Origin of the sequence: Paenibacillus sp. GD4 (assembly GCF_030846225.1) — a bacterium.
In the GTDB taxonomy this organism is placed as follows: Bacteria; Bacillota; Bacilli; order Paenibacillales; family NBRC-103111; genus Paenibacillus_G; species Paenibacillus_G silviterrae.
The window spans coordinates 1326444-1384114 of record NZ_JAVCYK010000002.1; the positions used below are offsets into that span (position 1 = coordinate 1326444).

Below are 57671 nucleotides of genomic sequence, written 5' to 3' on the forward strand. Positions count from 1 at the left end.
TACAAGACTCGCCATGTCTTATTAGGTAAAGCTGTGTCATTGACTCCATCCCTCCATTTAAAAAATTATAAACATAAGCTATCTTAAAAGTTGTTTTATGATCTTGCGAAGCCCGTATATTACCCTTGTGCAGTACTACTACCAAATAGCGCGAGCCCTATGACTATACCAGATTTAAACATTGTCTGGTTGCTTCTTTATTGCATCAAAAAAAGGGGCAGTTGCTCCACAATCCGCTCTTTTGTTCGGTTCAACTATCGTTCTTCGTTAGATTAAACTTGACCTATTGGCTTTAAAGTTTTTCACTTACTTATTCTCCAACTTGTAGTCTAACAATAGTTTCCCATCTATGCGCCGGGTTGCAACCCGGCTGGTTTAGATACACCTCGCGTCTGCCGCCCGAAACTTTATATCCGTGGCTTTCAGCGTAATTTTTCAGTTCCTCGACGGTTTTCATAGACTCACGATAGTGCCCGACATGGAGCTTTTGAATGCACAAACCTTGTTTATAGGTGACAAAATTCGTTGCAGGGACAATTTCATCACGGTATCTCGTCTGTACACATGCACTTGCTTCATCATACATCTCGAATGTGATAACATCCGGCACCTGCATCATTTGAGTGTATGACCACTCATCCTCGCCAATGTTTTCGTGCCATACAATTTCGTGCGGCATGAGCTTGAATTGATACCCACTTCTTTCCTTCGTGATTCTTTTGAGCTGATTTACCGTCTTCCACACTACCCAATGCTCTTCTTCAGGCTGCCCTAATGAGTTCAGCTTTCCCTTACCTTCTTGAACAATAAAATGTAACGACGGTACTTCCACTTCCTCAATAGCACCCGGCTTCAAATGGTAGACGGATCTATAAAGCTTACGATTATCGTTCACTTTCATCGGAGTCGCCCTTTCCAAATTACAATTCCTTTGACAAATATATTTTTTGGTTCTTTAGATAGCCCGAATCGCTAACTGCCCTACAGCAGCACACTCTCATTTAAAAATCGATTTTCCCTGACGATTTTTCTAACCTTTCTCATCGTATCGGCTTGTTTGGGCACTCCAGCGATTCGGTCGAGCAGCAGCCACCTCAGGCAGGCAAGCGCTTCAAAAATCTCCAACTCTCCCGTCGCTACAGGCATTTCCTCTTGATATTTGTACAAAAACGTAAGGCTTTTGCTCTCGCTCATATAGATACGCAGAAGCAGACAAGCCCATGACAGATCATACCTAGGGTCCCCCAGTTGCCCGTTCGTCCAATCGATCACTGTGTATTGTCCATTCTCTTCTAGAATATTTCCTAAATTGAAATCGCCGTGAATAACCCGGTCCATTTTCATATCAGCGGAAGCGACAAGACGGATCAGTTCCTTTTCCATCGCCGGAAACTCCTCGATCCCCGAGAAAAAATACCCAACAAAATCATACCTAGCTATCTCCCTACCTTCCAAACCATCTGGAGGCAGCCGGTGAATGTCGGCTAAAACAGCGGCAATTTTCTTAAAAATGCTCGGACTCACCTTCGTAACTGTAGTGCCGTGATAGCGAGTCAGCAGCACACCTTCCCCAGTTTCGGTGCGCCCATAACCGATCGGCTCGGGTACGCGGATTCCCTGACGGCAAAGAGCTTCCAATAGGCGATATTGGCGCAGAACGTTGGGTTTCGAACGTTTGTTCCACACCTTCAGAACAAAATGCTTCTCCCCCTGCGTGATCTTAACCACATCCGCCTCAAGTCCCGGCGATAGTGGACTAAGCGTAAGTTCGACCCCTGAAGTAATCAAGTTGCTCAAAATTGGAGTTGTTTCATGCCATTCAATTCCCGCTAAGAAGTCATTCATGGGGTTTTCCGCTACCTTACCTTCAAATTGTTTCATATCTCACCTCTGGTGATTTATTCCTTTCAGAGAATTCAACATTTTGCTGCGTTATCCTGCCCCTTAAAGAAGCTGCCTTCATTCCTAGATAAAATAGTATAGGGGAAATCCCTGATCACCCGCTAAGGGAATCACCACTGATACGTGTGATTTTCCTCACACCAGAATAGGGATTCTCCCCCCTCAATAATCAGGTGATGCCCCGATGTGAGAAAGATCACATCCGTTATATGATTAGTGTAACGAAATCACCTGAGGGGGAAACGGCGATGGCAGCAGCGGCACAGCAATTGAACGGAATTTTGGATATCATCTCGGCGGAAAGCTTCGAAAAGCTTAAGAGCATCATGTACATGAAAGAAATTGAGAAGGGTTCCTACCTTTTCTGGGAAGGTGACCAGACGGATAAGCTTTACTTTATCATGAACGGGCAGGTTAGGACGACGAAAACAACCGACAGCGGGAAGAGCCTTACGATGTATTTACATTTAGCAGGCGACTTGATTGGACAAATGGATCCATTCAAGGATTCCGTTCACACTTTTAGCGCGGAAGCGATGAAAGACAGCAAAATCGGTGTCATTCAGCGTAAAGACCTCGAGATTCTGCTGTGGCAGCACGGGGATCTGGCGGTAGAGTTCATGAAGTGGATGGGGCTGATGCACCGCCTGACGCAGACCAAATTCCGCGATTTGATGATGTTCGGAAAAACCGGTGCTCTTTGCTCGCTGCTGATTCGTTTAACCAACTCCTACGGGGTGCATCGCAAGAACGAAATTTTCATCGAGCTCAAAATTAATAATACGGAAATGGCAGATATGATCGGCGCCACAAGAGAAAGCGTCAACCGCATGCTGAGCGATCTGAAGAAGGATGACATCATCGGGTATGAGGACGGACATGTTGTCATTAAGGACTTAGCTTATCTGCGAGACGTTTGCCGCTGCGAAAACTGTCCGAAAGAAATCTGCAGGATGTAAAAGCGACTCACAACCGTATTTCTTAATTATTCCAGCTTGTGAGGTTAATCACATCAAACCAACCTAGACCATGATAAAGTAAAGGTGTAAGGAAGATAGAAATCGCAAACAGAGAGGAACATATCAAATGAACCAGGTAAAACGATCTCGATCTCTCAATAAATAGTATTTTAATCCGTATTGTGATTTTTTCACTACCTAAACTTAGGAGATGATTGTCATGATGACGAAATGGCTTAGAGAAAATAAATACGCGGCAGGGCTTCTGCTCTTTGTCCGGTTGTATCTAGGATATCAATGGCTGACTGCAGGATGGCACAAATTGACCGGCGGATTCGATGCCGGCGGGTTTTTGAAAAATGCAGTCGCCAAGCCAATTGTCGATAAAGCCACTAACGAGCTGGTCTACCCGACCTTTACCGCGTTCGTCCAAAACTTTGCAATGCCAAACGTAAAAATCATCAACTTTATGATCCCCCTCGGGGAATTCTTGGTCGGTCTTGGATTGATTCTCGGCGGTCTGACTGCCGCAGCTGCCTTCTTCGGACTCCTAATGAACTTCATGTTCATGTTTGCCGGTACGGTAAGCACGAACCCTTGGCTGATCCTCATCGGCGGCATTGTGTTCATGGCCGGCACCAACGCCGGACGATTCGGACTCGACTACTATCTGATGCCAATGCTGCGCAAGCTGTTCACGCCGCATAAGAAGGACGGCGCAACCGGTACCGGTGCGAAGCCTACCACAGCACATGCCTAATCCGAAAAAGAGACCCGCAGCAAAAAGCTGTGGGTCTTAATTTTTATATATCAAAAAGGGGGCGAGTTCTCTATCCCCTTACACTTTGAGCAGGTCTCGCAGCGGCGGCGCACAGCGCAAGACAGTTTAGCCCGGTGAGCCCCCCTTATCATTTACATCGTCTCCCAAATTACGTTATACTTCGAATAAAACTTAAAGCTACCTTTAAGTCAAGGGTGATTTTATCTGCGGGCTTAGCATTGGCCAGCTCGCGGCAAGGGCAGAAGTAAACTCATAATAATTGGAGAAGGAAAATACCGGCTCGTGTTAGGGGAATTTATATGCTGATGGCTGTATTCATATTTGTGCTTGCCGGCCTTGCCGAAATTGGCGGAGGGTACTTGGTTTGGTTATGGCTGCGGGAATCTAAGCCCATTTGGTATGGGATTGTTGGCAGTATCATTCTTATCTTATACGGGATCATTCCAACGCTGCAAGGCTTCCCATCGTTCGGGCGAGTCTATGCTGCATACGGCGGCGTGTTTGTGATTCTCGCTGTGCTGTGGGGCTGGGTTGTCGATAAAAAGACACCTGATTTGTATGATTGGATCGGGGCCGCTATTTGCATTATAGGTGTGTCCGTTATATTATGGGCACCGAGAAGCTAAGGGTTATAAACTAGGGAGCAGCTGCCGCGGCGGTCTGCTCCCTGGTTTTATACTCCATATCCAACACGTTAACTGGACGGCTTGTTCATTCTCATTGGAGCGAAGAAAGCTTCTTCCACCTCTCCCGCGGGCAAGGGACGGCTGTAATAATAGCCTTGAATCTCCTTGCACTGATTATCCATTAGAATATCCAGCTGTTCCTTTGTTTCAATCCCTTCAGCGATCACATCCATTTTCAAATGCTGAGCCATCGAAATGATCGTCGCAACAATGGCCTTATCGTTCTGATTCACGGTAATATCCCGAATGAAAGAACGATCGATTTTGAGCTTATTGATCGGAAGAAGTTTAAGGTAGCTTAAAGAGCTGTAGCCCGTTCCGAAGTCATCCAAGCTGATTCGAATACCAAAGTCCGTCAATTCCTTGAGAATACTCGTTGAAACAGCAGCATCCATCATCATACTTTCCGTAATTTCCAGCTCAAGGTACTGAGGATCCAAGCCTGTTGAGTCAAGAATCTCTTTAATATATGTCGTTAAGTTCGGCTGATGAAATTGTTGGGAAGACAAGTTCACAGAAATCGGTATGAGCGGTCCTCCAGCGTTATGCCATTGTTTCATTTGCTCGCACGCCTCTTTGAGGACCCACGTTCCCAGTTCATAAATCATACCTGTTTCCTCAGCAATCGGAATGAACACCCCAGGTGATATAACCCCTCTAACCGGGTGCCTCCATCGAACTAAGGCCTCTATACCAATCATGCGACTGTCACTGGCACGTATTTGAGGCTGGTAAAAAAGAAACAGCTGCTCCCGGCTTATCGCTTGTCGCAAATCCGCCTCCAGCTCAATTTTCTCCAGCAGTTGTGTATTTAATGCCGCATCATAAAACTGATACCCGTTCTTACCGTTTTTCTTCACCTCATACATGGCGGCATCTGCATTCTTAAGCAGCTGCTCCGCATCATCACCGTCTGCGGGGTACTCTGCAATCCCGATGCTTGCGGTAACATAATAATCATTTTCCTTCAGGCGACATGGAATGCCAATCGCATCAATGACGCGCTCCGCTAAATGCGCAATGTCGTGTTTCTCGTACTTGCCATCGCACAGCAAAGTAAACTCATCCCCACCCATTCGTGCTAATGTCACTTTATAGCCCCGAATGCAATGTTCAATGCGGGCGCACATTTCCTTAAGAAACAAATCGCCATAGGTATGGCCAAGAGAATCATTAATCATTTTGAATCGATCGATATCCATAACCAGGACATAGAATCGTTCCGCCTTGCTCTCTATTTCCATTGAGAGTGCTTGATTGAACATTCGGCGATTGGGCATCCCCGTCAACTCATCATGGAAGGCAAGGAATTGCACCTTATCCTTAGCCTCCTTCTCCATGGTAATGTCTTTGGCAATAATATAGCTGCCAACGACTTCTCCCTCTCGAATGACAGGAATATTCTTGACGCTTAATTCAATCCGATGACCTTGCCTGTGTATAATGGCGGTCTGGTAGTTCTGTACCTCACCCTCCAAGGAGCGTAAGAACATTTCTCTAGTACGCTGCTGCTCTTCCGGAGCGATGAGAGGAAGAACCTGTTCAATTGTCTGGTTCCTGAATACGTCACCGGGTAAGCCGGTTAGCTCCATCACTGCTGCGTTATAGTCAATAATACGATAATTTGCGTCTATCGATAATATGGCGTCCTGATTGTTTTCAAATAAGGATTTATACCACTTCTCGTTTTCCTCAATCTCTGAATCTTTACGCGATAACCGATTGGAAATATAAATGCCGAATAAGGACAAGCCTAAGGTCAGAACCGTGCCGCCTGCAATCAAATAAGCTAACAATCTTTGATCAAGCACCATTCCATCCTGTGAGATCATTGTACTATTTGAATGAAAATGTGCTGCCACCATACCCACATAATGCATTCCGGCAACCGCCGCCCCCATAATAAGGCCGCTTCCAAGTTTCATCCATATATGACTTGGCCCGATCGTCTGCTTGAAATAAAAAGCCAGCCAAAAAGCGATGATGGAGGCAGCAACGGCAATCAGTACCGAAAGCACGACATAAAGGGGATTATACGTAATCCCAATTTGCATGGCTGACATACCGATATAATGCATCAGAGAAATACCGGTGGCCAGAAGCAGCCCTCCGCCAATCAACTGACGAAATTTCAAAACATTTTGTCCAACGATGAACAAAGCCCAGAATGAAGCCGCAATAACAGCTAACACAGAATAGATGACCATTGCTAAATCGTACGGAACCGAAACGTTAAGGGAAAAGGCTAACATTCCGACAAAGTGCATCGACCAAACGCCAAGACCCATGGCAACTGCACCAAATAAGATCCACAACCAGCGATAATAGCCTTTGGATGTGCTTATTCTTCCAACTAAATCCAGAACCGTATAGGAGGCGATAACAGCAACAGCATATGAGAATAACACTAACATCATATCGTATGTTCCATGCAATTCATGCTCGTGATGCACCTAATTACCTCTTTTCAATAATAATTTTGAAGAACAGAATATCTCCTATTTTCGACAAACCCCGACATTTCTCCTCTTATTTAAGTTCAAAGATCTTGTTAATAAAAATTAATCGTTTGGCGCGTCGTTAAATAAAACAAAAAGGAGCCGCGGTGAAGCAGCTCCAACCCTACAAAATATAGTTAAAATATCAATGATCGTGTGCTAGAATATTAACAAGCTTACCGAATGGATCACGGACATAGAAACGCCGAACGCCCCATGGCTCATCCACAGGCCCATATTCTATGGAAAATCCGGCATGCTTCATTCGTTCAAACGCAACATCGACATCATCCACTTCAATCGATAGATCCGGCGTAGTCGTATCGGAGCCCCCCTGTGAAGCAAAACTAACTTGAATGCTCATCTCCTCACTGGAACCGTATGTTCTAAACCAACCATGATCCATTAGTATTTCAAGACCAAGCACGTCATGGTAAAAGCGTGTAGCTGCCTCGATATTCTTCGTATTGATATTGGCAACAATTCGTTTGACCTTCATTTCAACTAATACCTCCATGAACAGTAAAATATCCCCATCATAATTTGAAGGAGAAATTCCCCAAGTAACGTCTAATAAAGAGAGAACGAAACATCGTCGCAACCATCATAGAAAAAGAGTCGCCTCAACTATTATGAAGACAAAGGAGAAATCTTACAATGTCGGAAAGCACTCTGCGGGAAAGTTGGTTGTTTTTTTATAAATATTTGCGCTATCCCAAGCAAATCGGCAGCATTATTCCCAGCTCGAGATATTTGGCCTCCGCGATGGTATCGGCGGTTGCGTGGGATGAGACCCGGCTGATAGCCGAATTAGGGGCAGGTACCGGTGCGGTGACGAAATATATCAGCAGTTCCAATATGACCGGAGCCCAAGTGGTTCTGTTCGAAAAAGATGATTATTTACGCGCAAAGCTTCAGCAGCAGTACCCGGAGCATGTATGCTTCTCCGATGCACTTCGTATCGGGAAAGAATTGGAGGCTAATGCTATGGGGCCGCTCGACGCCATCATCAGCGGTCTGCCTTTCTTTAATTTTTCAGAGAGCTTTCGAGAGCAGCTGCTTGTAGAAATCGAAGACTCCCTTAGACCGAACGGACAATTCATTGCCTTTCAATATTCGCTTCAAATGAAGAAAGCGCTTGAGCGAAGGTTTGAAATTGAGAATATTTCCTTGGTTCCATGGAATCTGCCTCCCGCCTTCATTTACAGCTGCCGCAAGAAATAACGGAAAACAGGGAGGCTCTTCCTTCGCTACCTCTTTAACGCGGCTTGAATATGCCGATTCAGCTCAGACACATTAGCGGGCGGGGTCGGTTCGTCCGATAGTTGAAAACTTGTCTTCAGCTTGGCAATTCGGTATACGCTGGCGTCGATCTCCTTTTGTGAAATTTGACCGCTTTGCGCAGCCGCCGTTAGGGCGTCAATCACGGCCTTTTGCTTCGCGGGGTCATGCCCGACAAGGACGATATCCGCACCGGCCGACACGGCTTTCACTGCTGCGGGACCGATCGCCATCGTCTTTCCGACGGCCTCCATCGTCATATCATCCGTTATGACAACTCCGTCAAATTTCAGCTCGTCTCGGAGCACATTTTGAATATCGAAGCTAGACATCGAAGCCGGCGTGTCCGAATCGAGCTTCGTCATAAGAATATGAGCGACCATCACGACCGGAGCCCCCTCCTTGATCGCCGAAGCGAACGGTACGAATTCGACGCTGCGCAGACGCTGCAGGTCGTGCTCCACCACCGGGAGCCCGTAATGAGAATCTACAGACGTATCGCCATGACCGGGAAAATGCTTCACAACGGGAATGACGCCTTGGGACTTGATCCCAAGCATTTCCTGCACGCCCATACCGGACACTGTTTTCGCTGTATTTCCAAACGCACGTTCACCGATGACCGGGTTGTTCGGATTCGTATTGACGTCCAGCACGGGTGCATAGTCCGTATTCAGCCCAACAGCCTTCATCGCTTCCCCAAGGGCGGTACCGACTTGATACGCGTACTTCGAATCATTCGTACCGCCAATGATCCTACTAGCGGGAAATGCCGTTATCTCCTTCGGCAAACGGGAGACGCGGCCCCCCTCCTGATCCGCACTCAGCAGCAGCGGCAACTTTCCCCCGGCATCACGGTTCGTTTGTTTCAGTCCATTCACCAGCTCGGACATTTGCTTCGAAGACACGACATTGTTGCTGTACAGAATGATTCCCCCAACGCGTCGTTCCTTAATCAACGATCTAATTTCCGGTTGTACGGCAGTGCCATCCAGGCCGACTACCACCATCTGGCCGATCTTTTCGGCCAAGCTCATACCGGCGACAAGTTCAGCGGTCGGGTCGGCAGGCTGAGGGGCAGGGGATACGGGATGGGCCGTTGCCGGAGGCTGCCCTCCAGGTGTAGAAGGCTCCGCTTGTTTTATTTTGCACCCCGTCAGAACCAGAATGATGCTGATTACTGCCGCACAAATGTAAAGGCTCCGCTGAACCCGCATAACAACTCCCCCTCTCCATAAAAAATTGTACTTCTAATAGTATGGACATGAATCGAGCTTCCTTAATCGTTCGAAGGTTCGGCCACCGCTATAATTTAAAGCGCCTGCCAATCCTCTTCCGCCAGATCAGCAACAACAGCCATTGCTGCTTTGCTGCCGGAGGATGCGGCGAATATCAATTGGGAAGGCATCACATAAGCCGAATCCCCTGCTGCGAATAGGCCCGGCACCGTCGTCCTTCCCATCTCATCGGTAATAATTCCTCCGTTGCTTGTTGTTTGATAGCCAAGGGCTTCCTCAAACCTAGCATTCGGAACGAAGGAGGGAGAGATAAAGCCTCCGCTTCTTTCAATAAACGTCCCATCTGTAAAATGCACCCGCTCCAGCATACCGTTTCGTCCGGAAAATGCGGCTACGGGAGTATCCACGATCCGGATGCCTCGGGATACAAGCTGCTCCCGCTGTTCTGAAGACAGCGTATCCCGGCCTCCCGTACACACGACCAGGTCCCGGCTCCAGCCTATCAGCAGCTTAGCCTTATGGAACACATCCGTTGTGTCCGAGACGATAACTAGCGGCTGATCGCGCAGCTCCCAACCGTCGCAGAAAGGACAATTGAACAAGCTTTTCCCGTAAAAATCGCGAAGCCCCTCAATCTCGGGAAATACCTCCTTGAGTCCGGCGGCCAAAATCAGCTTGCGCGCCTGCACGCGATCGCCTGAAGAGGTCAGCAAAGTAAAACCGAGCTCCGACCTGCGAATATCTGTCACCTCGGACGGCCAATGCCGGACGGAAGGATACTTTAGCACTTCCTCGTAAGCAATGCGACGAAATTCCGCCGGCCGAATCCCATCTCGTGTAATGAATCCGTGAGAGGCGTGTGTTACGCCATTCCTCGGCGCGCTATTATCAAACAATGCAACCTTCCGTCTCGCTCTGCCGAGCACCAGCGCTGCATTTAACCCCGCCGGTCCGCCGCCTATAATGGCACAATCATAGTTCATGTCCTTTCAATCCTCTCCTTGGTTACTTAAAAGACTTTATAGACATTTTATATCTACAATTAATCAAAGCTTAGCATTGCCCATCCTATGGACAATGCAATGGAGCTGCAAGCTCGGTGAGCTAGGTTTCCTTCAAAGCTGTAACCTCTTTCGCGAGCTCGAACAATTTGGTGTTTTTCAGTTGCCGCTCCATCGCTTCCTCAGCCTGCAGCATGACCTGATGGATCATACACCTTGAATCTTCACTGCCGCAGCACTCGAAAAGCGAGGCCGTGCCTTCCACTGCATGAATGATGTCCAGAAAAGAGATGTCCTCTTTCCTGCCTCTCAGCCGGTAGCCTCCGTTCGCCCCTGAAGCCGACTCAATGAGCCCCGCCTTTACCAGCTTCGTGAGTATTTTCGACAGGTATGTGGGCGAGACATCCTGCCTATCGGCAAGCTGTTGAACGCCTACCGGTTTGTCAGGCGTGAAGGCCATCAAATAAAGCATCGTGTGGAGGGCGTAGTTCGTTGCCTTTGAATATTTTATCCGTCCCACCCTCTTGGAATCAAAGACTTTATGTGTCTATAATAACCATAATAATTTCTACCTGTCAAGGAGAAGCAGCCTAGCCCAAAGAGGCCGTTCATCGGTTTAGACGATTGCAGCCTCTTGTCGGTTGATTATGATGCTAGGATTTACTTTTTCTTCCATAAACAAAATACAGCGTAAGGGTAGACATGATCATCAAGATGACGGAGTAAACCAGCGTTAACGCCTTGGTATCGGCCAGCGCCTGTGCATCCGTACTGTTCTTGATCACGATGCCGAGAGGCTGATACAAAGGATGATAAAGGAATACGGTAAGATCGTAATCCGCCAAAATCCCGTTAAAATTCAAGGCAAGTACGGCCAGCGTGGATGGTAGTATGATGGGCAGCAGCACCTTCCGGAACGTATAGAAAGGCTTGGCGCCCAAATTTTTCGCTGCATCCTCAAGATTATGGTCCAGGCTGAAGAAGGACGCTTTCACCATTCGGAGGGTAAACGGAATGTGCACAATGACATACGCAATGAACAGCATCCAGACCGTCCCTACCAAGATCGAGTTCCCGATAACCAGTCTCGGCGAGTTAAACGTCACGATAAGCCCGATGGCAATGAGCGTCGAAGGCAGCATCCATGGAATGAGGAGCGCATATTCCAGAGCCGTCGTCCACTTGTTCTTAAACTTATGCAAAATTCGTGACGCCGCTAAGGCCAGAGCCACCACAGCTACTGAAGCCGCTGCAGCATACACGATGCTCACGAGGTATGGCTTGAACGCAGACATGTTGGAGAATACTTGAATGTAATTGTTCAAGGAGAAGCTGCTCCAATGCAGCGTAGCCGTGGATATGCTGTGAGCATCCGTAAAGGAAAAGACCACAATCAGAACGACCGGTATGATATACAGCAGAAATAAGAAGTAAGCCAGCACGTGTGCGGCGATATTGGCCGCCTTATTGTTGATCTTCTGTTTGACCAGCTCCGATTTCACTTTGGAAACGGACATGAAGTTGCCCTTCCGCTCGAAACGGATCATGATGCTGAGCAAAATCAGCGTTGCCAGACCTAGGATGAGCGCCAGCAGTGCCGCCAAATCTCTCGAGGATACGCTGTTCGAGAAGGTGAGAATCATCGGTGTGATCGTTTGAAACTCGGTGCCTCCCAGAATCAACGGAGCCGAGGTAGCGGCTAGACCTGTAAGAAAGATCAAAATCGTAAGCGCGAACATCGTAGGCTTCAAGACCGGAAGCACAACACGCCAAAGGATGTAGAAGGTCGAGGCCCCCATATTTTTGGCCGCTTCGACCGTTTGATAATCGATTTTGCGTATAGCATTGCTTAGAAACAAGACATGGTTGGAGGTACAGGCGAAGGTCATCACGAAGAGTACCGCCCAGTAGCCGTGAAACCATGTCGCATCAAAGGCTGGAAACAAGCCGGAAAGGAGCTTGGTCATGAATCCGTTTTCACCGTAAACGAATTTATAACCCGACACCAGCACGACACCGCTATAGATCAGCGTAGTAAAATAGCCGAGTCGGAGTACGCCGGCCCCCTTGATATCGAAATACTCGGAGATCAGCACCAAAGTAACTCCGACAAGATTAACCGTAAAAACAAGAGATACGGCCAGAATAAAGCTGTTATACAAGCTTCTCATAGCGCGTTCGGATGACAGCAGCTTCTCTGCCGCTTCGAAGGAGAATTTCCCGCCCTTAAAGAAGATTTCATAATAAATATTGATATTCGGATAGATCAGGAAAGCAATGACAAACCAGGCAATCAGTCCGTAGAAAATCAGTGTGGTCGGATTTAGGGAGGCCAGGCTGTTTTTGATTTTTTCTGCGTTCACCACACATCCTCCTTCCACTAATACTGCAAAATATCGCCGGCATGAACGTACATCGTGATTTCATCCCCGACTTGATGGCGGGCCAGCCCGGTTTCTTTCTCAATGGTCTTGAGCAGGCCTCCGCCGGCGACCTCGATGACATACTTGCTGTATAAGCCGTAAAACTCCTGATCCATGATGGTCCCCTTGAGCTGCACGGCGTCTTTCCCCGGAAGGGGCAGCAAGCTTACTTTTTCGTTGCGGATGTAGGCAATCTTCCCCGGTGTGACCCATTCCTTCAATCCACTGTTCTGAATAATCCGCGGATCGATTTGGTTAATGTCGCCAATGAAATTGCATACGAATTCCGTCTTGGATTGATTGTAGACCTCATGCGGCGTGCCGACCTGCTCAACGATCCCCTGATTAAATACGGCGATCCGGTCCGATAAGGTCAGCGCCTCTTCTTGGTCATGGGTGACGTAGATCGTCGTTATGCCGAACTTCTTCTGAAGGTTCTTCAGCTCGTTGCGCAGCTGTACTCTCAGCTTCGCATCCAGGTTGGACAAGGGCTCATCCAAGGCTAGAATGCTCGGCTTCAAGACAAGCGCTCTGGCAATGGCTACACGCTGCTGCTGACCGCCGGACAGCTCCGACACCTTCTTCACCAGCTGCTCTTCCTTCAGATCGACCTTCCGCGCAATGTCGCGCACTTCCCGGTCTACCTCTTCCTTGGACGCCTTCTTAACTCTCATCCCGAACGCGATATTCTCGTACACATTCATGGTCGGGAAGAGGGCATAGCTTTGAAACACCATGCTGATATCTCTTTTTTCGATAGGCACATTAGTAATATCCCGGTCGCCCAGCATAATCTGACCGCTTGTCGGCTGAATAAAACCGACCAGGCTGCGGAGAATTGTTGTTTTCCCGCACCCGGACGGGCCAAGGAAGGTGAAAAACTCGCCTTCCTTGATGTCCAGATTGAGATTTTTGATCGCGTGAAATTGACCGAACTTTATTTGAATATCACGAAAAGTTATCATAGCTACCTCTACTTCATGATCTGCAATTCGATTTTCTCTACCCATTTGCCAATGTTAGCTGCAATGAAGCCCCAATCCAGCGGCTGCGCCTTCAGGTTCGCATACAATGCCTTTACAGCATCATTGGCTTTGGCTGCAGCTTTGGTATTGGCCGGCATCGCATTAAACTTGGCTGCAAATTCTCCTTGAACGTCAGCCGTTCCCATCCACTCAACGAATCGTTCTGCCGTTGCCTTCTTCTTCGTACCGTTGACAATCGCGGCGTGCTCTACAATCATCGGAACTCCGATTTGCGGGCTGACAATGCCTGCTTTTACCTTGTATTGCTCTTCCTTCTTGCCGAGAGTACCGGAAACCACAGCGCCCAGCGGTGTTTTACCGCTTGCCAGGTTCGCATAGAAGTCTTCGCCTTCTACCGCTCTGACACCGTTATCGAACAGCTGCTTCACTTCATTCCAGCCTTCCTTGGAGATGCCAAGCTCGCCCTGCGGATCCTTGTGTCTTGTCAAAATGCCTGCCACGACAAGCTGCGGCGTAATTTGTCCAAGCAGCGTAGGCGCTTCATACTTGCCCTTGAACGCCGGGTTTTTGTAGAGATCCGTCCAATCCTTTGGCGCCGTCTCGGCCGTATAGTTTTTAGGATTATAGCCCAGCAGAATCGCTTGCTTCACCAAGCCGTGATAGAAGCCCTCCGGATCGTTAAGCCCAGGCTCCACCTCTCCAGCCCACTTCGGTACATACTTGGTTAGAACGTTTTCCTTCTTCAGATTCTCATACAGCATGTTGTTCAAGCCGAACACCACGTCTGCAATCGGATTGTTCTTCTCCGCAATCAATCGATTTGTCAGATTGGCGCCGCCTGCTCCAACCAGCTCGATTTCGAAGCCGGAGGCCTTTGCCTTCTCGACTAACCATTCGCCGCGACCGTCGGAATTCGCGTTCGTGTACACGATCAGTTTTTCATTCTTCACCGGTTCGTTCGCTGCAGGCGCAGAGGCGGAAGGCGAGTTCGCAGCCGGGGCTGACCCTGTATTGCCGCCGCAGGCTGTTACCGCAAGACACAGAATCGAGATCAAAGAGGTGCTTACTAATTTTTTCATCATGGATGAAACACTCCTTTTGGGATATAGGTTGATTGAATATAAAAACCATGGCACCGCTTAAGGAACAGCGTACATCTAAATATGGACAATCAATCCGTCATAAGCCACCACGATTCCTGCAGGTTGGAATATCGCCTGAAACTCCTCGTGTAGCAGCTTGGAATTATGGCTGAAATGTGTGGCGATAATCAGCCCGTTCTCCTTCAGGATGCTTTCCTTCTGAAACTCGCGCTGGGCTTCCAGGATCGTCTCAATGCACATATGATTGCGGTCCCGGGATTTTCCCGTATACCCATGGGTGCAGTCGAGTATCGCGCCATCCAGCTGCTTCCCCTGCAACCACGCCCATGTCGCTTCCGGAAACCAGCCGGAGTCATGACCGTACAGCAGCTTCTTGCCTCCCTTCTCGATCACATACAGCAAGCAGGTTTCCATCTTGTCATGATCCGCCAGCAGCGGGGTAACCAGTGCATCACCGACCGTTATGGTCTCGAAGGGGCGCAGCAGATGAAAGGCATACCGTTCTCCGACAAATCGGCCGATGGCGGTGCGTGTATGATGCATGACGGCATCGTTCCCGTAAATATGCATCGGATGCTCCAAATTGTGAGCGATTCCAACTCTGCGGCATTCCAAATCATACGCGTTAAAATGATCGGAGTGCGTATGGGTAACCAGCAGGTGCTCGATCGCCCCGAAATCGATGTTATCGCGAAGTGCCTGCATGTAGGAGTCCGGCGAATAATCGAACTTGATCACATCGTCAATAATGGCCGAGCTGCGCGTACGGATGTTTTTTCCTCCCAGCTCCCGTGCTTTAAGACAAGGCTCGCAGCGGCAAAACGCATTCGGAAACCCTTCTGCTGCTGCGGTTCCTAGAAAATGAATCTTCACAGTATCTCCTCCTGCTCGCGATGAAGAACAGACGTTCTCTTTACGATGCTTGTTTGTATTTTAATCGTTATGGGCTTCTCATTCGAATGGTTAACCCGCTTCATCAGCAGATTAAATGCCGATTGGGCCAGCTGCTCGGTATCCTGTCTGACCGTCGTCAGCGGAATCGGGGTTAAGGCTGACAAATGGATATCGGAGAAGCCGACGATGGACAGCTTGTCAGGAATAGAGATTCCCATGCGCAAGGCTGTGTATAAGGTGGATATCGCCACATAATCGTCGCCGCCCATAACCGCCGTCATCTGCGGATTCTCGGAGAGAAACTGTTCCTGCTCCGGATCGCTTTCGTTGATTCGGCTGGGATCGCACAGCACGCTTCTGAAATGAATGTACTGCACCTTAACGGGAATCTTATGATCAAGCAGCGCCTGAATATATCCTTGATACCGCTCCTCTCTGCTAGTTATATTGTCGATCGGATTCGAGGTGTAACCGATTTCACGATGGCCTTGCTCGATCAAATGTTTGGTCATCTGGTAGGAGCCCATAAAATGGTCGTGGTACACGCAATCGATTTGCACTTCCCGGAAAATCCGGTCGATGATGACAATCGGAAACTGCTGCAGCTTCAACCTTAGCACTTGGTCGCTGCAGGTTTTGCGGCCCTGCGGGAACAGGATGATACCATCCGTGCCGTTGTCAACCAGCTTCTGCAGGCAGCGATCCTCGTCTTCCTTATCCTTGCTGATTTTCAGAATCAGATCACAATCGTGCTTGCGTACTTCCTTTTCGGCTGCCGCAATAATTTTGGAAGTGTAATCGGACAGATGAGGTACGACAAGCGCAATCTGCTTGCTTTGTTTCTCTTCTACAGGGGCCGGCTCACGAAGCGCTTCTATGGCATCCTTGGCTGACACCTCACCCTGCTGTGCGGACAGGAAGGTTCCCCTTCTTGGCAAGCGGTATACGAGCCCCTGCTCGGCCAGCCGTTCCAGCGCCAGCTTGCTCGTCATCCGGCTTACGCCGAACAGCTTCGCCAGCTCCCCCTCCGAAGGAACAGGATCGTGCGGCTGGAGTCTGCGGCTCTGGATGATACCGATGACCTTCTCGGCAATTTGCAGATAGAGCTGTTGATTCGGTTTTTTCGATACTTGTAGGTTCCTCATTGCGGTTATCCCTCGTTCTTTTAAAAATCACAGTGAATTGTGATCTGAATTGAGCTTACAAAATGTCACTGACATATTCAATGAATGTTTCGTTAATATTTTGTAAAGCAAGCACTTGACAACATCATTCGCTTCTATTTCCTCTGATTCTATATCACATTATATCAGTATATCTGTAACATATCAGTGGAAGATATCAGGTATGAAAAGAGCTGCCGGAGGCAATACTCCATAATATATCTATTAATAATGAGTACCTTATAAATTAGTATCTTCTAGCCAAGTTATCAACAACCGGACATGCCGTTGATATAAGGACTTTCGTTTTGCCTGTGAACAATTATTTAGACCCGAAGCTGCTCTTGTGTACAATTTTTAGACGTTCTGAGAAACGTGTGAATAATTTAGAATTTGTGTTACTCATAAGTAATGAAGTATGGGTCGTAATTGGGGATAATCTGCTTCTTATGTCTGAATAAATAACCGATGCTGTGTTGGTGTAGGGGTTCGAAGACTCGTTGGGACGTGAGGAAGGGTCTCTCTTTGTCGTATCCCTGTTTCCGCGCACGACAAATAACCCCGCTGCACTGCAGGGGGGTTATGCGGTTGCTTGGGAACGAACCCTCTAATGTAGTTCTAGCAAGAGATCTTCCAAGTAGAAGGTATCGCAGTCGATTTTCTCCCCGTAACGGTGACGGATCACCGGAACCGCCTTATTACACAACCGTTTCAGCTCGGCAAGGGACAGCTTGTCCTTAATGGAACGGAAAAACTGGAGAGGTCTGGCTTCGGCGTAGGTTTCTACGCCTTCCTCGTTCTCTGCCATACCGAGATAACGATAAGCTCCGGTATGCTGCAGCACCTCCATATAAGCGACGAACGCTTGATCCTCCAGCTCGGCTCGGAGCATGCTCACCAGATCCACTCCGTCCGTCAAGCCGTAACGAAGGATAAAGTCCCGAATGCGTGAAACGGCAAAGCGCAGGGTACGCAGGCTTTTGTTATGCAGCAGCTGGGCAAGCTTAAGGAACAAACCGCCATGCTGCACTTGCTCGATATGCCCCAGCTTATGATAATGGACTAACTGACGAAGCCGTGCGACTGTTTTGGAGTAAGGGATTTTGGCCTGAGGGATCATGCGGTATTGTGCCCCGGCTACATGCCGTACAAGGAAATAAGGATTCAGCGCACAGCGAAGAGACCAGCGGCCAAGGCTATCCTTCTCTACCGAGCAGTTGAGAAAAAGACGCTCGCCGTGGATTTGGATGGAAGAGAGGGAATCCAATAGCTCCTTGATCTGGGCAGGACGGGATTTATGTGTTAAGGTATAGATCCAGGAATCGCGTCCCAGATATTCTTTAAACTCCGATTTGACCCGATTGCCGTTCCGGCTTACTATGTACAGGTACAGCTTCTGGGCGGCCACAGGCAGGCCCGTAAACTGCTGTGAGAATACGACAGGGTGGAATAGGATAAACCGGCCGCTATCGCGCTTATACGACTCCAGCTTCCACTCTTCTACGATGCCGTTCGTGGAGACGGAGAGCAGGCCGAGCTCAATGAATTTATGGATTTCGGCATAAAATTGCTCCTTGCTGCAGCCCTGCTCATATTCGTCCAGCATGAGCTTGTATAGCCGGTGTACAGGGCACCCGACCAGTGTTCCTTCGGTATTGAAGCGCCGCGAGATCGTCATCACTAGGCGCAGGGTAGTAGCCGTCACATGAAATTTGCGTAGAGGATGACTATGCTTGCGGAATAAAAAAACAGAGTCGGATGCATAAGATTTCTCCAGCTGGAATATATCTGATAGAAAGGAATGATCGACCGAAACGGGGTACGTGCTGCCCGGCTGCCGATTGTTCAAACGTAAGTAGCAGCTCTGTTCGGTTCTTCTTCTGGACTCACCCACGGATCGATCCTCCTCTCTTGATATTATTTCCTTTACTAGAAACGAAAAATTCTATATAATAAGAACAGCGCCCTTTTTTTGGGTAAACCAAAGCAGACCTGTCACATCGCAATTTTTTGCGCGTGAAGGCTTGCAAAAGGCGGCCTCCTGCTGGTAACAGGACGCTGGCCGGTTCAAAAAGGGACTCGAGAATAATTCAAAATCAGATCCAAGTTGGCGCTTGGATCGGCACAGTAAAGTTTGGCGACTTTACTGCTGAGCCTCCCCTGCAAGGGAGGTTTTTTGCTTGGTACAAGTTTCCTACAAATTCGACATTAACACTAAATGAATCATGGCGCAATTCGGATATGTTGTATGAGTTATACGTAATTTGTTGTATGAGTTCTTCGTCATCTGTTGTATAATCCGTTGTTTATTGTATAGATCAATCGTCGTACGTTGTATAATTCGTCGTGTATTGTATAAATCGTTTTATGATGATGGGAATAATGTCTTGTGTTGTATGGTTTTTTCGTCGTGTGTTGTATAAAGTGTCGTAGTATGTTGTACTTGTGCACAAAATTTTTTGTGGATAACGAAAAAAAATATTTGAATCGTCCTATATTGTACTGAAACGTCGTCGTGTATTGTATAAAACGTCATCTGTTGAATGAATTTTCGTCGTATGTTGTATAAAAAATCCGTCGGCTAATGTACAAAACGACGTAGGATATTGTATAACACAAAAAAAGGATCTATCCCCTGTGGATAGATCCTACTTTTTTTTTCATTTATGTGAATAACACCTGCTGAATGGCATCCGTTTTTTCGGCAACGGCGACACTTTTTGCGGCGTACTGCAGCTGCAAATTGTTGGGTCTAACGTAATACATCCAATTTCCCGTTCCGATGCGCACGTCCTCCCAGCTGGCTATGATCCCGGACTCCAACAGCTCCTGAAACCCTTTTTTGATCGCAATATGGGCACGGTTTGCATTATTCCGGTCTTTATCCAGGTGACTATGCAATCGCTTGAACTCTATCTGGTAGATTTCTTTCTCTTCCTTGCTGTACTCATTCAGGATAAACTTGTACAAGCTCTTCGCCACATCCAGGGACAGGTCATTCATCAGGTGCATATTGATGTTGAAGAATTCTCCGTTCTGAAGCGCTTGATGGATGTAATCCTGCAGAAGAATCGTAAAGCTGGAAAACTTCTTCCCTTTGGCCGAGAAGGACTGAAAGATACGATGATACTCGAACGAAGCGTCCTCATCAAAGTCGGAGATCGCATCCTCAAATACCAGCGAAGTATTATAAATATCCAGGAGGCTGTCCCGCACGCTCTGATAGTCGCCTCCGCCGGGATTGGCAATCTTCATCTCTTCCACAATCTCGCGGATTTCCACACGAAGCTCCTTAGGCGTTCCTTTATCCACACACACCTTGCATAAGGAAGAGAACACCTTGTGGTCGTAATCGGTGAGCAGAGTTCCGTTGGCATTCATGAAGTAAAGCTGACGATATCCCCCGTCTCGTTTCTCCATGATGATGCCGCTGCGCTTTTGCATTTTTTCCAGCGTAGCCTTCTTAGGCTTATCCACACTGAAGACGGGAAAATCAACGTGCTTATGAAGGATCGGATGCTCCCCCTTCTTGGCCCGCGCTTCCTTCCTGCTGGCTATGGCTGCCTCCAGGATCTTCATCTTCAGATTGAGATTGGTAAGCTCATACAGCTCCTCTTGGTCCAGATCCGCCCCCTGCTGCCGGGCCTTCAGCTGAGTTTCCCGTAAGGAGTTGATATCTCGACCGATAATAACGTATGCTTTATCCAGTTCAGCAGAGCTGAAGTTCAAAAATTTATGAATTTTCTCGGCAATCATGCGATCGACCAGATCGTTAATAATGCCTTCCGGCAGAGACGAGCCGTATGTACTGGCATAAATGGGCAATGATGCTTCATCGAGAGCTGTCATCAGCTTCTTGCTCATCTTCAGATATCACCTCCGTGCCTTCCTCTTTCTATTATTCTAGCGGTTTCCCACACGAAAGACAATATAGACGCCCCTAGGAAAAATAAAACAGCCTAAGTCTTTATGAATCAGGGACTTAGGCTGTCAGTTTTTCGATTTATTCCTGAGCAGCAGCCAGGGATTGATGGAAAGCCTCCAGCGTCTGCCGTACCTCTTCCGCGGTATCCAGCTCCAGGATCCGTTCCGCCAGCTCCGTACAGGCTATCTTCTCAAGGCCGGTGACGACCTTCTTCACCTTGGACAGAGAGGAAGCCGACATGCTCCATTCATGCAGCCCGAGTCCAAGAAGCAGCGGCGCCGCCAGCGGGTCTCCCGCCATACTGCCGCACATCCCCGTCCATTTGCCATAGAGGTTCGATGCATCAATGACATTCTTGATTAAACGAATGACGGCAGGATGAAAGTAATCGTACAAATAAGATACCTTTTCGTTCATCCGGTCTACGGCGACCGTATACTGCACGAGATCGTTGGTCCCGATGCTGAAAAAGTCCACTTCCTTGGCAAAGCTCGAGGCCAGCAGAGCGGCAGAAGGAATCTCTACCATAATGCCGAGCTCAACATTAGCCGCAATTGGCGTACCCTCGGAGATAAGCTGTTCACGCGCTTCTTCATACACGGACTTGGCTTGACGCCATTCCTGGAGTCCGGAAATCATCGGGAACATGATCTTCACCGTGCCGTGGACCCCTGCTCTCAGGATGGCTCTCAGCTGGGTAAGAAGCAGCTCCTTGCGGTCCAGGCACAAACGGATGGCACGATAGCCGAGAAACGGGTTCATTTCCTTCGGCAAATCCAAATAAGGGAGCTCCTTGTCCCCACCGATATCCAATGTGCGGATGACGACAGGACGGCCCTGCATAGACTCGGCTACGGCCTTATAAGCACGATACTGCGTTTCCTCATCCGGCATACGGGACTGCTCCATGAATAAGAACTCCGTACGGTACAGCCCGACTGCTTCCGCCCCTTGGCTTAGTAGGGAAGAGGCTTCTTCCACTGTTCCGATGTTCGCGGCCAGCTCGATACGGAACCCATCCAGCGTAACGGCCTCACGCCGGGCATAGGCCGCAAGCAAAGTCCGTTCCGCTTCCTCCCGCTCCATTCGTTCCTCGTAAGCTTCCTTCGTTTCTGGAGTCGGATTCACGAGGCATTGCCCGGTGGAGCCGTCAATAATAAGCGGATCACCATGGTCAATATGCTCGATTCCGTCACCCAGCCCAAGGATGGCGGCAATGCCCAGGGAATTCGCTAGGATGGCCGTATGCGAGGTTTTCCCCCCAATTTTGGTGACAAAGCCCAACACAAGGTTTTTATTCAATTGAACCGTATCCGAGGGGGTCAGATCGTCCGCGATGAGAATCACCTGCTCTTGGATATCCGAGAGCTGGTTCCCCTCAGCACCGGACAAGAGCGCATACAGCCGGTTGCCTACATCCCGGACATCCGCGGCGCGTTCTCGCATATATTCATTCGCCATCTTCTCGAATAAACCGGCGATTTGGTTCACGACTTCATACACGGCCGATTCCGCCGTACATTGCTCCTTCTCGATCCGCTTCTCCATCGGTGGATAGAAGGTCGGATCCTGCAGGAAGCTGATCTGTCCCTTCAGGATTACAGCCTTCTCTTCCCCCAGCGTGTTCTGGGTATGTGCGATCAGAGCCTGCAGCTCCTCCTGGCACTTGGCTTTCGCTTGCCGAAGCCGTTCGATTTCCCGGGAAGGGTTGTCGGTTGTTTTTTTCTCTACTCCGTTCATTCGAACCGGGTTATAGACGAAGGCCTTCCCGATCCTTACTCCGGGAGAAACCCCAAGCCCTGTCAGCTCTCGCTCTGTTTTCACCATGGTCCTCTCCTCCTGTCCTGCCATTCAAAGCAAAGCTGCCGTTTACTCGCCGAAGCCGCTCTCTACCAGCTCCACCAAGGCCTCCATAGCCTGCCCGGCATCTGGTCCGTCTGTGGTGATGGTAATGACGGAGCCTTTCTCCAAGCCCAAGGTCATCAGGCCCAGAATACTTTTACCGTCAATTTCCGTCAGATCGGTTCCGTTATGAAATTTCACGCCGACGCTGGATTGGAACTCAGCCGCCTTTTCCGTAAAAAGCTGGGCAGGGCGAATATGAAAGCCGGACTCGTTCCGGATCGTAACTTCTTTCGTTAACATTGAGGTCATCTCCTATTAGATCGATTCAAGAATAGCCTTCAGCTGCTGAGGCTCCGTCACTTCAAGCAATTGCTTCCGGAAGCCTTCGTCAATCAGCTTGCGGGACAGGGCAATCAAAATTTGCAGGTGCTCGTTACCGGCAGCCGCTTCCGGAACCGCGATCATGAAAACGATCGATACCGGGTTGCCGTCAAGGGAGTTCCAATCGAGCGGCTGTGCGAGCTTGGCGAAGGCCAACCCCGGTTTCGCTACCCCGCCGGATTTGCCGTGGGGGATGGCTACGCCGAAGCCGATTCCTGTGGAGCCGGTCTCCTCCCGCTTCAGTACCGCGTCCAAATAAGCATTCTTATCGGTAATACAGCCCGCAGCATTCAGTCCGTCAATCATGGTGCGAATGCAGCTTTCCTTATCGGTCGTTTCCAGCGGGATCATAATGCTTTGGTCATGAAGCAATGCTTGAACGTTCATCGTTTCGTCCTCCTATGGATAGGGGCAGGCCGCCCCTTTGAAGTTGTTATGATTCTTGGATCGGCTTCTTCAAGATGTTCAGCAGCAGAGCCGTCAGCAGCATACCCGCCGCGATAGAGATAACATAGAACAAGAGCTGTGTGACTGCATTAGGAATCAGAAGCACGAAGATACCGCCGTGAGGCGCGCGAAGCGTAGCGCCGAAGAACATGGATAATGCGCCGGTCAGTGCAGAGCCCGCTACGATCGAAGGGATGACTCGAAGCGGATCGCTCGCCGCGAACGGGATGGCTCCTTCGGTAATGAAGGAGATACCCAAGACGGAGGCTGCTTTCCCAGCGTCGCGTTCTTCCTTCGTGAACTTCTTCGGACCGATTAGGGTTGCGAGCCATAAGCCGAGCGGCGGGGTCATTCCCGCTGCCATAACTGCAGCCATCGGACCGTAGATGTCGCTGGCGAGGAGACCAATGGCAAAGGTATAAGCGGCTTTATTGAGCGGCCCCCCCATATCGAACGCCATCATGGCCCCGAGCAGCAAGCCGAGAAGCACGGCATTCGTGGAACCGAGCGATTTCAGCCACAGTGTTAATGCGTCCATGATCGCTTTCACCGGTGTGCCGATCACGTAAATCATCAGTAGTCCGGTGATGCCGGTTGCCAGGAGAGGGATAATCAGAATCGGCTTCAAGCCTTCCAGGTTTCTAGGAAGCTTAATATAATCCTTCAGCCATTTGGCCACATAACCGGCAAGGAAGCCCGCGATGATGCCTCCTAGGAAGCCGGCCCCCGTCTGGGTTGCCAGCATGCCTCCTACCAAGCCCGGAGCGAGACCCGGCTTCTCCGCAATGGAGAAGGCGATAAATCCGGCAAGAATTGGTACCATCAGCGCAAATGCAGCGCCCCCACCGATACTCATCAAGGCGGCTGCGAGAGTCCCCTCTTGCTTGAAGGCTTCAATACCGAAGACAAACGATAATGCAATCAGAAGACCGCCGGCAACAACGAGCGGGAGCATATTCGATACGCCTGTCATCAGGTGTTTATAGGCGCCTGTGCGTCCTGCACTGCGTTTAGACTTGGATTCCTCGACCTTCTTCGCGAAGTCTTCGGATACGCTAGCCGCTTCTTTGTTCAGCGCTTCTTCCAGAAGTCCTGCAGGATTCTTAATGGCTTGTGCGACAGGAACCTTCACTACCGGCTTCCCTGCGAAGCGGGATTCAAGAACATCCGTATCCGCTGCAACGATAATGGCGTGTGCCTCGGCAATTTCTTCAGGAGTCAGCTCGTTCTCCACACCGACAGCGCCTCGGGTTTCGACCTTGATCGGGATTTGCTTCTCTTTCGCTGTCCTGGACAAGGACTCTGCAGCCATATAGGTATGCGCTACCCCGGTCGGACAAGCGGTTACCGCAAGAATTTTTTTCATAGTGTGCCTCCGTTTTCCAAGATGTCATTCATTTAAGGCTTCCAAATCGTGACACTGCTCAGCTTCTCCTCGACCTCAGGAAGCGTACATACCTGCGTCCCCGGCTTGGAGGCGGTCACCGTACCCGCGGCGGATGTCCAACGGGCCGTTTCCTCCAGGGTTTTGCCATGCAGCATACAGTAAATCATCGCGGCTACCATGGAATCACCCGCTCCTACGGTGCTCATAGGCGTAATCGGGAACGGTTTCGCCCGGATGGCTTCATCCTTAGTGACCAGGATCGAGCCGTCGCCGCCTAAAGAGACAGCAACCAAAGCAATCCCTTTTTCCGTCAGCCTTCTTGCTGCGGCGATGATATCCTCATCGGTCGTGAAGGTTTCCTGAAACAACGACTCCAGCTCGTGAATGTTCGGCTTGATGGCGAAAGGAACGGCCTCTATGCCGTGCACGAAAGCCTCTCCGTCCGCATCGAGCACGGTTCGGACTCCCTCCGCATTCGCCAGCTCGGTTAAGGTCTTGTACAGATCGGCTGGCGCCCCGGGAGGTAGGCTCCCCCCAAGAACGACAACCGCTGCGCCCTGCACCGCCTCACGATAATTTATCAAAAAAGCTTCAAGTGATGCCGCTGTAACAGTAAAGCCAGGCTCATTCAGCTCCGTCGTGATATTGCTTCGTTCCTCATAGACCTTCAGGTTGATCCTTGTTTCCCCTTCCGTCTCCGTAAACCGGTGAGGAATCCCAAGTTCCTGCAGCTTCTCGCTGAGCACTTGCCCTTGATGCCCGGCCGTAAAGCCCGAGCAGGTAACCTCAACGGCAAAATGCTTCAATACCTTCGCGACATTGATTCCTTTCCCGCCAGGGTCCATACGCCAGTCCGTGATTCGATTCAGACCGCCGAATTGAAATTCGTCCAATGTGACGGTTTTGTCCAAGGCCGGATTTAACGTGATAGTAACTACTGCGGAGTTCATGAAATCCACCTTCCTCTCAAACCACCGTTACCTTAATGCCGGCGGCCAGCATTTCTTTCACCGCTTTATCTGTAATTCCATCGTCAGTTAAGATTTGATCGATTTCCGAAAGCTCGGCCACCTTGGCGAAGGAGACCTTGCCGAACTTGCTGTGATCAGCCAGCAGAATCACCTGCTTAGCGGATCGAATCATGCCTTTCTTCGCGGAAGCTTCCAGAAGGTTGGGTGTTGTTAGTCCGACTGAAAAATCCACACCATTGATGGCCAGAAAAGCTTTATCCACATAGACGGAACCGAGCGCCCTCTCCGTTAAGGGACCGACCATCGCTAACGTTTCATGACGGAATGTGCCTCCTGTCAGAACGAGCTCGATTCCGGTATGGCTTGATAGCTCCTGCGCCACCATGATCGAATTGGTCACGACGGTCAATTGCTTGAATGCCTTCAGCTCCTTGGACAAATAATAAGTCGTCGTCCCGGAATCGAGCACCAGCGTATCCCCTTCCTCAACAAAAGATACGGCAGCTTTGGCGATAGCCTCCTTCTGTGCGCGGAACCGGTCCTCCTTCTCCATAAAGGTAGGCTCCGCATTGTCGCTTACCAGCATAACCGCACCGCCGTGCGTACGGCGCAGCTGCCTCGCTTCCTCTAGAATCTTCAAATCACGGCGCACCGTCGATTCGGACACCTGGAATTGCTGTGCCAGCTCCTGAACGGAAGCTCTTGCTTTCAATTGAACATAATCGGCGATCTTCTGCTGGCGCTCTTCTTCAAACAGCAAAGGGAACTCCCCCCCCTTATCTAATCGGATATCTTACGCTCATTCATGATTGTTTGTTGTTGAATATGATTATATTTGATTTATTATAGTTTGTAAAGCGCTTTCTGGATGAAATATGAGTCAAAACAGTCACAAATGAGCGAGATATGGCAGAGATGCTCTTCATTCCATAAAATCCAGCACATTTGAATAACCATGCCCCTCCTGATCCAGCGGATGGGATAACGAAAAGGCCATGCTTCCTGGAGGAAGAATGGCCTTTTAATGGTTATTTCATCCGCTCATCCGCAAAATCCATAAACTGCTCCCAATCGTAGTCCACCATATCATGCTTGCCTGTACGCAAGTGATAGCCGATACGGTCCCCATGTACGGGTGTGTCCGGTTCTGGAAATCTATCACAATCGATACCCTTGACGGCGTAGAAATGGTAGGCTGGTGCAGCCAGGACGACGGATAGAAATTCGGAAGCTGGGTCTGCCCATTCATCATCTGTTGCGCTGGAGACGTATAGCAGCCGGGGAGCAATCAGAGCAAGCAGCATGTGCTGATCTACCGGAAGCAGTTCTTCTTTGCCGTTGTAGGATTTGTAGTTTTCGTTAAACCAGTGAGGAAACGACTTGTTAATATCCCTAACGGTCTCGCCCTTCTTTCCGCGTGTGACGGCGGCACCCGTGCAGCCGGAGTTATTGCTGACGACCATGGCAAAGCGTCGGTCTATGGCTCCTGCCCATAAAGCCGTCTTGCCGCCGCGGGAATGTCCGACGACGGCTACTCGGGCAGAGTCAATATCCGTATCCGTTTCTAAGTAATCCATCGCCCGGCAAGCACCCCAAGCCCATGCGGCAATGGTACCCCAAGCGTTGGGAGGCCGCTTTCTTTCGGGTGGATCGAAGATACCGTGAACTCCATTACGGAAATCATCGTGCTGATCAGGATCGATTTCACTCAACTGGAGTACAGCGGCGGCATAACCTCGTGCAACGATTCGCTCCGCCGGCCAGAACGAATGTTTCACTAAGCGCTCGGGATCCGCAGCATTCAGGCCACGGTTATTGATCAGCAGGAAAGCCGGTACCGGCTTCTCCGCTTGAATGGGGACAAATAAGTTGAGCATGAAGCTCCCCTGTCCGCCCGGACCCTCATAGGAGATCCTCACTTGCTTGCGGAATGCGGCGCCGTCCATCATACGATGCATAGCTTCAACGGAGAAGCGGAGTGTTTCCGGTCTCTGTACCGGTTCCCGGCCATACACATGCTCGCGAAAAAGATCCAACAGCTGCGGACGCCGCTGTCTTTCCCACGACTCCCTTCCCGTTAGAGGTTCTCCGTTCTGCAGGATGATTAGCTCGGGTAATGACTGTAATCGCTCCAAGTTTTGCATCTTCCTTTCGAGGGTATGTTGGGTCTCAAGCGACCCCGGACATCCGCAACGGTATCATTTTTTTATCAAAAATGTATAACTCTCCCCCTTCCGGCGCATACTACCCCAAAACTTACAGTAAGGGGCAGATTGCATGTTCTCTCGAATCAGGTCCGGTTTGAAGAGCTTCTTCATCAGCGAGCGGTCCGACGACTATGTTTACTATTACCCGCACGAATTTAGCATGTATTATATGCCGCCATGGGTGAAGGAAGAACCAAGTCATATGGAGGCTGCTGAAGAACCTTCGTACACGCAGCCTTTTCCAACAAAGCCATAGAAAGCAAAAAAAGGTTCAGCTGCCGACACAACGGAGCGGAACCTTTTTTTCTTATAACATTAGAATTTATAAGTTTTGAGCGGAGCTCAAGGATTCTAATGTTTCAAGAAAAGCTTCCTCTGGCTCACGAATGTACATCCCCGAGAGGGCTTCGATAGAAGCTTTTCTTATTTACTAACCTTAATAAGCTTCATAAGCCCTAGCGGCTTCTCTTCCCCCTGTACCAAGCGGAGAATGTTAGGCCAATGCGCGATGACCGCTAAGCCCAAGTAGCCGCAGGCGAACAGGGTCGCCCCGTTGTCCCCGTAAACAAGAAGGTAGTACAGTGCTTCTATGGTGAAAAAGGTCAAAGCGAACACGGACATCCGATCGACAAGCAGGAGCAGAATGACGCCTGCGAACAGTAGCAGCAGGGTAAACAAAGGATTGACGACTAGAAACACTCCGATGCCTGTAGCGAAGCCTTTGCCGCCTCGAAAGCGGAGCAATATCGGATAATTATGCCCGAGGATGACAGCCAGTCCCGTAGCGAATGCGGCGAGCATCCCGACCTCGGAACCGCCTATGGATGTAAATACGATTTTGCCCGCCAGCACACAAAGAAGACCTTTCAGAAAATCGATGAGCAAGGTAGCGGCACCGAACTTCAAGCCAAAAACCCGGGTCATATTCGTTGTGCCGGGGTTCTTGCTTCCAAGTTCCCGAATGTCCTTATGGGCAAACCTTGCAGAAATAAAAATGGCGGCACAAAAATTGCCGACCAAGTAACTGCTTACAGCCAGTAAAGCTAGCTGCCACCAATACGGTTCAAGCATCACCAATCCTTCACTCCCCTATAAATCCGGCCGGACTCAATCCATCTGATTACATATTACCATAATTAGACATACGGTGTAAGAGAAAAGGTGCTGCCCCTGCACACTTCCGGGAGCCCAGAATATAATGACTCTAGGCAATCGAGACATTAGCACAGGAAGGTGAACTGCATGGCGGGAAATGTAAAAAACTATTATGCAGGCGGTAACACGGCTAGAGGCTTCGCCAATTTATTCGGGTCCTCTCTGCAAGGACTGGAGCGGGTTTATATCTTGAAGGGCGGCCCCGGCTCCGGCAAATCAACCCTCATCCGCACCATCGGCAATGAGCTTGCCGAGCAGGGGTATGACATTCGCTTCATCCACTGCGCATCGGATAACCGTTCCCTTGATGGCGTCATCGTTCCGAAGCTTGGGCTGGGCATCGTGGACGGCACTGCGCCGCATGTGATCGAGCCTGAAGTCCCGGGTGCCGTGGAGCAATACGTTGACTTGGGTCAGGCATGGGATGTAGCACAGCTGTCGGAGCGCAAAGCAGACATCATCGAGCTGAACCGAAGCATTAAGGCGGCTTACGAGGCAGCCTACGCTACTTATAAGGAAGCGCTTCGTATTCATGACGAGTGGGAAGCGATTTATATAGGCTGTATGGATTTTGACGCGGCAAATGAAGTGACGGAGGAATACACGGGCAGGCTGTTTGGTTCGGTCCCTTCCACAGGGAAAGCTGCGGTTGTGAGCCACCGTTTCTTGGGAGCCGCTACTCCTGAAGGCGCAGTAGACTTCGTTCCGAATTTGACGGAAGATGTGGCCAAACGCTATTTCATTAAGGGGCGCCCCGGCTCCGGTAAATCGACGATGCTGAAGAAGCTTGCGGCTATTGCGGAAGAACGCGGTCTGGATGTGGAAATATATCACTGCGGGTTTGACCCGAACAGTCTGGACATGATTATCGTGAGGGAGCTCGGTGTAGCCATGTTTGATAGCACCGCGCCTCATGAGTATTTCCCGGAGCGGGAGTCGGACGAAATCGTGGATATGTACTCACGCTGCATAACACCGGGCACTGATGAAAAGTACGCCGCGGAGATCGCGGACATTCAGGCGCGGTACGCAGCGAAAATGAAGGAAGGCACCGCCCACCTAGCCCACGCCAAATCGCTGCGGGATCAATTGGAAGCCATTTATGTAAAGGCGACCGATTTCAGGCTGGTGGATGAGGCACGTGAGCGAATCCGTAGTGAAATCCAATCCTGGATTGCCGGCAAATAAACACAATAGCCTCTACCTCCAGAGCTCGGGCTGTGGGGGCTGGAGGCTTTATTTTGTACGATGATGTTGGTGCTTTCACTAATCCTCCATGATCTCCTTATGGTACGACAAATAAATCAAATAACCTGTGATGGCCAGGGCACCGATTGACCCCATCAGGAATAGCCAAGGATAGAGCAGTCCTACTCCTGCCGCAAGCAGCAATCCGACAATGGCGAACACAACCACCCGTAGATCATCATGGGACTTACGCTGAAATCTCCTGGAAATAAAGGTAAATCCGACATTGCTTTTATAGATAAGGAAGGTCAGCATATTCATCAAGACGATCAGGACAGCAAACTCGGGCACGCCGGGCGTTTGGTTCAACCGATCCATGACTTTTTTAAGCGAATACTCCAGCATGATATAGTTGGATAGGAATTCGGCCACGCTGAGCATCGAATACGGAACCACCGTCATCATCATGGCATACAGCCATGGAATTCGGAAAATGAAAACCAGCGTACAGACCAGCGCAATCGGCTGTCCGATGGGAACTAATGCCTGTGTAAATGTTTGAAGCTGCAGCAGCAGCGAGACTTGGGTCATGATCAATACGGAAACCGCTATTCTCGAAACGTTGTCCCTAAGCTTGAACCGGAAGAGTGTAAAGGAGAACAGAAATATACTCAGCCAGAGGATGAGATATTGAATGCTTAACCCAAGCACCGTACCAGCCGACATACCGCACCTCTTTCTAGTTAATCCGATGGCGTAAATATTGATTGAATGGCGGACTTCAAACCGTTCTTTTTGTCTACATTGTATTCGAGCGTTGTCCCGTTATGTTCCGCGATGCTTCTGAGAATGAGGCTTTGATGCTTGTTTAGGCGAAGCGGAGATACTCTCAAGCTGATGTTAGGCTCAAAATGAACGGTGCCGGCCTTCCAATCCACCGCCCGGATCCGCCCGATATTCACGAATAACTCCGTATCCAGACGCTTAAACGAATGCGCCTCGAATTCCTTGAGCAGTTCATGGAAACGGGGCAAATCACAATGCATGTTGAACTGCTGCCCGGGAGAACCCAAGTGGAACTGGACATGATCCGTCATAATTTTGGCATATAGGACCTCTGTGAAATCGACCTGTTGTTCTGTGTCTTGTTCTTGATATAAATGTCCTGCCATCGTCATCAGGTCCTTATAGGGGTAGTTATAGGCCGCGGACAGCTTCTTCAATGTATCCGGCGACGGAATGATCCTTTCGTTCGTAGAGCGATTCTTTTCGAGCTCCAGATCTCTTATGTATGCATGGGATAAGCCGCTCAGCTTCGCCGCTTCTCTAAGTGACCGACTTCCTCTTAATTGCTCTAGAAAAGAACCAAATCCCTTCATCATAATGAACACCTCACCTGTCTATCAACGATTTCGTTCCTTACTATAATCGATTCCAAACGCAAAAGATAGACAGAAATAATTGACAAGTGGTTACAGAAAAATTGCCGATAGTGTGAATGCGGCGGTTCTAATTCACTTCCTTGCCCGGACGGTCCGGGAAACCCAAGCTACGATTTCTTCCGGCTTCATCGGCTTTCCGTACTAATTGCCCTGCATCAGTCTGCAGTCCCGGGATAGTAAGAAGTCGACTTGTTCCATCGTCTCCACCCCTGCGGTTCTTCAGTGTTGAACAGCTTTCCGTTTCCCTGAAGCTGCATAGCTTTTTTCATCATCCGGACTTGACTTTCGGACAGACTTCCGCATTCCACATAATTTGCATCAATTTGGAAAATAATACAGGAATCCATTGATAGATTGGAGGCAGGGTGAGTGGGTAACAGGGTGCAGTTTGACGACGTTCATGAGGCGGCCATGCACTTGAACGAGGTACGAATAAGTTATTGGACCAGCCATACCGTCTTCTCCTATTCCTGGTGGTTTTTGTTGATTTCTACAGCCGGGGCCTTTCTGCTATGGATAAAGCTTGTTGACCGCAAGCGGCTGTTGGAGATTAGCCTGTTCGGCTCCTTGGTGCTGACCCTCATCATGCTGCTCGATATGATCGGAGGCGAGCTGCAGCTTTGGGATTATCCGACGATGGTGCTGCCCTGGGGGCCTAGAAATGTTTGTGTGGACATCATAATGACCGTAATCTATATGCTGATCTACCAGTACGCCGTAAGATGGAGCACCTTCATCCTCGCACTCCTGGTCATGTCATTTCTCTTTAGCTTTGTTTTCGAGCCTATTGCCGTTTGGTTGAAGGTGTACTTCCCTTTTGTTTGGCAGCATTACTACTCTATTCCCGGATATCTGCTGATCGGTATTTTGATGAAGCGGGTGCTGCATATATTTCTTCGATTCCAACATTCGGGGAAGGCCGCTAACAGGTGAGTGCGCAGCCGTGTTGTTATTTGGATGCGAGGCATAGTGATGATATACTGCTAGTAGGAAGCATCCATTCGAACGGAGGGATCGACAATGGGGTTGCCTGATAAAAAAACACCTGTAACCTATGCGGATTACCTGACTTGGGATGAGGGCTTGCCTTGCGAGGTCTTAAACGGCGAAATTATTAATATGACACCATCTCCCACTCCAAGGCATCAAGATATACTTGGCGGTATTTACACGGAGTTCCGAGCTTTTCTTAAGGGGAAAGCCTGCCGAGCTTTCATTGCTCCGATCGATGTCTGCTTGTTCGCCACGGATGAAACCAAGGAAACGGAAATAATGGACTGGCTTCAGCCGGATTTGCTGGTTGTCTGCGACTCGAACAAAATCAAAGAAAAGCGGATTGTTGGGGTCCCCGATATGGTGATGGAGGTTCTGTCCCCCTCTACAACGAAAACAGACCGGGTTCTTAAATTTAATACTTATGCCAAAGCCGGTGTAAAGGAATATTGGATTGTTGACCCTTACCATGAGTTTATAGAGTCATTTCGACTTCACAATAACTCTTATGAACGAACGGGGCAATATTTCCGATCAGATATCATCCCATTAAGCTTATTTGAGGATTTCGCAATCGATTTAAGCACGATCTTCATTGATGATTAGCTCTATGATGTGAAATATTCACAAAGTTAATAATTTACTTGGTCAACCAAAAAAAGGGGCTGTCCCATAAGTAGAAATTCTACTTAAGAGGCACCCCTTATTTTCACGGACTTATGGGACAGTCCCTTACTCTTCCTATCTATAGCATCCGTTCCGCAAGGATTTGCGCCGTCTTCTCCCCGTTCGCAATACAGTCTGGAATTCCGACGCCGTAATAGGAGCACCCGGCCAGAAGAATGTTAGGGTCGCTCTGCCCTAGCTTCTGCACTAACGACTGTACGGTCTGAGAATGCCGTATGTGGTAATTCGGCATCGTTTCATGCCATGGCGTTACCCGAAACGTGACCGGCTTCTCCTGGATTCCCAAGCTCTTGAAGATATCGCTAAGCGCTACCTCGACAAGCTCTTCCTCCGTAAGCTTCAGCAAGCGCTCATAATGCGGATTGGAGCTCTTGTAGAACAAGCGTACGAGCAAACGATGTTCTCTCGAGGTATGTTCCCATTTGCGGCTTGTCCAAGTGCAGGCATTGCAGATGAGATCGTCCCCTTGAGCTACGATGAAGCCTGTTCCGTCCTTCGGAAGTAGACTGTCGGAAACGTCGAATCCGAGATAAACGGATATAAGAGAGCTGTTCGTCAGCTGGTTGAAATCCTCATCCAGCTCCTCCGATTGCAGTAAGGCTTGGGCTGCATTATGCTGCGTACTGAGAACGACATAATCGGTCTCGATCACCCGGGAGTCGGCCAGGGTAATGCGATATCGTTCACCGAGCCTCTCCAAACGCTCCGCTTTCATGCCCTTAATGATCTCTACGTCCTCAAGCTTTTGCTCCATGACATCGATGAGCGAGGAAACTCCGCCTTCGAAGGAAAGAAACTTTTTGTCCCCATTTCCCTGATACTGCTTCCTGTTCTCGGAGAAGCCCTGAATGATACTGCCGTATTTATTTTTATAATCCAGCAGGTATGGCATGGTCGAGGCGAGTGTCAGGTCGTTCAGATTCCCTGAATACACACCGGAAATGACTGGAGCAATCTGCCTCTCAACAAGCTCCTTCCCTAGGAAAGCGGTCAAGAAATGACCGATCGAATCCGTCTTTGTGAAGGTTTCATTCGGTGTGTAGAAATCCTTCAATGCTTCAACCTTGCCCTCGGCGGATATCAAATGACTCTTGGCCAGTGACTCCAAGCTGAGCGGAATTCCAAAAACCGTATCATCCGGTATTTGCTTCAGCTCGTTATCCATATAGAGAAAGGATTTTCCTGTTGCATTATAAACAACTGCATCCTGCAGACCCAGCTCTTCGAGAAAAGGGGCTACGTTCTGTTTGCGGGCCACGATGGAATCGGCACCTGTTTCCATAATGAAGCCGTCCTCGTATGCCGTTTTGATTTTACCGCCTAGCGTAGCTTCAGCTTCCACTACGATGATGTTAGCTTTGCCCTTGCCTTCTCGAATCGCTTTTTGCAAATAGTAGGCAGCGGACAAGCCGGTAATACCCCCGCCTATGATGACAACGGTTTTCAACCCAATGCACCTCGATTTCATCCAGTTATGCCGGGCCTCCCTCAGGGGCTCTTTCAAGTTAAGGGAGAGGCTACCAACACAGTACTTAAGCAGAAGCATGGTTGTCTATGACGTATTTCACACTGCATGCGTTTCTGCTTCTTTTCGTTACAGCTGGTCCCGTACTTCGTCTTCAACCATCTTTTCCATTAACCGAGTGACCAATTCCCTCTCATCCGGCTGTAATTTCGTAAAGTACGAGCTGATAATTTCATTTCTTTTGGCAACTGCCCTTGCTAGGACTTCCCTGCCGCTATCCGTCAGCTCAACGAGGATGGATCTCCGGTCCAAAGGATCATCCCCCCGCACCACGTATCCCGCATTCTCCAAGCGATCAATCATAACGGTCACCGCACTAGGCTTTACTCCCAATCTCTCGGCGATCTGCGTCAGCTTGCATTTTTCCTTTTGGTTGATGAAGTATAACATGAACATCTGGGGCGCTGTGATATCAGTGCCTACGCTCTGCATAATGCCTGCTTCGATGCCCCGTCTGAACGACTGAACAGCCGTATGGATTCGATCAACCAAAGTACTCATTTCGCCGTTACCCCCAATGATTTCAACTTAATGGTGCCCCTGTTCCATTTTTTGTTCCGAATCTTTTGGCGTTCCGTTCTCTGGCGCGCTGAATTTCCACTTCACGGTTACGCGGCTCCGCATGGGTCACGAGTGAGCTAAGCAGCTTCGAAGCTGCCGCGGAGACTTCTTCTATCGCACGCTGGAACGCTTCCTCATTGGCTTTGGAAGGCTGCTGGAAACCGGATATTTTTCTTATGAATTGCAGGGACGCGGCCCGGATTTCATCCTCGGTTGCCGGTGGCTCGAAATTGTGCAATGGTTTTATATTTCGACACATAAGGTTCTCCTTTGGACTACTGTATACCTCCATCTTACTATACTAGGGCTGTTATCTGCCAGTCCTGCGGAGTTGGGGGCGGTTGTCGAATCTTGATTTCCTGGGTAATAATTTGACAGGAGCTTAACTACAGATAATGACAGCATAAAAGGCCCGCCTGTGAATGGTTTAGGCGAGCCTTACATATATATATCATCCGTTTTCTTCTTCCAGCTTTTTCTTGAGAAATTCCTCTAAGGCCAGAACGGCAAAGGTGGATTTCTTCATGTATTTCCGTTCGCAGTATTGATCGATCCTCTCATCCAGCTCATAGGAGATCGCGAAGCTGACGGGTTTTACTTTCTTCACACGCTTCTCCTTCTTCACAGGCGGGGCGATTGGCTTTAGTTCCGGTTCCTGTTCGGGCTCCGGTTCCGTATACTTCGAAAGGACGCTTCTTCTTGGCTTGGACTCCAGAGGCGGCGGCGACGAAAGCTTCGTATCGAGCTCATCCAGCTGAGAAAGATTGATGTTGTTGTTGTTGCTCATGCTTATCCCGCCTCCCCGATCTTGGTAAAGATGGTGTTCGATACGGATCGGATGTCGTTCATCACATTCTTCGTGTATTTGTTATCCAGCGTATTCAGCATGATGCCTTCATTCTTCGAAGTAGAAACTGTCGTTGAATAGCGGATGTCTCCGATAAATTTGCTTTCCATAATACCGTACTCGACCAGCTCGCTCTTCATTTGATCCAGTTGTGCACGTGCTTTTCCTTTCGTGATCTCCACCTTGTTCCACACGAGTCCATAATCGATGTGGTAGCCTGCTTCCTGGTAATCCGAAATAATTTCTACACAGCGCTTCGCCGCAAGCTTCGCGTCGAGGTCAATCTCTAATGGAATGACGCAATAGTCCGAAGCTGCAATCGAGTAATTCACCATGTCCGCGTTCTCACTTGGATGGGTATCGATCAGGATATAATCGAAGATTTGGCGCAGCGGCTCAATCTTCTGCTTCAGCACCTCGAGCTGTTTAGGCTTCGGAACCTTACGGCTGACCCAATCCTCGTAATCGTCAATTCGTTCGTCAGAGGGTATGTAATAAATGCTGGTATCCTTGTATTGCTGGATAACCTCCGATGGTTTGGCTTCTCCGACAAGCCAATCATACGCATTCTTCTCGAAAGAATCACGGTTCTTCAGAAAGCCGGTTGCAATAGAGGAATTCTGACAGGTATCGATAATACATACCTTCTTCCCCTGCTCATGTCCGACGATGGAAATGAAACGTGCCAACGTCGATTTTCCTACACCGCCTTTGGTTGATAATACGGTAATTACTTTGCCTGTCATAGGTCTGGAATCCCCTTCCACACGTCAATATTCGTATATATCCATATTCTACATCAAGCGCCAAAAATCCTCTTAACAATATTAACTTTTTTGATATTTTTGTGATGCTTAACTAAGATAATAAAATTAATAAAATAAATAATGATAATTAACGTGATAAAAAGGCCAACCGGAAACACCGGCTGACCTTGAGAAATCAACGTATGAGTGCTATTTAAAAGCCATAGCAGCGTGAACGGCTTTCTTCCAGCCGGCATATAACGAGCTTCGCTCTTGGTCTGCCATCTTCGGCTGGAAGCGGCGCTCAATATGCCACTGCTGTGCAATTTGCTCCCGGCTCTCCCAGAAGCCGACGGCTAACCCTGCAAGGTAAGCCGCACCGAGCGCGGTGGTTTCGTTGATAACCGGACGCTCTACCGGCACACCTAGAATGTCGCTTTGAAACTCCATCAGGAAGTTGTTCTTCACGGCGCCGCCGTCTACCCGCAGCGTCGAAACCGGAAGTCCTGAATCCTGCTCCATCACAGATAAAATATCCTTGGTCTGGTAAGCTAATGATTCCAGCGTAGCCCGGATAAAATGCTCCTTCGTCGTGCCTCTTGTCAATCCGAAAACGCTGCCGCGTACCTCGCTGTCCCAGTACGGGCTGCCTAAACCTACGAAGGCGGGTACAATATAAACCCCTTCGGTGGAGGAAACCTTCACCGCATATTGCTCACTTTCGCTGGCATCGGCAAAAAGACGCAATCCGTCGCGCAGCCATTGGATCGCAGAGCCTGCAACGAAGACGCTGCCCTCCAGCGCATATTCCACCTTTCCGTTGATGCCCCAAGCTATCGTAGTAATTAGGCCGTGCTCCGAATTGACCGCTTGCTCTCCGGTGTTCATCAGCATGAAGCAGCCGGTTCCGTAGGTGGTCTTCACCATCCCCTGCTCATAACACGCTTGCCCGAATAAAGCAGCCTGCTGGTCCCCCGCCGCTCCGGCAATCGGGATCGAACAGCCGCCGAACAAGCTGGCGTCCGTATATCCGTATATTTCGGAAGAGGAACGAACCTCCGGCAGCATCGCCCGTGGAACCTCCAGAATCCGAAGCAGCTCCTCATCCCATGCAAGCTCATGGATATTATACAACAGTGTCCGGGACGCATTGGAATAATCCGTCACATGCACAGCGCCTCCGGTAAGCTTCCAAATCAGCCAGGTGTCGATGGTGCCGAAGAGCAGTTCACCTTTCTCGGCTCTTTCCCTTGCGCCATCCACGTGGTCCAGAATCCATTTTACCTTCGTTCCGGAGAAATAAGCATCAACGAGAAGACCTGTCTTTTGCCGGAAGGTATCTTCGAGGCCCTGTTCCTTCAAAGCATCGCAAATATCCGCCGTTTGTCTCGATTGCCATACGATGGCATGATAAATCGGCAGACCCGTAGCGCGATCCCATACTAAGGTTGTTTCACGCTGGTTCGTGATCCCGATTCCGGCAAGCTGCTCCGGCTTAACTTGCGCTCCCTGTAAGCAAGCGGCAATAACATTAGTAATCGATTTCCATATCTCAATTCCATTCTGCTCCACAGAGCCCGGTTTAGGAAAGTATTGACGAAATTCCTCTTGCGCTGTGTACACAATGTTCCCGTTCTTATCGAAAAGAATTGCTCGTGAACTCGTCGTTCCTTGATCCAAAGAAAGAATATAGCGCTCCAACCAAGCTTCCCCCTATCCACAAGTGACGTTGATATGAAAAAAGAGACCATGGCCAAATAGCCCCTACATGTAGAGGGCAATTGACGTGGATCTCCATTTCTCCATCACTCGATTTATTAACTTACTTCTTAAGGTATATGAAAATGTATGCGGTGTCAACGCTGAAATCAGGTTTCAGGCACACTCAGCCCTTCGTCAATGTCAGTCCCTCCAACGACGGCAGAACAGTAACGTTAAGCTTGCCTGCTATCAAGCCGTACATATCGTCGCGGCGGAACTTCTCCTGATAAGCATACACCCACATTCTCTTGCTTTCATCGAAGCCCAGGTATTTCATATACTGCATTCTTTGCTTTAGATCATGAATCGTCATATATGCAGAATCCCTTCGTTCTAGGTTGTTGTTACAACCTTCGGAAACCGAAAGAGAATTTAGGGGATATAGCACACCGGGAATATAAGGAAAAGGCAACCGGCGGCTGCCCTTGAGACTTATTCTGCCATAGCAATCCTTCTCCTATGGATCAATTGATAAGCAATCGTGATCAACCAAAGAGTTATCAAAACGACGTAAATTGCCGTCGTCCAAGAATCTGGAATCATCGCTATGGATTGGATCAAGGTTCTCAGATTCGTAAGAATAATAAAACCACCCACTACAACTCCCATGATATAGGAGGGGATGATTTTAACGAGCCATGCTGCAAGCGGCGCCGCCAATACACCTCCGATTACGAACGCTAGAACCCATGTAAAATTAAACGTCTCCCATCCAAGAAATAGCACGAAGCCTGCTGTAGCTGAAACAGCTATGGCAAATTCGCTTGTATCTACTGTGCCGATCACCTTACGCGGCGTTGCACCGTTCTTGGCAAGCAGTGCCGGGGTGGTCACCGGTCCCCAGCCGCCGCCCCCTACAGCATCCATAAATCCAGCAATGATCCCAAGCGGTGTGAGAAAAGCTGTTGAATACTTGGCCGGTTTCTCGGGAGCCGGGTCCGACTTCTTTTTGACAAGAAATCGAAACATAATGTAAATTCCCAAGATGGTTAAGAAGGCTGAAGCAAAGGGCTTGATCATGTGTCCAGGGACGGAGCTTAGGAAGGCTGCCCCGATGAATGCGCTGATGGATCCGGGGATGACCAGTCTTAACAGAATGCTGCGATCGACATTCTTGAACCATAGATGGGATGCTCCGGATGCGGCGGTCGTAGCAATCTCCGACATATGAATGGAAGCGGACGCAACGGCAGGCGCAACGCCGAACATTAGCAGGAGTGATGCGGAGGTAGCGCCATACGCCATCCCCAGGGCTCCATCGATCAGCTGTGCGAAGAAGCCGATAATGGAGAATAAAACCAATCTTCTCATGAAGCACCTCCACGGATTTCCGGATGATACCTATTCACTATATTATCAGCGAATGTCATTGGTTCCGTGGGAAATGACGAAGAAGCGCATCGCCTAAGCCTAATTTGTGGGCGCAAGACGATGCGCTTCTCATTACTTGTGTTTTTGCAGCAGTGCTTTAAAGCTATTCAGGTCCTCTTCCCCATTTACGAAAAGCCGTCGGATGAGTAAGGGATTCTGGGTAGGCTGGGCCATTCCTTGATCGATCGTAAAGGCATAGCGGAAGCCATTGTTCTTAAGAATTTTCAGTGTAGTCTCGTTACGCTCTCCATAGGGATAGCAGAATACGTCAGCGGTAATTCCGAGTTGTTCTTCGATTTGGCGTTTCGCCTCGACAATCTCGAAGGACTGCATCTCTGCGCTCAGCTTAGGAAGCGAGGGATGGGTCATACCATGAGGCTGGATATCCCAACCTGCTTTGTGCATGGCTTTGGCCTCGTCCCAGCTTACAAAGTATCCGTCCTCCACCATTCCCGGTGACATAAACATCGTAGCCCGAAACTGATGCTTGGCAAGGATCGGCATAGCTTTTGTGTAGTTATCCATGTAACCGTCATCAAAGGTCAAAAGCACGGGCTTTTCCGGTGACTTAGCGCGGCCTTCCCATATATCTATAAACTGGCGTAAGGACAGAGTAGTATAGCCCTGATCGGATAAGTATTGCATTTGCTCTGCCAGCTTGTCGGGTGCAATTGCAGCTCTGTTGCCCGGTTGAACGGTAACACTATGATAATTTAGGACGGGGATGCTAAATTTGATCTTTTCCGCATCAGATTTGTAAACAGCTTCATGAACCGAGCCCTTTGGTTTTACGGTGGTCTCCGCTATAGGGATAACATTGGATGGCATTGTTGGGACTGCAGGGTGAACCGTTTCACCTGACGAATGCTCTGTTACTTTCGGTGCTTCTTCCTCTAATTTCGATTCGATGACAGGAACTGATTCCTTTTCATTCGATGCATTTGTTATTTCCGTTACACTTACTTCCTGCTTTGTGGATTGTCGATCGTTCTGTTCTGTTGTTGGCGGTGCTGTCATCGCTATTTGCGGGAGTGACGGTCGAAGTAATGACGGAAGCAGCCATAATACGATAAGTGACACTATAATTAGAGCCAAAATGTAGGTAAGTCTTCTAGTGGATGAAGTCATCGTTACGACCACCGCCCGGTTGATAGAATATAGAAAGGTTTCCCTATTACCCTATTTTTATCCGTATATCCCATGAAATATTCTAAAAAGTTGGTAAACGCTTCCTATATTGGCTAATTCAATGAAACAAACGGTCCATCTATTGCGTCTAATTTGTGTAATACTATGTATTTTCGGGAGTGCTATGATGAATCCGTTGATTGATCATGATCATAAATCTCAATTGCACGTGGAGTATATGGAGCTTTGGAAGGAGCTCGAGGAGCACGATGAGTTTTACATCCGGCGTTATATTGACGGTTGCCGGAGGCGATTGCGTAAGCAGCAGCTTTACGCCAAATTTAGATTCTCCGATATGTTTTCAATGAAACCGTTAGAATTGGTATTGAGTGCTTTGTTTGGAGTACTTTTTACCGTTATGTTTTTTATTTTCCTCATTATGTTCATGTTGAAAATAGAATGAAGTACTAATTTTCTAGTTCTATCGTAGTATTCGTGATCTCCTGGCTTATTCCTCCTTACCTGCTTCACTGATCAGAGAAAAAGCTTCAATCCCAACGATTATGAAGGAATTGAAGCTTCTTTTATTGGTTGTATGAGCACCTTTTGTTCCCAAGCACGACTTCTCCAACGCAGCAGCATCAGAAGTCCCCTTAACCATTCATCCACTGTAAAAGCCACCCATACTCCGAGTAAGCCCATTTGCAAGTGGATGGCAAGCCAATAGGCTAAAGGTACCGCTACCCCCCACATAGAGATCATACCTATAAGGACGGGAAAACGTGCATCGCCCGCGGCGCGCAAAGAATTTATGACTACAAGATTGAAGGTACGCCCAGGCTCCAATAGGATCGAGAGAATGAGTATGGTAGAGCCCATCGCTATAATGTCCGGATTGGCGGTAAACAAGCTCATGAGATCGTTTCGGAAAATAGCGGCTATGCCGACTACAACCGCAGTCACAAGGAAACTGACACGCAAGCTTCGCAGCAATCTGCGGTAGGCTGCATTCATTTCTCCGGCGCCAACCATATGTCCTACGATGATTTCCGTTCCTACCCCAATTGCCATAGCCAACGCCATGTAATAGTTCGTGACGTTCATCACGTAAATATGAGCGCTTAATGCAGCCGGTCCGATCATATTAATGAAGCTGACGATCATCATGTGCTGAGATTGCCACGAAAGATGCTCGCCTGCCGCCGGTAAGCCGATACCCAAGATTTGTTTCAGGAAAACGGGGTTTAACGTAATGTAATCTTTCATATTAATTTTTACCGGTATTCTGCGATACAAGATAACTAGAAGGACAAGGAGTCCGAGAAAACGGCTTACTACGGTAGAAACTGCCGCGCCGAATACTCCCCATTCCGGAAAGCCGAGGCTGCCGAAAATTAATAAGAAGTTTCCAATGACGTGTATGATGTTTACGCATAGCGTGACATACATGACATCTCTTGTTTGCCCGTTTGCCCGTATGACAGAGCTAACAGCGTAAGACAAGGCCTCGATCCAGATGAAGGCGCTAATGAGCTTTAAATAGGGGTTTGCTATCTGTATTTGTTCTGCAGGTAAATTCATTAGACGCATGAGGCTATCGCCGAATCCTAAAAGCAGCATACTGATAAGTAGTCCAATAGCTAGATTGACTGTGATCGCAAGTGCGGAAATTCGACTTGCTTCTTCCTTTCTACCTGCGCCCAGGTACTGCGTGATGGCTACACTCGTTCCGATTCCAACGAAACCGAACATGAGGATACAGAACATGATGAGTTCGTTGGCCAGCCCCACTGCTCCTGTCACTTGATCGGAGATTCGGCTAAGCATGAATACATCGGCTGTTCCGAGCATCATTCGAAGGACCGAATCTATAAATATAGGCCACGTTACTGCGAACAAGCTGAGCTTCTGCCAAGATGGTACTTCTTTCGTTTCCATGAATGTCTTCCTCTGCAGTTAAAATTCAATTCTACCTAGTGTAGGTCTGTTCACTGATTTTCGTCAAGTACCGGTTATTGGGATGTAATAGTAGTATATTGTTTTTTTATTAGTGATCACGAATGTACCTCCTCAAGAGGGCTCCGATAGAAGCTTTCTTAAAGTTATAAAAATTAATATAATTTATTAATGTTGATACAAACCATCTTATTCTCCATTTTTGTAAGAATAACAAAGTTATTAAAGATATGAATGATACTAACTTGATGAAGTTGAATAAACGTCGCAAACTGAATAATGAATGCAAACTTAATAATATTTATAAGCATTATTATTGTTAATTCGATTAATAAAATTATTATAATTAATATGTTTATGAATCGTATTATCAATTTATTCCTATGTAAGAATACGCATGTTCTATTACGGTATTCTGGCAACGCGGGTTTCACTATGTATAGGAAGATTAAATTAATAAGACCAATAAAATTATATAAATAAACAATGTTACAAACAGTAATAAATTTATTAATAATAATACGAAATATATTTTTATATGTTGCTTTTAAAATAGTTTCGTTCGCTAGATTGATAACATTAATAAGAATATTACAACTTATAATACTGATATTTATTATAAGTCACAATGATCGTAAGTCTACTAAAATTCATACAATTATTAAGATTAATATTATTATAAAAACCCCTGATAAATCCGAAGATAAACCGGATAGCCTTCGTCCGAAATACAAAAGAGCCGCGTATATTGCCTACGAGGCTCCTTAATTCGTAAATATTTTAACTCTCAAACAGCTTCCGAAATGCACCGTACCCTTGCTTCTCTAATTCATCCTTAGGAATGAATCGCAGTGCGGCTGAATTTATACAATAACGAAGACCGCCCTCATCCTTGGGCCCATCCGTAAACACATGTCCAAGATGAGAATCCCCTTCCCTGCTCCTGACTTCAGTACGTATCATGAAATGACTGTAGTCTTCTTTTTCTTTCACATTGGCATCAACAAGCGGTTTGGTGAAGCTCGGCCAACCGCATCCTGAATCGAATTTTTGCAATGAGCTGAACAAGGGTTCGCCGGAAACGATATCGACATAAATGCCCTCTTCCTTATGATCCCAGAATTCATTCTGGAATGGGGGCTCAGTACCGTTTTCCTGAGTTACTTTATATTGCATAGGTGTTAATTGATTTCTAAATGCCAGCTTCTCGGCTTCCGTACGACCCCAATGATTTTCTATAAAAGTATCCCTTCCGGAACCCTTCCGATATAGCTTATAGCGTAATGGGTTTTTCTTATGATAGTTCTGATGATACTCTTCCGCCGGATAGAAATCCTCTGCTGGGACGATTTGTGTTGCGATAGGACGATCAAAACGTTTGCTTTCTTCTAAAGCCTTTTTAGATGCTTCGGCAATGCGTCTTTGCTGCTCATTATGGTAAAAAATTGCCGTGCGGTACGATTCGCCGCGATCATGGAACTGGCCGCCAGGATCCGTCGGATCCACTTGTCTCCAAAAGGTGTCCACCAGCTTTTCATATGGAAACACTTCGGGGTCAAAGGTGATTTGTACAGCTTCGGCGTGGCCTGTTGTTTCCGAGCAAACTTCTTTATACGTCGGGTTAATTGTATGGCCACCGGTATATCCCGAAACCACGTTGATAATTCCCGGAAGCTCTTCAAATGGAGTGACCATACACCAAAAGCAGCCACCGGCGAATGTCGCTTTTTCAATACGATTTGGCTGATCCGTCATTCCTTTGCCTCCTCCAAAGTACAGTCATTACAAAATTATCATACGCGTTTATAGTGCCTATAGCAACCAAACGCAAAGAAAGGCCATTAGGACTGTAGATCCTTAAAGGCCTTCATTAGCATAAGCTATGATGTTTACTTAGGTTTTCTAATTCCTAGTTCCTTAGCAGCTTGTTTAGCCGCTTTCGAAAAAGCAATTGCTTGTTCCTTGGTGAGCTTCTGTGATTTCATGGTACATTCTCCTCATTCTACTAAACTTACTTCACAGTATGCCCGAATGTCAGAGATTGTATGCATAAGAAATGTGCTATTTTCATAAAGTGATATTAATAGTTTATGAAGTAAAATGAAGGAGCATATCCTACGATGTTAAATATTAATGAAATGAAATATAGTCACTTACGCAATTTCATTGATTCTCCTGGTAATCCCAAAACTTCGTTATGGTCATCTTTAATCAAAGGCATAACTAAGCAGGAAGAATGGATGATGCTGCGTCTGGAGCTGAGACCATATGATATACTTCGTGCGGAGGTATTCTTGGATGATCTATATGAATGTACTGATGAAGAGGTTAAGCTGGACGTAATTGAACTGGTGGCATTGTTATACGCCGGTTTCTTGAAGCAAGTTCGATTAGCTAAGAAATCTAGTCTTAAGAACCTTGCGAGCAGACTGATGCAGAAGTATAACGACTGGATGGATACCAGAGAAGTAGTTCGTACCTATCAAGAGCAAAAGCCCGATCATTGGATTCTCGTAGAACAAGTACAAGAAAACAAAAGCAACGTTGCTTCTCTACATATTGAGATGAGAAGAAAGTCCATTGTACGCGGAGAGGTTTTGCTGCGTGACCTCAACGAATTGGTCCCCTCTTTTACATTAACGTTGGAGCAGCTCATTTCAACATTGTTCGTTGATTTTGTCGCTCAAGTAAAATCCGGTAAAACTGCAGAGTTAATTGATGCATTACTTCATTGTATGAGTGAGAAACCAATATAATTGATTGTATAATTGAATCAATTATTGCGTCTATAACTGATTCAATTAGCATACTATTCTAATGCTTCTTTTAGTCTTTGGGGCAACTGTTCATCAATGTATTTCTGAATAAACTCAAGTTTGCGATAAGGATCTTCCTTCTTGATCAGGAAACCGGTTTTTATCGGATTAGCCTTCCATCGCTCCAAGGCTTCGTCCTCGAGGATTTTACGAAGCTTCTTCTCCGTAAGCCAAAGATTATAAGCCACTGTCTTATTCTCGACCATTCGTTCTTCCTTAAGGCTCTCTTGACTTGGCATCAGTGCAAGCTGCTGCTGATACTTTTGCTCATATTCCAGAATCAAATCTTGTCTTAATGCTTCTACTCGCTCTGTTACAGCAACTTGAATAAACTCCTTTAAGCGATTCTCCTCGAATACCTCAAGCTGAAACTTATCTTCCTCTTCCTCTTGGACATAATAAACGTCAAATTTGCCGGCAATTTGCTCGCCTATAGTCTTCATGGTAATTTGATTCCCATATTGCTTTTTGGCCTCGTATATAAACTCCGCAATTTTTAGATCTCTTTCGTTCAAAACACGGTCTCTACGTTCATTCCTGGATAACGTATGGATCTTATGCTTATGAAGCTCGTTAAACCACCCTCGCAGCGTTGTTACCGGTATGTCCATGCCTTGTTCTTGAAGGTGCTCGGCGGCCTTCCCTAAGGTCCAATGCGTTTGGTTTGTTGTCGTCATAGTTTCCACCCTTGCAGAATATTGTTGCGCTTTATTCCTATGAATCTATTATAAATAATCCCAAACACGAAGTCTATTTGTAGATTAGTAACGGGCCGCACATTACTCGTTGATTACTCATAACCGCAGTGCATGGCACATTATGATCTACTAGTAAGTCGACTGAGAAACAAAATCGGATGTTACGAGCGACTAGTAATTTAGTTTACCTAGTATCTATAGGGTTATGAATAGAGTTCGACTAGTAGAGTATTTGAAGTCAGTGAAATGCTTGTAGTTGTTTAGATGACGTGTGTTTAATGGATAATGTTGTTCTATTAGTAGATTACCAGCTATTGATAGTCTATTATACTGGAATTACATGGATTACTCGTAGGATATCAAGTCTAACGGTGGAAGGGAAGCCCGCGGAAAAGAGAATAAAAAAGCTGACCTTTGCACAAGGTCAGCAGAGATATAGGCTATTCATTTGACTTAATTAGCTTAAAGGGGTCCAAATCGTCAAGGTTCTGTGTCTTTTCTTGATTGCTTTTGTCTTTGGATTGATTTGATGTAAAAATGCTTCCAAGATCAATATCGACCTCAGTTTGCTTTGATTTTCTAGAGAAGGAAGAGAGGAGGGCGAGTGTGGAATCTTCTTCTTCTTCTTCGAATTGCTGCAATTCTTCCGCTTTCTTCACTAATTGCGTTACTCGTATCGGTAAATGAAGACCAGCGACAATTGAGTAGAAAGCGATGGATTGACCCTTCGGATCGCCGTAAGCGGCAACCGGTTTCTCGCCGGCCAGTGGAGCCAATTCATCTACCGTACGCTCAATTTTGTTAATGAGTGACATCGTGAACACTCGCTTGGCGGTAGAGGAGTTGGCTACTAAGCTAACGGCAATTCGATTGGCATGCTTAAATTGGTAGCCGTCGGAAAGAATCCCTCTTTGAATCGAATTTTTAAAGTCGGGCAGAAAGGTGCCTTCATTCTCCACATCAATGCTGCCATTTGATACGAGTAGCTTACCGATAGATATAATACCAGGTGTTTTCAGCATATTCATAAACTCCGAGCTATCGAAATGATAACCGGCGATCGGATCGAAGCTGGCCGTGATGGCATTGAATTCATGGAGTGTATTCGCTATGTACTTGTTGCTGTAATCCAAATATTCTGAAATGCTGGCTCCAGGCTCCTGCTGAATAAAGTCATTATATAGCTTTTGATTATCTACCAGTAGAATGCTTCCTAAGCCCTTCATAGCTTCAGCGAAGCGCTTAAGCCGGTCGATGGCATTCTCAAGCACAGTGGAACCTTCGTTATCACGCGGCATTGTGAGGATAAAGCCGCAGCGGCCCTTAAAACCGTTGGCGTACAGCGTCATAACTGCCTGGAGGATGCTGCCGGTACCCGTACCGCCTCCCAAACCGCAAACAATCCATACAAAGTCACGATCGGCAAAATAGCCGCGGATGAGATTCGAAATTTCTTCCTTATGCTCTACATAAGCTTGCTCGCCGATTTCGATATTGCGTCCGGCGCCTTTCTCGTAACCTTTTAATTGGTATTTACGAACGTTAGTTGTTTCTTGAAATTTACGCAGATCCACTTCATTCGTATTGATGAGCAGGGCAGTGTAGGGGTGCATGTTATTTACAATTTTGGTCTTGATATTGGCGCACTCATAGGCAATAGAACAACCGCCCATACCTAAACCAAGAAAACCGAATTTCAAGCTTAAATCCAAATCTTCACGTTCATTAATATTTTTCAAGAGGAATCATCCTTTCTAAGTTTGATGTTCTTTGAACTGAATAAGCTCCTTGCCTAACTTGGAAATAACATAGAATCGAGCACGACCGCCTAAATCCGGGATATCAACCAAGCCGGCGCCCTCAAGACGGGCAGTCAGTTCATCCAGAGTATGTCTGGAACCGATTAAGTCCTTATTCTTAAATTTCCTGTAAAATTCGTTGGTCAGTGAACCAAGCTTTTCTTTATTCAAAGGCTTGTTGTGGGTCATTAATACGGCGAGCATCCACTGGCCGTCACCCAGTCGGTCAAGGAGAGCTTGAAGAATCTCGTCTCGCGTCACAAATTCACCTCCAAATCGAAATAATGTAGAATCGATTACTGATGCATTAATTGAATCATTAGAAATGATCATCATATAACTCGATGAAGCAAATGATTCAGTAAATGATTCGAATCGAATCAATAAGATTACAGCTACTAATATAGCGAAAATTTGACCAAGTGTCCATGATAACTTCCTATATGGATAATCTCATGTAGGTTGAATTCATACTAAATAAAGGAGTAAGGACATGAACGTACAGGAGGTCTGTGAACATGCTCATCGTGATATCGGCGCTTTTCCTTACAATAGTTGTTGTTACTAATTTCAAGGCATGCATCGAGACACCGGCGGAAACGAAGAAGAAAAAATAAAAGTACATAAGCTGCAGGTTAAAAACTCGCCGGATAAAAAATCACTTCAAGATAACAATATAGTGTCATCACTTTAGCAGTTCATAAATTACTATGAGGAGGACTACAACTATGACAACAAACAACAAATCGCAGCAGCAAGCATCCGCAACGCAAACCATTGCTTCGGAAGCACAGCAGGTACAGCAGGATGCACAGCAATTGATTCAAAAAGCACAGCAGCTGACACAGCAGGCAGCGGCTGAGCAGCAAGCGGCAGGCCAGCAAGCATTGCAGCAATCCGTTCAGCAAGCAGCTCAACAGGCTGCCCAACAGGCGGCTCAACAAGCGTCGCAGCAAGCAGCTCAACAAGCATCACAGCAGGTGCTTCAACAAGCAGCTCAAGTGCAGCAGCAACAAGCTTCCATGAGCGCAATGTCAGGGTTAGGGGCAGCAATGCAGGCGCCGGCAGCTCAACAGGGGATGCAAGCCATGAGTACGGCAGCACAGCAGGCGCAGCAGCAGGAGGCTCAAGCGGAGCAGCAGCTGACACAGCTTCAGCAGCAAGAACAGCAAGCCGAGCAGCAGCTTCTCCAAGCACAGCAGCAAACACAGCAGGCTAATGCCGCTACACAAAGCTTATCGTAAAACCAAATACGTAAACTAATGCAAGCCGGGACTCCTTTCGTGAGTACCGGCTTTTTGGCACTCATAATTATTGCTCCGTAGGAAAAATTAATAAGAGTGATGGATTGTCGACTCGATAAGGAGGTCTGGGAATATGAGCACGGAGCGTGACCCCAAACTATCCATTCTCGCCCTAGGTGGTGTAGGGGAGATTGGCAAGAATATGTATGTCGTCCGGTATGGGGACGATATCATCGCAATCGATTGCGGTTCTAAATTTCCCGATGAGGAGCTGCCCGGCATTGATTTGATCGTTCCTGATATCAGCTATTTGCTCGAGAATCAGGATAAGGTTCGAGCTATCATAATTACTCATGGTCATGAGGACCATATCGGCGGTTTGCCTTACATTCTGAAACAGCTCAACCTGCCGATATATGCCACGCGATTAACCATCGGCCTCATTGAAGCCAAGCTAAAGGAAGCCGGACTCCTGCGTTCGACGAAGCTGCATGTTATCACTGCGGATTCGAAGGAACAATTTGGAACGGTCGGCGTATCCTTTTTCAAAACGAATCACAGTATTCCGGATTGCCTAGGCGTAGTATTTGATACACCGGAGGGGACAGTGGTTCATACCGGGGACTTTAAGTTTGATTTGACTCCGGTTAATGAGGAAGCGGCAGATCTGCATCGTATGGCGGATATCGGAAGAAGCGGTGTGCTGGCTTTACTTTCGGAAAGTACGAATGCCGAGCGGCCGGGTTTTACTCCGTCGGAACGCAACGTAGGCGTTCATCTGGAAGAGATTTTCCGTAAGGCGAGACAGAAGGTTTTTGTCGCTACCTTCGCTTCTAACGTTCATCGCCTTCAGCAGGTAGTTGACGCGGCAAGGATCACAAACCGCAAGCTGGCTTTGCTTGGACGAAGCATGATTAATGTGGTGACGATTGCCGAGGAGCTCGGTTACATGACCATCCCGGAAGGAATGCTGGTTGATCCGTCTGAAGTCGGGAATCTGCCGCTGGATCGTGTCGCCGTATTATGTACGGGAAGCCAAGGGGAACCTATGGCAGCCCTCTCCCGACTAGCCCGCAATAATCATCGCCAAGTCGAAGTGCTTGCGGGTGATACGGTTATTGTGTCCGCGGGTCCGATCCCAGGGAATGAACGTGCTTTGTCCCGTACTGTAGATGATTTGTACAAAATCGGTGCGCATGTTATTTATGGTCCCGGTTCCGCTACCGGCATGCATGTATCGGGACACGGCAGCCAAGAAGAGCTGAAGCTGATGCTGCACCTGATGCGGCCGAAATATTTTATTCCCATACACGGAGAATTCCGCATGCTCCATCAGCACCGCTTGCTGGCGGAAGCGGTTGGCGTCGAAGAAGGAAACACGTTCATTGTGGAGAACGGGGAAGTAGTCCAGATCGAGAATGGGGTCGCCCGCAAGGCAGGCAAAGTATCCTCCGGCAGCACGTATGTGGACGGCTTAGGCATAGGGGATATAGGCAATATCGTCCTGCGTGACCGGAAATCCCTTTCCCAGGACGGAATCCTGATCATTGTCATTACCTTAAGCAAGGCTGCGGGAACCATTCTTTCCGGTCCTGATCTGATCTCTCGGGGGTTCGTTTATGTGCGTGAGTCGGAAGCGCTGCTGGATAAAGCCAATGTTCTGGTGGTGGATACATTGAACCGTTGGCAAGAAGATCAGGAGAGGCAGTGGAACGTACTGAAGCAAAAAATTAAAGAAACGCTGGGACGTTACCTATATGATCAAACCGGCAGACGTCCAATGATATTGCCGATCATTGTAGAAGTGTAGCCAAAAGAAAGATCCCTACTCCTTTTCGAATCGGAAGGAATAGGGATCTCTCTTTTTTATGTTAATCCGAAACCCCGGAACGAATGATCTTTGTTTTTACACTGATATTGACCTTAACATCAGGATAAATTTCACGCCAGCGCTCTCTGGTGAGCTTAGAACCGCGAACGGCGGAACGATATACCTCTCCAAGCCCAATAGGATCGGCCTTGAGCTTCTTCGCTTTGTCAATCATCATCTTCGTGCGGGCGGCCAAACGATCGGATATCCCTTGCTCAATGACTCGAAGGATTTCTTGTTGGCCCAAATTCAACTCCGCTGATATTTCCTGTATTCTCCCTTCTAGCTTAATATCAATGCGATAGGTGGGAGGAGAAGGAGTGACCAGTTTAATATTCGTCTTGCTGTGTATATTCTCCACAACAAGCTTCAGCTCCGAATCCTTCAAACCCTTCACAACCTCTTTAAGCGGGTCGGCATCCAGAACAAGCTCAAGGGAGCCGGCCCTGTATCTGCCCTTCATCATCTTTAAAAGGAAGGTTTCCTCCATATTCAGTTCGCCTACCATCTTGTCGTCAAGGAAAATAGCCGTGCTCTCCAGATGAATTTCATCCCCGGCTTGGCGCGCGATCGGAAGGACCGGATCAAGCCCTTCCGAATAGTAGGCCTGCAAAAACTCATGTAGGGTACAGGAAACGATTTGTTCCCCACGAATGTTCTGCCGAATCATTTTATACAAATAGCTGCCGATATTTACAATTTCGGGATACTCATGGGAAATAATGCTTTCGGCCTTCCCGCGGCTCACAATAAGATACATCGTATTCGAGATAGAGGGATCGCGTTTTAACGTATCTACGAGCGGCATGATGCCGTTTCTGGCAATTTTCTCATTATAAACAGCCACACGCAGCTGACCGCTTACGACACGCTTTGACATTTCCCGATTTTGTTTATTACGGATTCCCTTGCTTGTATCGGAAGTCGTACCTACGACGATTACATCTTCTTTAGCGCCGGGATCAATTTGATGGAGAAGGGAGGTGCCTGTAATTTTGCCGTTCTCATCGGGATCATAGCCTACAATAACGGAGAGTCCCATTTCCTCCAAAATTTTTGTTTCCAAGCAACCGGTGCAAATCAGAGCAAGCGTCAGCACAACGACAGCCAGGCGTCTTTTTCTCCACTTCATGAACTAGGTCCTCTCTTCCGTAGTCGCATAATCCCGTAGCCAAGTAACAAAAGCCACGGGTAGATAAATACCGCAACCAGGCTGATCATGCTGAACAGATCATTCATATGATCAATTTGAATACGGGTATCAAGGAAAAGAGAGCATACAACAGCGATAGCGGCAATTCCATAAGTAGAAATCTTTTGTTTCCACCCGAAGGTGCGCTTCAACCCTTTTGTAGAAGCCCATAGATACAACGCAAGATTAGGAAGAATGACCAGCATCCAAACGCTGATGGCCACATATTCGAATCGTTCCAAAAACGGAAACATGACGATTTTGAACATGGTAAAGGTAGCCCATACTGTCTGGAGCAGCTGATTTGGGCTGAAATAACTTAAAGTGACGACCATGACGATCAGATAGAGCAGAGTGGACATGATAAGACCGACATGTGTGTATTTGGGTGCTTGCTCAGGTTCTCTTATGTATGGAAATAACACATAGATCAGCTCAAAGCCTACCAAAGTGAAGGACATCTTTACTGTACCACGGAGCAATTGACCGATATCCGCCTCCAATAACGGCAGCAGCTGCGACCATAAGGAATATCGAAGCGGAAACCAGATAAAAATCACCAGCCAGATGGTTAAGAAGAAGGTAATGGTACAAATACCCACGATGACTCGTACACCTCCAAGAACTCCGTAAACCGCCAGGTAGGCGATAATAGAACCAAGCAGCCACGTCGGCATGTCCGGAAACATCCAGGTTTGAACCATCTCCACATAATTTCTTAATATCACAAGAAAGCCGAACGAAAGATAGAAGGTATACAGAAGAGTAGCTAACCCTCCAACCCAGCGCCCAAAGATCTCCTGCTGAATGCCAAAAAGATCCTTCGTCGAACCGCGTTTCAGCACCTGAAACATGCACCAAACCGTTATATGGGAAAGCAAACCTGCAAGAATCACACATAACCATGCGTCATGTCCGGCTTCACGAAAGATAACCCTTTGAAAACCCGGCAAGCCGACTCCTACCTGAGCTTCAAATACAAGAAAGGCCAGTAAATAGGCGCTAAACTGCTTGCATGGTTTTGGAGCGGATTCACTTCTAAGCATGGGCCTCTACCCTCATTCGTCGATATCTTGATTGTTTTTATCCTTATCCTTCGCTGACTTCCATCGATGCTGATCTTCACCATGAGTGTACGGCGAACGTTTCCGCAGGAAGGAGAAGGGGAACCGGAGCAGGCTGTCCATTTGATCCGTCCATCGGAACGGGACTAAAGGGTATAAATATGGCTGCCCTAAGCTGGTCAATCGAAGCAGGTGGATCAGGAGAAAGCAAACGCCGATCATAATCCCAAGTCCGCCGAAAAGCCCCGCGAGGATGATCAATGGGAATCGGATGATACGAATGGTAATACCCATCAAATAAACCGGTGTAACAAAGGAAGACAAAGCGCCAAGAGCAACGATAATGATAAGGATGTTGCTCGTAAAACCCGCCTGCACCGCTGCTTGCCCAATGACAATACCGCCTACGATACCGATGGTCTGACCGACTTTGGTCGGCAGGCGAGCTCCGGCTTCACGCAGAAGCTCAATCGTCGATTCTAAGAACAAGGCCTCAAGGAGGGGAGGGAACGGTACTCTTGTTCGTGATTCCGCTAAGGGTACGACCATGGCGGTCGGTACAATTTCGTAATGAAAGGTCAAGGCTGCCACGTATACCGGTGTAAACAACAAGGAGAGAACCATCGCAAAGACCCGAAGGAACCGGGTAAATGTCCCCATGTTCCAGCGGACTAGATGATCCTCCGCCGACGAGAAGAAATCCATCATGGTTGCAGGGCAGACGATGGCAAAAGGACTGCCGGATACGAGCAGCACCAGCTTTCCCTCCAACAGCGAGAAGGTCACACGATCAATCCGCTCCGTTAGGATCATCTGAGGAAAGATCGATGCCTTATTGTCATCTATCAGCTGAACCAGCACCGCACTATCCACGATGCCGTCGAAGCTAAGTTCTTCAATTCGGGTCCGAAGCTGTTCAACCAAATGATCATCCGCAACCTGCTTAACGTAGAGCAGTGCAACCTGGGTCTTGGTTCTCGTCCCCACCTGCAGCATTTCCTGACAAAGGTCGGGGTTCGGTAAATACGTTTGCAGCAAGGCGATGTTGGAATTCAGTATTTCTGTAAAGCCCACCTGCGGACCGAGAACCTGACTTTCCACGTCCGGTTTGCCAGGTGTTCTTTCCTTCGGCTTGTACAGGTAGAACAGCAATCCGGGACGATCCCCAAGGTACAGATAGACCCAGCCTTGAAACAAATCGTCAACCAACGCTGAAAGTGTCGTTCCCTGCTTCACCGCACCGACAGGGAACTGTTCCTTAAAATCATCCGTAGTCGGTTCATGATCTAAATGGATAAGCGTTCCAATGACATCCCTTTGTAGCAGATCCTGATCGACAATGGTATTGAGGTAGAAAATGCAGCCTTTCCGAAATCCGAAGGATACTTGCTTTGCAATCAGGTTCGGATTCTGATGAACGGCCTTCCGCAGTGCCTTATCGAAGGACTCTATATTGTAAGCCGCTGTGCCTGCCTGATTCAAAAGAATTCACCCCGATCCGCTCCAATAATATCTTGGTATAGTTTGTTTCGAAGCGGAGGAATTATTCTTGCCGTTGTCAGAGCGGTGTGAATAGCGGCTCCTGGGATTGGTTACATTATCCTAAAACTGGGAAACGAGAGGTACTTTAGGTATGGCGCAAAACGAATCCTACACTGCATTTCCGCAATTTCCTCAATCTTATTGGCTGGATTCCGTTCAAACTCCACGATTCTCCAGGCTGATCAGCGATATTCAAGTTGATGCGGCCATTGTAGGGGGCGGGATGACGGGTATCGTCACAGCTTATTTGCTAACCAAGAGGGGCTTGAAAGTAGCCATATTGGAAGCAGACCAAATCCTTCACGGGATGACGGGGCACACAACGGCGAAGATTACCGCCCAGCATGATTTATTCTACGATCAGCTGATTTCTCATATGGGCAAAGAGAAGGCACGCCTCTACTACGATGCCAATGCGGAAGCGCTTCAATGGATCAAAGACATGGTGCAGGAGCATTCGATGGATTGTCAGCTAGTCACAGAGGATGCTTACGTTTATTGCATCAGTGAGGATTATATTGGCAAAATCGCGGCGGAGGCGAAGGCGTACGAACAACTCGGCATCCCCGGGGGATACTTGGAGCGAACAGCCCTTCCCTATGAGACGAAGGCTGCCGTAGTCATGAAGAACCAGGCGCGCTTTCATCCGCTCGCCTTCCTAACCCACCTCGTAGAGGAGATTGTTCGCGGGGGTGGACAGATCTACGAGAACACCACGGTTAACGGCGTAACGAAGGAAAAGCCGGCTACGGTAAGCACGCAAGAAGGGGCAAAGGTAACGGCCGATTACGTGGTGTGTGCCTCCCATTGGCCTTTTAATGACCGGAACGGATATTATTTCTCCCGTTTACACGTAGAACGATCATATGCTATGGCCATACGGGCGAAGCTGGATTATCCAGGCGGCATGTACATCAGTGCAGACAACCCGAAGCGGTCCCTGCGGTCTGCGACGGTGAATGGCGAGCCCATGCTGATTATCGGGGGGGAAGGGCATAAGACAGGGCAAGGCATCTGTACGTTCCAATACTACGAAAATTTGAAAAAATTCGCGGAGGAGGAGCTTGGCCTGCAGGAGATTGCTTATCGCTGGTCGGCTCAAGATATTTTTACCACGGATCATGTTCCTTATATCGGGCAGGAGCTGGCGGATACGCCGAACCTGTTCATAGCTACTGGCTTCAAGAAATGGGGGATGACCTCCAGCGTAGCGGCCGCCCATCTGAACACCAAGCTGATCCTTGGAGAGGAGAGCCCTTATAAGGAGCTGTTCTCCCCTTCGAGATTCCATGCCGATCCCGACATTAAGAACTTCCTTTCTGCGAATGCGGATGTCGCTAAGCACTTGATAGCCGGCAAGCTGGAGATGGGACATGCGAAGCCGGAGGAGCTGAAGAACGACGAAGGCGCCGTTGTCCGTGTAGGAGGGAAGAGGGCGGGAGCTTATCGGGATCCTCACGGCGAGCTGCACCTGGTGGACACGACGTGTACTCATATGGGATGCGAGGTCGAGTGGAATGCTGCGGAGAGATCGTGGGACTGCCCGTGTCACGGCTCCCGCTACAACTACCATGGCGAAGTCATCGAGGGGCCGGCTAAGAAGGCGCTTGGATCTTTGTCTGCCATGACGAAATAGGACCGCAAACATGACAAAAAGCAGGAACAAAGGAAGCTTTCTTTCCTCTGTACCTGCTTTTTTTAACGTTTAAACGGGTGCGCTATCCGATTCGCTGCCCCATAAATGACTGAATCCGGTTGCTGATATACTGCTTTTCCGCTCGAATCAGCGCCCTTCTATGCTGATCGTGCTTAGAAAGCTGCAAAGTCTCGCTACGCAATTCGTTCAATCGGGTCTGCAGATCGCGAAGCTCTCGCGCCACCGATTCATCCGTCATCTTCCCCTTAATCGCACCGATAATTTGACCTTCTGTCTTCACCTATGTATGCACCAGCCTGTTCTAGTTTTTACTTAATCATAAATGCTAGATTCATAGCCCGCAAGGTGTGA

Annotated in this window: 54 protein-coding genes (1 of these 54 only partly in view); 11 read left to right on the forward strand and 43 right to left on the reverse strand. The window is 48.1% G+C overall.

Annotated elements, in window-relative coordinates; all coding sequences use genetic code 11:
- From RAC89_RS28765 to RAC89_RS28775, 3 genes are all read right to left on the reverse strand, one after another.
- A protein-coding gene (locus RAC89_RS28765; RefSeq protein WP_306617116.1) for a histidine phosphatase family protein crosses the window boundary here: on the reverse strand, positions 1-40 show its start. It extends 575 nt beyond the left edge of the window; 40 of the gene's 615 nt are visible here — the first part of the coding sequence; the start codon lies at positions 38-40; the stop codon falls past the left edge of the window.
- A 270-nt stretch (positions 41-310) separates the two neighbouring features.
- A complete protein-coding gene (locus RAC89_RS28770) occupies positions 311-901 on the reverse strand; it encodes a GyrI-like domain-containing protein (protein WP_306617117.1) in 591 nt (196 codons plus the stop codon).
- An 80-nt stretch (positions 902-981) separates the two neighbouring features.
- Positions 982-1881: a phosphotransferase family protein gene (locus tag RAC89_RS28775; protein ID WP_306617118.1), complete on the reverse strand. Its 900-nt coding sequence runs from the start codon at positions 1879-1881 to the stop codon at positions 982-984.
- 269 nt (positions 1882-2150) lie between these two features.
- Here RAC89_RS28775 and RAC89_RS28780 point away from each other — a divergent pair, with 269 nt between their 5' ends.
- From RAC89_RS28780 to RAC89_RS28790, 3 genes are all read left to right on the forward strand, one after another.
- Positions 2151-2861: a Crp/Fnr family transcriptional regulator gene (locus RAC89_RS28780; protein ID WP_306617839.1), complete on the forward strand. Its 711-nt coding sequence runs from the start codon at positions 2151-2153 to the stop codon at positions 2859-2861.
- A gap of 220 nt (positions 2862-3081) precedes the next feature.
- Positions 3082-3621, forward strand: coding sequence for a DoxX family membrane protein (locus RAC89_RS28785; RefSeq protein WP_306617119.1), 540 nt, complete (start codon positions 3082-3084; stop codon positions 3619-3621).
- Between the two features lie 320 nt (positions 3622-3941).
- Positions 3942-4268: a YnfA family protein gene (locus RAC89_RS28790; RefSeq protein WP_306617120.1), complete on the forward strand. Its 327-nt coding sequence runs from the start codon at positions 3942-3944 to the stop codon at positions 4266-4268.
- 68 nt (positions 4269-4336) lie between these two features.
- Here the strand turns inward: RAC89_RS28790 and RAC89_RS28795 are convergent, their stop codons facing one another.
- Together RAC89_RS28795 and RAC89_RS28800 are read right to left on the reverse strand one after the other, a co-directional pair.
- Positions 4337-6781 (reverse strand): EAL domain-containing protein, encoded by a 2445-nt coding sequence (locus RAC89_RS28795; RefSeq protein ID WP_306617121.1) that lies wholly within the window; start codon positions 6779-6781, stop codon positions 4337-4339.
- 190 nt (positions 6782-6971) lie between these two features.
- Positions 6972-7325 carry a VOC family protein gene (locus RAC89_RS28800; RefSeq protein ID WP_284646339.1) on the reverse strand — a complete coding sequence of 118 codons (354 nt, stop codon included), beginning with the start codon at positions 7323-7325 and terminating at the stop codon, positions 6972-6974.
- A 188-nt stretch (positions 7326-7513) separates the two neighbouring features.
- Between RAC89_RS28800 and RAC89_RS28805 the strand changes: the two genes are divergently transcribed.
- Positions 7514-8050, forward strand: a complete 537-nt coding sequence (locus tag RAC89_RS28805; protein WP_306617122.1) for a class I SAM-dependent methyltransferase — start codon at positions 7514-7516, stop codon at positions 8048-8050.
- A 26-nt stretch (positions 8051-8076) separates the two neighbouring features.
- Here the strand turns inward: RAC89_RS28805 and nagZ are convergent, their stop codons facing one another.
- The 18 genes from nagZ to RAC89_RS28895 all read right to left on the reverse strand — a co-directional run bounded on the left by nagZ (position 8077) and on the right by RAC89_RS28895 (position 29149).
- On the reverse strand, positions 8077-9324 hold the full coding sequence (gene nagZ, locus RAC89_RS28810; protein WP_306617123.1) for a beta-N-acetylhexosaminidase: 1248 nt from the start codon (positions 9322-9324) through the stop codon (positions 8077-8079).
- Positions 9325-9419: 95 nt separating this feature from the next.
- Positions 9420-10328 carry an NAD(P)/FAD-dependent oxidoreductase gene (locus tag RAC89_RS28815; protein WP_306617124.1) on the reverse strand — a complete coding sequence of 303 codons (909 nt, stop codon included), beginning with the start codon at positions 10326-10328 and terminating at the stop codon, positions 9420-9422.
- A 121-nt stretch (positions 10329-10449) separates the two neighbouring features.
- Positions 10450-10857 (reverse strand): RrF2 family transcriptional regulator, encoded by a 408-nt coding sequence (locus RAC89_RS28820; RefSeq protein ID WP_306617840.1) that lies wholly within the window; start codon positions 10855-10857, stop codon positions 10450-10452.
- 142 nt (positions 10858-10999) lie between these two features.
- Positions 11000-12709: an ABC transporter permease gene (locus tag RAC89_RS28825; protein ID WP_306617125.1), complete on the reverse strand. Its 1710-nt coding sequence runs from the start codon at positions 12707-12709 to the stop codon at positions 11000-11002.
- A 17-nt stretch (positions 12710-12726) separates the two neighbouring features.
- Complete coding sequence (locus tag RAC89_RS28830) at positions 12727-13734, reverse strand: ABC transporter ATP-binding protein (RefSeq protein ID WP_306617126.1); 1008 nt, start codon at positions 13732-13734, stop codon at positions 12727-12729.
- Positions 13735-13742: 8 nt separating this feature from the next.
- Entirely contained in the window at positions 13743-14837 is a 1095-nt protein-coding gene (locus RAC89_RS28835; RefSeq protein WP_306617127.1) for an extracellular solute-binding protein, read from the reverse strand.
- A gap of 75 nt (positions 14838-14912) precedes the next feature.
- Positions 14913-15731, reverse strand: a complete 819-nt coding sequence (locus RAC89_RS28840; RefSeq protein WP_306617128.1) for an MBL fold metallo-hydrolase — start codon at positions 15729-15731, stop codon at positions 14913-14915.
- Complete coding sequence (locus tag RAC89_RS28845) at positions 15728-16897, reverse strand: GntR family transcriptional regulator (RefSeq protein WP_306617129.1); 1170 nt, start codon at positions 16895-16897, stop codon at positions 15728-15730. The genes RAC89_RS28840 and RAC89_RS28845 overlap by 4 nt, the downstream gene beginning before the upstream one ends.
- Before the next feature lie 625 nt (positions 16898-17522).
- A complete protein-coding gene (locus RAC89_RS28850; RefSeq protein ID WP_306617130.1) occupies positions 17523-18809 on the reverse strand; it encodes a hypothetical protein in 1287 nt (428 codons plus the stop codon).
- 770 nt (positions 18810-19579) lie between these two features.
- Positions 19580-20779 (reverse strand): hypothetical protein, encoded by a 1200-nt coding sequence (locus RAC89_RS28855; protein ID WP_306617131.1) that lies wholly within the window; start codon positions 20777-20779, stop codon positions 19580-19582.
- A 139-nt stretch (positions 20780-20918) separates the two neighbouring features.
- Positions 20919-22667 (reverse strand): phosphoenolpyruvate--protein phosphotransferase, encoded by a 1749-nt coding sequence (gene ptsP / locus RAC89_RS28860; protein WP_306617132.1) that lies wholly within the window; start codon positions 22665-22667, stop codon positions 20919-20921.
- A gap of 42 nt (positions 22668-22709) precedes the next feature.
- On the reverse strand, positions 22710-22985 hold the full coding sequence (locus RAC89_RS28865; protein WP_306617133.1) for an HPr family phosphocarrier protein: 276 nt from the start codon (positions 22983-22985) through the stop codon (positions 22710-22712).
- A gap of 15 nt (positions 22986-23000) precedes the next feature.
- On the reverse strand, positions 23001-23453 hold the full coding sequence (locus RAC89_RS28870; protein ID WP_284646356.1) for a PTS sugar transporter subunit IIA: 453 nt from the start codon (positions 23451-23453) through the stop codon (positions 23001-23003).
- 46 nt (positions 23454-23499) lie between these two features.
- A complete protein-coding gene (locus RAC89_RS28875; RefSeq protein ID WP_306617134.1) occupies positions 23500-24879 on the reverse strand; it encodes a fructose-specific PTS transporter subunit EIIC in 1380 nt (459 codons plus the stop codon).
- Positions 24880-24911: 32 nt separating this feature from the next.
- On the reverse strand, positions 24912-25850 hold the full coding sequence (gene pfkB / locus RAC89_RS28880; RefSeq protein WP_306617135.1) for a 1-phosphofructokinase: 939 nt from the start codon (positions 25848-25850) through the stop codon (positions 24912-24914).
- A gap of 16 nt (positions 25851-25866) precedes the next feature.
- Positions 25867-26631 (reverse strand): DeoR/GlpR family DNA-binding transcription regulator, encoded by a 765-nt coding sequence (locus RAC89_RS28885; RefSeq protein WP_306617136.1) that lies wholly within the window; start codon positions 26629-26631, stop codon positions 25867-25869.
- A gap of 268 nt (positions 26632-26899) precedes the next feature.
- Positions 26900-28006 (reverse strand): dienelactone hydrolase family protein, encoded by a 1107-nt coding sequence (locus RAC89_RS28890; protein ID WP_306617137.1) that lies wholly within the window; start codon positions 28004-28006, stop codon positions 26900-26902.
- A gap of 495 nt (positions 28007-28501) precedes the next feature.
- Positions 28502-29149 carry a glycerol-3-phosphate acyltransferase gene (locus RAC89_RS28895; protein WP_306617841.1) on the reverse strand — a complete coding sequence of 216 codons (648 nt, stop codon included), beginning with the start codon at positions 29147-29149 and terminating at the stop codon, positions 28502-28504.
- A gap of 171 nt (positions 29150-29320) precedes the next feature.
- Between RAC89_RS28895 and RAC89_RS28900 the strand changes: the two genes are divergently transcribed.
- The gene (locus tag RAC89_RS28900; RefSeq protein ID WP_306617138.1) at positions 29321-30421 is read left to right on the forward strand and encodes a PRK06851 family protein; all 1101 of its coding nucleotides are present in this window, start codon (positions 29321-29323) and stop codon (positions 30419-30421) included.
- Positions 30422-30499: 78 nt separating this feature from the next.
- On the opposite strand, the gene RAC89_RS28905 is transcribed toward RAC89_RS28900, so the two are convergent.
- Together RAC89_RS28905 and RAC89_RS28910 are read right to left on the reverse strand one after the other, a co-directional pair.
- Positions 30500-31147: a hypothetical protein gene (locus RAC89_RS28905; RefSeq protein ID WP_306617139.1), complete on the reverse strand. Its 648-nt coding sequence runs from the start codon at positions 31145-31147 to the stop codon at positions 30500-30502.
- A 17-nt stretch (positions 31148-31164) separates the two neighbouring features.
- Positions 31165-31803, reverse strand: a complete 639-nt coding sequence (locus RAC89_RS28910) for a helix-turn-helix domain-containing protein (protein WP_306617140.1) — start codon at positions 31801-31803, stop codon at positions 31165-31167.
- 429 nt (positions 31804-32232) lie between these two features.
- On the opposite strand from RAC89_RS28910, the gene RAC89_RS28915 reads away from it, so the two are divergent.
- Together RAC89_RS28915 and RAC89_RS28920 are read left to right on the forward strand one after the other, a co-directional pair.
- Positions 32233-32796, forward strand: a complete 564-nt coding sequence (locus tag RAC89_RS28915; RefSeq protein ID WP_306617141.1) for a CBO0543 family protein — start codon at positions 32233-32235, stop codon at positions 32794-32796.
- Between the two features lie 87 nt (positions 32797-32883).
- Positions 32884-33462, forward strand: coding sequence for a Uma2 family endonuclease (locus RAC89_RS28920; RefSeq protein WP_306617142.1), 579 nt, complete (start codon positions 32884-32886; stop codon positions 33460-33462).
- Positions 33463-33601: 139 nt separating this feature from the next.
- Here the strand turns inward: RAC89_RS28920 and RAC89_RS28925 are convergent, their stop codons facing one another.
- The 11 genes from RAC89_RS28925 to msrA form a co-directional block, all read right to left on the reverse strand.
- On the reverse strand, positions 33602-34990 hold the full coding sequence (locus RAC89_RS28925; RefSeq protein ID WP_306617842.1) for a protoporphyrinogen oxidase: 1389 nt from the start codon (positions 34988-34990) through the stop codon (positions 33602-33604).
- A 147-nt stretch (positions 34991-35137) separates the two neighbouring features.
- Positions 35138-35569 (reverse strand): MarR family winged helix-turn-helix transcriptional regulator, encoded by a 432-nt coding sequence (locus RAC89_RS28930; RefSeq protein WP_284646371.1) that lies wholly within the window; start codon positions 35567-35569, stop codon positions 35138-35140.
- Positions 35570-35591: 22 nt separating this feature from the next.
- Positions 35592-35888: a DUF2277 domain-containing protein gene (locus RAC89_RS28935; RefSeq protein ID WP_306617143.1), complete on the reverse strand. Its 297-nt coding sequence runs from the start codon at positions 35886-35888 to the stop codon at positions 35592-35594.
- Between the two features lie 192 nt (positions 35889-36080).
- Complete coding sequence (locus tag RAC89_RS28940) at positions 36081-36416, reverse strand: hypothetical protein (protein WP_284646375.1); 336 nt, start codon at positions 36414-36416, stop codon at positions 36081-36083.
- A gap of 2 nt (positions 36417-36418) precedes the next feature.
- Entirely contained in the window at positions 36419-37222 is an 804-nt protein-coding gene (locus RAC89_RS28945) for a ParA family protein (protein ID WP_284646376.1), read from the reverse strand.
- Between the two features lie 210 nt (positions 37223-37432).
- A complete protein-coding gene (glpK, locus tag RAC89_RS28950; RefSeq protein WP_306617144.1) occupies positions 37433-38923 on the reverse strand; it encodes a glycerol kinase GlpK in 1491 nt (496 codons plus the stop codon).
- Between the two features lie 184 nt (positions 38924-39107).
- Complete coding sequence (locus tag RAC89_RS28955) at positions 39108-39296, reverse strand: hypothetical protein (protein ID WP_306617145.1); 189 nt, start codon at positions 39294-39296, stop codon at positions 39108-39110.
- Positions 39297-39415: 119 nt separating this feature from the next.
- Complete coding sequence (locus RAC89_RS28960) at positions 39416-40294, reverse strand: sulfite exporter TauE/SafE family protein (protein ID WP_284646379.1); 879 nt, start codon at positions 40292-40294, stop codon at positions 39416-39418.
- Between the two features lie 132 nt (positions 40295-40426).
- Positions 40427-41494, reverse strand: coding sequence for a polysaccharide deacetylase family protein (locus RAC89_RS28965; protein ID WP_306617146.1), 1068 nt, complete (start codon positions 41492-41494; stop codon positions 40427-40429).
- Between the two features lie 549 nt (positions 41495-42043).
- Positions 42044-43420 carry an MATE family efflux transporter gene (locus RAC89_RS28970; protein ID WP_306617147.1) on the reverse strand — a complete coding sequence of 459 codons (1377 nt, stop codon included), beginning with the start codon at positions 43418-43420 and terminating at the stop codon, positions 42044-42046.
- 798 nt (positions 43421-44218) lie between these two features.
- Entirely contained in the window at positions 44219-45193 is a 975-nt protein-coding gene (gene msrA / locus RAC89_RS28975; RefSeq protein WP_306617148.1) for a peptide-methionine (S)-S-oxide reductase MsrA, read from the reverse strand.
- Between the two features lie 365 nt (positions 45194-45558).
- On the opposite strand from msrA, the gene RAC89_RS28980 reads away from it, so the two are divergent.
- A complete protein-coding gene (locus RAC89_RS28980) occupies positions 45559-46194 on the forward strand; it encodes a hypothetical protein (RefSeq protein ID WP_306617149.1) in 636 nt (211 codons plus the stop codon).
- A gap of 53 nt (positions 46195-46247) precedes the next feature.
- On the opposite strand, the gene RAC89_RS28985 is transcribed toward RAC89_RS28980, so the two are convergent.
- The 3 genes from RAC89_RS28985 to RAC89_RS28995 all read right to left on the reverse strand — a co-directional run bounded on the left by RAC89_RS28985 (position 46248) and on the right by RAC89_RS28995 (position 49012).
- Positions 46248-46931 carry a hypothetical protein gene (locus tag RAC89_RS28985; protein ID WP_306617150.1) on the reverse strand — a complete coding sequence of 228 codons (684 nt, stop codon included), beginning with the start codon at positions 46929-46931 and terminating at the stop codon, positions 46248-46250.
- Between the two features lie 461 nt (positions 46932-47392).
- Positions 47393-48691, reverse strand: a complete 1299-nt coding sequence (locus RAC89_RS28990) for an FtsZ/tubulin family protein (RefSeq protein WP_306617151.1) — start codon at positions 48689-48691, stop codon at positions 47393-47395.
- A 15-nt stretch (positions 48692-48706) separates the two neighbouring features.
- Positions 48707-49012 carry a hypothetical protein gene (locus RAC89_RS28995; protein WP_306617152.1) on the reverse strand — a complete coding sequence of 102 codons (306 nt, stop codon included), beginning with the start codon at positions 49010-49012 and terminating at the stop codon, positions 48707-48709.
- Between the two features lie 467 nt (positions 49013-49479).
- On the opposite strand from RAC89_RS28995, the gene RAC89_RS29000 reads away from it, so the two are divergent.
- Positions 49480-49995 carry a hypothetical protein gene (locus RAC89_RS29000; RefSeq protein WP_306617153.1) on the forward strand — a complete coding sequence of 172 codons (516 nt, stop codon included), beginning with the start codon at positions 49480-49482 and terminating at the stop codon, positions 49993-49995.
- A 133-nt stretch (positions 49996-50128) separates the two neighbouring features.
- Complete coding sequence (locus RAC89_RS29005; RefSeq protein ID WP_284646392.1) at positions 50129-51805, forward strand: ribonuclease J; 1677 nt, start codon at positions 50129-50131, stop codon at positions 51803-51805.
- A 61-nt stretch (positions 51806-51866) separates the two neighbouring features.
- Here RAC89_RS29005 and RAC89_RS29010 read toward each other — a convergent pair whose 3' ends face one another.
- The 3 genes from RAC89_RS29010 to RAC89_RS29020 are packed head-to-tail and all read right to left on the reverse strand — an operon-like array spanning position 51867 to position 55603.
- Entirely contained in the window at positions 51867-52997 is a 1131-nt protein-coding gene (locus RAC89_RS29010) for a Ger(x)C family spore germination protein (RefSeq protein WP_306617154.1), read from the reverse strand.
- A complete protein-coding gene (locus RAC89_RS29015) occupies positions 52994-54103 on the reverse strand; it encodes a GerAB/ArcD/ProY family transporter (RefSeq protein WP_306617155.1) in 1110 nt (369 codons plus the stop codon). Before RAC89_RS29015 ends, RAC89_RS29010 begins: the two co-directional genes overlap by 4 nt.
- A gap of 12 nt (positions 54104-54115) precedes the next feature.
- Positions 54116-55603: a spore germination protein gene (locus RAC89_RS29020; RefSeq protein WP_284646395.1), complete on the reverse strand. Its 1488-nt coding sequence runs from the start codon at positions 55601-55603 to the stop codon at positions 54116-54118.
- A 151-nt stretch (positions 55604-55754) separates the two neighbouring features.
- Here RAC89_RS29020 and RAC89_RS29025 point away from each other — a divergent pair, with 151 nt between their 5' ends.
- Complete coding sequence (locus RAC89_RS29025; protein ID WP_306617156.1) at positions 55755-57299, forward strand: FAD-dependent oxidoreductase; 1545 nt, start codon at positions 55755-55757, stop codon at positions 57297-57299.
- An 82-nt stretch (positions 57300-57381) separates the two neighbouring features.
- On the opposite strand, the gene RAC89_RS29030 is transcribed toward RAC89_RS29025, so the two are convergent.
- The gene (locus RAC89_RS29030) at positions 57382-57600 is read right to left on the reverse strand and encodes a hypothetical protein (RefSeq protein WP_284646397.1); all 219 of its coding nucleotides are present in this window, start codon (positions 57598-57600) and stop codon (positions 57382-57384) included.
- Positions 57601-57671: the final 71 nt, after the last annotated feature.

Excerpts from the sequence above, each read along its gene's own strand:
- RAC89_RS28920 (WP_306617142.1), top strand. The coding sequence starts at position 32,884 with ATGGGGTTGCCTGATAAAAAAACACCTGTAACCTATGCGGATTACCTG.
- RAC89_RS28970 (WP_306617147.1), bottom strand. The coding sequence starts at position 43,420 with ATGGAAACGAAAGAAGTACCATCTTGGCAGAAGCTCAGCTTGTTCGCA.
- RAC89_RS28900 (WP_306617138.1), top strand. The coding sequence starts at position 29,321 with ATGGCGGGAAATGTAAAAAACTATTATGCAGGCGGTAACACGGCTAGA.
- RAC89_RS28940 (WP_284646375.1), bottom strand. The coding sequence starts at position 36,416 with ATGAGCAACAACAACAACATCAATCTTTCTCAGCTGGATGAGCTCGAT.
- RAC89_RS28980 (WP_306617149.1), top strand. The coding sequence starts at position 45,559 with ATGTTAAATATTAATGAAATGAAATATAGTCACTTACGCAATTTCATT.
- RAC89_RS28870 (WP_284646356.1), bottom strand. The coding sequence starts at position 23,453 with ATGAACGTTCAAGCATTGCTTCATGACCAAAGCATTATGATCCCGCTG.
- pfkB (WP_306617135.1), bottom strand. The coding sequence starts at position 25,850 with ATGAACTCCGCAGTAGTTACTATCACGTTAAATCCGGCCTTGGACAAA.
- RAC89_RS29025 (WP_306617156.1), top strand. The coding sequence starts at position 55,755 with ATGGCGCAAAACGAATCCTACACTGCATTTCCGCAATTTCCTCAATCT.
- nagZ (WP_306617123.1), bottom strand. The coding sequence starts at position 9,324 with ATGCGGGTTCAGCGGAGCCTTTACATTTGTGCGGCAGTAATCAGCATC.
- ptsP (WP_306617132.1), bottom strand. The coding sequence starts at position 22,667 with ATGGTGAAAACAGAGCGAGAGCTGACAGGGCTTGGGGTTTCTCCCGGA.
- RAC89_RS28930 (WP_284646371.1), bottom strand. The coding sequence starts at position 35,569 with ATGAGTACTTTGGTTGATCGAATCCATACGGCTGTTCAGTCGTTCAGA.
- RAC89_RS28775 (WP_306617118.1), bottom strand. The coding sequence starts at position 1,881 with ATGAAACAATTTGAAGGTAAGGTAGCGGAAAACCCCATGAATGACTTC.
- RAC89_RS29010 (WP_306617154.1), bottom strand. The coding sequence starts at position 52,997 with ATGAAGTGGAGAAAAAGACGCCTGGCTGTCGTTGTGCTGACGCTTGCT.
- RAC89_RS28960 (WP_284646379.1), bottom strand. The coding sequence starts at position 40,294 with ATGAGAAGATTGGTTTTATTCTCCATTATCGGCTTCTTCGCACAGCTG.
- RAC89_RS28785 (WP_306617119.1), top strand. The coding sequence starts at position 3,082 with ATGATGACGAAATGGCTTAGAGAAAATAAATACGCGGCAGGGCTTCTG.
- RAC89_RS28780 (WP_306617839.1), top strand. The coding sequence starts at position 2,151 with ATGGCAGCAGCGGCACAGCAATTGAACGGAATTTTGGATATCATCTCG.
- RAC89_RS28985 (WP_306617150.1), bottom strand. The coding sequence starts at position 46,931 with ATGACGACAACAAACCAAACGCATTGGACCTTAGGGAAGGCCGCCGAG.
- RAC89_RS28845 (WP_306617129.1), bottom strand. The coding sequence starts at position 16,897 with ATGAGGAACCTACAAGTATCGAAAAAACCGAATCAACAGCTCTATCTG.
- RAC89_RS28835 (WP_306617127.1), bottom strand. The coding sequence starts at position 14,837 with ATGATGAAAAAATTAGTAAGCACCTCTTTGATCTCGATTCTGTGTCTT.
- RAC89_RS29000 (WP_306617153.1), top strand. The coding sequence starts at position 49,480 with ATGACAACAAACAACAAATCGCAGCAGCAAGCATCCGCAACGCAAACC.
- RAC89_RS29005 (WP_284646392.1), top strand. The coding sequence starts at position 50,129 with ATGAGCACGGAGCGTGACCCCAAACTATCCATTCTCGCCCTAGGTGGT.
- msrA (WP_306617148.1), bottom strand. The coding sequence starts at position 45,193 with ATGACGGATCAGCCAAATCGTATTGAAAAAGCGACATTCGCCGGTGGC.
- RAC89_RS28955 (WP_306617145.1), bottom strand. The coding sequence starts at position 39,296 with ATGACGATTCATGATCTAAAGCAAAGAATGCAGTATATGAAATACCTG.
- RAC89_RS29015 (WP_306617155.1), bottom strand. The coding sequence starts at position 54,103 with ATGCTTAGAAGTGAATCCGCTCCAAAACCATGCAAGCAGTTTAGCGCC.
- RAC89_RS28800 (WP_284646339.1), bottom strand. The coding sequence starts at position 7,325 with ATGAAGGTCAAACGAATTGTTGCCAATATCAATACGAAGAATATCGAG.
- RAC89_RS28875 (WP_306617134.1), bottom strand. The coding sequence starts at position 24,879 with ATGAAAAAAATTCTTGCGGTAACCGCTTGTCCGACCGGGGTAGCGCAT.
- RAC89_RS28830 (WP_306617126.1), bottom strand. The coding sequence starts at position 13,734 with ATGATAACTTTTCGTGATATTCAAATAAAGTTCGGTCAATTTCACGCG.
- RAC89_RS28935 (WP_306617143.1), bottom strand. The coding sequence starts at position 35,888 with ATGTGTCGAAATATAAAACCATTGCACAATTTCGAGCCACCGGCAACC.
- RAC89_RS28815 (WP_306617124.1), bottom strand. The coding sequence starts at position 10,328 with ATGAACTATGATTGTGCCATTATAGGCGGCGGACCGGCGGGGTTAAAT.
- RAC89_RS28910 (WP_306617140.1), bottom strand. The coding sequence starts at position 31,803 with ATGATGAAGGGATTTGGTTCTTTTCTAGAGCAATTAAGAGGAAGTCGG.
- RAC89_RS28905 (WP_306617139.1), bottom strand. The coding sequence starts at position 31,147 with ATGTCGGCTGGTACGGTGCTTGGGTTAAGCATTCAATATCTCATCCTC.
- RAC89_RS28770 (WP_306617117.1), bottom strand. The coding sequence starts at position 901 with ATGAAAGTGAACGATAATCGTAAGCTTTATAGATCCGTCTACCATTTG.
- RAC89_RS28895 (WP_306617841.1), bottom strand. The coding sequence starts at position 29,149 with ATGCTTGAACCGTATTGGTGGCAGCTAGCTTTACTGGCTGTAAGCAGT.
- RAC89_RS28855 (WP_306617131.1), bottom strand. The coding sequence starts at position 20,779 with ATGAGCAAGAAGCTGATGACAGCTCTCGATGAAGCATCATTGCCCATT.
- RAC89_RS28945 (WP_284646376.1), bottom strand. The coding sequence starts at position 37,222 with ATGACAGGCAAAGTAATTACCGTATTATCAACCAAAGGCGGTGTAGGA.
- RAC89_RS28790 (WP_306617120.1), top strand. The coding sequence starts at position 3,942 with ATGCTGATGGCTGTATTCATATTTGTGCTTGCCGGCCTTGCCGAAATT.
- RAC89_RS28865 (WP_306617133.1), bottom strand. The coding sequence starts at position 22,985 with ATGTTAACGAAAGAAGTTACGATCCGGAACGAGTCCGGCTTTCATATT.